Below are 43,585 nucleotides of genomic sequence, written 5' to 3'. Positions count from 1 at the left end.
CGGGAATCCGGAGCGGGGGCGGCTGCGTCGCTGTTGTTCAGCGGTCGCAGCTCGTGCGGCCCGCGTACCAGCGGCAGGCGAGCGCGGCGAACCCGCCGTCCGCCACCACCGGGACGGTGAGGGTGTCGCCGCCGCGGACCACATGCGGCGCGCGGACCAGGCCCGACGGGCCGTCGGTCACGGTCTCCACGAGCCACTTGCCCGCGCCGAGACGCAAGGGTACGTCCACGTCCTGGGCCGCCCCGGCGAACGTGCCGCCGATGAACCAGCGGCCGTCGGGCGCTTTGCGGGCCAGCACCGCGGAGCGGCCCGGGTCGCCGGTGAGCAGGCGGGTCTCCTCCCAGCCGGTGGGCAGTTGCTCCAGATAGCGGCGTGCCTCGGGGCGGGCGTCGTACGACTCCGGAGTGCCGGCGAGGTTCTGGATGCCGGACTCGTAGAGGACGGTCAGACCCAACTCACCCGCGTCCGACTGGACGTTGGGGCGGAACGGGCGGTGGAAGGCGCCCGGGGTGAAGTCCATGGAGCCGATGACGTTACGGGTGAAGGGCAGCGCGGCCAGCTGCACCGCCGTGTTGTTGCGCTTCTCCTCACCGCCGACGCCCTCCAGCGTCATGACGTGCGGCCAGGTCCGCTGGATGCCCTTGGGGATCGTGGAGCCATGGAAGTTGACCATGAGGTGGTGCTTGGCGGTGTCTTCCAGCGCGTCGTCGTACCAGCGCATGCGCTCCTGCGACTCCGAGTCCATGAAGTCGATCTTCACGCCCTTGACGCCCCAACGCTCCAGTGTGGACAGCCACTTCTCGCGTTCCACGGGGTCGGTGAGCAGGGTGTAGTGGAGCCAGACCTGGATCTCGACGCCGCGTTCCTTGCCGTGGCGCACGAGCTCGGGCATCCAGCTGTTCGTCTGCCAGTCGGGGTCGATGACGTCCCACTGCCCGGGCTTGTAGTACCAGCCCGCGTCGACGACCTCGTACGGCCAGCCGCGGTCGGCCGCGTAGTCGACGTACTTCTTCTGGGCCTCCAGGCTCTGCCCCGCCTCCTTGCCGCCCGCGAGCCACGTCCACAGTGCCGGGCCCGGCTTGATCCAGGAGGTGTCGCGGACGCGGGACTTGGGAGCGAGGTCGTCGGTGAACGTCGACTCGGTGACCGTCGCCAGATCACCGGTGATCACCGCGCGCCAGGGGGTGGTGAGCGAGCCGGACACCTGGATCGGCTCGTCGTTCCACGGACTCACGCCGAACGTCGGCGAGTCGGCGGTGTGCGTGAGGTGGGAGCCGGCGTAGCTGCCGTTCAGGTCCGACTCGGCGACCAGGGCGTAGCCGCCGTCCGTCTTGAACAGGGCCTGCATCGAGTACGTGCCCGCCGGTACCGCGGCCGCCGACTGGTAGCGGACGAAGGGGAGTTCGTTGTCCCGGCGGTAGGCGCTGATGACGGCCTCGGCGGTGGAGGGGAGAGTGAAGGCGGAGGCCTCGCGTACGACGTCGCCGTGGTCTTCCGGCAGGACGTAGCGATACGCGACGCCGTCCGGGGCGACCCGGGTCAGCAGGTCGAGGCGGGCGCCGTCGGCCGTACGGAAGCGGAAGCGGGACTCAGTCATCCGGACGAGCCGCTCGTGGGACTTGCCGGTGGGAATGGTGTAGCGCTCGCTGATCGCGCGGTCGGTGCGGCCGGTGAAGGTCAACCCTTTGGAGAAGTCGGCCTGTTCGGTGACGAGGCCGACGGGGGACGGTTCGAGGACCGTGCGGCCGGCGCGTCTGACGGCGAGGGTCGGGCTGCCGTCGGCCGGATCGAGGGAGACCACGGCCGTGGGGGAGCCGAGCGGGCCGCGCACCTCCCAGGATGCGGGGGCCGCAGGTGACTCGGCGTGGGCGGGAAGCGTCGCCGCGGTGGTGGCGAGAAGCGCGGAGCAGAGCATTGACACGATGGTGCGGGCCCGGGGTTGGACCGCCATGTGGAACCCCTCCTGTCGCAGACATCCGATGACTGTGAGGGTGTAGGGGCTCTTGAGGGGTGTCAAGAAGTCTGGCAGCATCAGACATCGGATTGCTGATGAACGGTTCAGTAAGTGTTCAGCGGCTGCCGAGCAGGTGGGGAGTGGGGAGTTCGGCAGGCCCGAATTCCCCGCCACCCGGCAGCCGCGCATGCCCCGGGGAACGCCGCGGGGAATACTGGGCCGATGGCCATCCGTCTGCGCACCGCCCATACGGCGGATCTCGCCCCTGCCGAACTCCGCGCCGTCCGCGGCCTCTTGGACGACGCCTTCGAGGGAGACTTCGGCGACCAGGACTGGGACCACACCCTCGGCGGCATCCACGCCCTCGTCCACGACGACACCGGTCTCGTCGCGCACGGCGCGGTGATCCAGCGCCGCGTTCTGCACCACGGCCGTTCCCTGCGCACCGGCTACGTCGAGGGCGTCGCCGTCCGCACCGACAGCCGTCGCCGGGGGCTGGGCGGCCGGGTGATGGCCGCTCTTGAACGGGTGATCGACGGGGCGTACGCACTCGGCGCGCTCTCCGCCACGACCGAGGGCGGGGGCCTGTATACGGCGCGCGGCTGGCAGCCCTGGCCGGGCCGGGTCCACGTCCTCGGTCCCGACGGGATCGTGCGCCTCCCGGACGAGGAAGGCGCCACTTTCGTCCGCTCAGCCTCAGCAGGCACTCTCGACCCTCTGCATGACCTGATTTTCGACTGGCGTGACGGCGACGTGCTCTGAGCGCGCAGGCTATTACCGCAGGTCAGAGCGGTGTGACCTGGTGCTCCGTCTCAGATAGTAGGAAGCCCAAGTAATTGTGGAGACACGCGCCCTGTCCTCGCTTAGCTTTGTAGGAGCCGAACGTCTCGCTCGACCCAGCGAATGGCGGTCGTGAGCCGGAGCCCTAGGCAGGCAACCCCTGCGGCGCCGCTCCCCGCCCCATCCGGCGTCTCGCAACCCGTTTCCGCACTCCCTGCTGTCAATAAGGAGTCGATCCCTCATGGCCGAGACGACCGTCCGCCGAGTCCGTCGCGTGTCCCGTACGAGCGAGTCCGACCGCAAGAACGCCGCCGCTGCCCTGCAGCGCGCCCTCGACCGCAGGGACAACGGCGGCGCGACGGGCCACTGAGCCCGCGCCCGCCCGCCCTCCCGCACCCGCCGAGTGGGGTGCGGCCGTTCATCGGCCGCGCCGCACCTCGAAGTGGTCCACGCGCCCGCCGTTCTGGGCGAGAGCCGACACCGTGAGCTTCGGGGTCGCACCCGTCTCCGCCTCGATCGCGAGGAAGGAGAAGCCGGTGTAGCGGACCCTGGACCACTGCACGGTTTCCGGGCTCTCCTCCTTCTGCTTCGTCCAGTGGAACGTGTCGATCGACTCGCGGTCGTTCACGTTCCCTTCGTAGCTGTCCTTCACCCCGTCCGGAAAGCCGTACAGGTCCTTGCCCGCGCCGCCCGCGGTGACGTACACGATCCCGTCCCGGGTCGGATCCGTCGACGCGCCCACCGGTACGCGCCTGCCGACCTTGCCGCCCTTGATGGCGTCCGTCCGTTCGTAGACGTGGTTGTGGCCGTTGATGACCAGGTCCACCTGGTGCTTGGTGAACAGCGGCAGCCAGGCGTCGCGCACCCCGCCGTCCGAGGCGTGGGTCGACGTCGAGTACGCGCAGTGGTGGAAGAACACCACGATGAAGTCGACGGACTTGCGCAGCTCCCCGAGCCGCTTGTCCAGCCACTGAGTCTGCTTCCCGTCCGAGTAGCCCTTGTTGGCGGGGATCTCGTACGAGACGTCGTTCGCGTCGAGCGCGACGATGCCGACGTTGCCGTAGGTGAAGGAGTAGACGCCCGGCGACCTCTTCGGGTCGAAGCCGTTCTCCGGGAGCGACCAGCGTGCCGCCTGGCCGCCGTAGCCGTCGGGCGAGTACCAGGCCTCCATGTCGTGGTTGCCGGTCGTCACCATCCACGGCACGGATTTCGCGACCGACTCGGTCTGCGCCAGGAACTGGTCCCACACGCGGGCGTCGTACGTGTCCGACTCCTCGCCGTGGCCCGTCGTGTCCGCGTAGCAGATGTCGCCCGCGTGGAGGTGGAAGGACGGGTTCTGACCCAGGATCACCTGGTCGTTGGCGAGCGCGTCGTAGCTCACGCCCTGGTCGCCGAAAGCTGTGAAGACGAACCGCTCCGGCCGCGCCGGCGCGGTGCGGAACGTGCCGAGCGTGCCCAGCCGTTCGGCGGACGCCGGGTCGAAGCCGTCGTGGCCGACACCGTAGTAGTACGTCGTGCCGGGCTTGAGGCCGTCGAGGGCGGCGTGCAGATAGTACTGCTCGACCGCGGGCAGTTTCTTCGACAGGGACGGGGTGTGCAGGTCGCGCACCTCGGCCTCGATCTTCCGGCTCAGGTCCCAGGGCTTCAACCCGACCCGTATGTACGGCTTCTTGACCGCGAACGGCACCTGCCAGGAGATCCGCATCTGGGTCCTGGGGTCGGCACCGAAGGCGAGATGGCGGCCGAAGGGGGCGACCACGGAGCCGGGGACCAGTCCGGTTGCCCGCCTCGGCGCCGGTGGGGACGCCGTCCGCGCGGGACTCTCCGTGTCCCCGCCCGAGCAGCCGGCCAGCAGCAGTCCGCCGCCCGCGACGGTGCCCGCGGTGACCAGCGCACGACGCCGCGACAGTCTGGTCCGCAGATACTCGTGCTGCTCCGCCATGCTCATACGGCGGGCGAGGTGCTCGGGGATGCCGGTGTTCGGGACGGAGGGGCCGGGGGCTGCCCCCTTGGATGGCACAGTCATGCAGGGGAACTTCCCAGCAAACGCCAACAAAGGCCAAACGTACGGGTGAACGGGTGTTGACGAATGGACGCGGGACCATCCGGTGGTTGACGCGGCACCACGGCGGCACCCACCCGTTGGTGTCCGTATCGCGGACGGATCGTGTCATCCCCTGGGACGAGGAGTAGGGTGCCGACATGTCTCGCAGCATCAATCTCGCAGTGATCCCCGGTGACGGCATCGGCCAGGAGGTCGTGGCCCAGGGGCTGAAGGTGCTCTCCGCCGTCCTTCCGCAGGATGTGAAGCTGGAGACCAAGGAGTTCGACTTCGGCGCCAAGCGTTACCACGCCACCGGTGAGACACTCACCGACGCCGACCTCGACGCCCTCAAGAAGCACGACGCGATCCTGCTCGGCGCGATCGGCGACCCCTCGGTCCCGTCCGGCGTTCTGGAGCGCGGCTTCCTGCTGAAGCTCCGCTTCGCCTTCGACCACCACGTCAACCTGCGTCCGTCGAAGCTCCTTCCGGGTGTCGCCACTCCGCTCGCGGGACAGCCCGAGATCGACTTCGTCGTGGTCCGTGAGGGCACCGAGGGTCCCTACACCGGCAACGGCGGAACGATCCGCAAGGGCACCCCCCACGAGGTCGCCACCGAGGTGTCCGTCAACACGGCGTTCGGTGTCGAGCGGGTCGTCCGGGACGCGTTCGCCCGCGCCCAGGCCCGCCCGCGCAAGAAGCTTGCGCTGATCCACAAGAACAACGTGCTGACCTTCGCGGGTCACCTGTGGACGAACATCTTCAACAAGGTGGCCGCGGAGTTCCCCGAGGTCACCACCGAGTACATGCACGTGGACGCGGCGACGATCTATCTCGTCACGCAGCCCGAGCGCTTCGACGTGATCGTCACCGACAACCTCTTCGGCGACATCATCACCGACCTCGCCGCGGCCGTCTCCGGCGGCATCGGCGTCGCCGCCTCCGGCAACATCAACCCGAGCGGCGAGTTCCCGTCGATGTTCGAGCCGGTGCACGGCTCGGCACCCGACATCGCGGGCCAGGGCAAGGCCGACCCCTCCGCCACCGTCCTGTCCGTCGCCCTCCTGCTGCGTCACCTCGGTTACGACTCCGAGGCCGCCCGCATCGAGGACGCCGTCTCCGCCGACCTCGCGGAGCGCGGCGCCACGCCCCGTACGACTGACGAAATCGGCGACGCGCTCGCCGCCCGAGTATCCGGCTGACCCGCCGGTTTTCACTCAAGCCGCCGGGTCGCTTCCGCACCCGGCGGCTTTTCCTGTGCGTCGCCGGGTGTCACCATCAAGCCCTGGGCCGCATTCACACCGTTTTCTGCCGTGCTCCGCTCGGGCGATAATCGAACGCGGAGCCGCCGAATGAGGGAATGCTCGGACGTCCTAGCACTGGCCACTCGCAGTGCCGGCGTGAGCGCGGCCCGTCACACACACACGGTGAAGGACAACCACTCATGACGACGCCCACGATCGAGCTCAAGCCCTCGGCGCACCCGCTCTCCGACGCAGAGCGGGAGGCGATCCTCGCCAATCCCGGGTTCGGCCGCCACTTCACCGACCACATGGTGACGATCCGGTGGACCGAGGGCCGCGGCTGGCACGACGGCCAGCTCGTGCCGTACGGGCCGCTCTCCCTCGACCCGGCGACCAACGTCCTGCACTACGCGCAGGAGATCTTCGAGGGCCTCAAGGCGTACCGTCAGCCGGACGGCTCGGTCGCCACGTTCCGCCCCGACGCCAACGCCCGCCGCTTCCAGGCGTCCTCCCGCCGGCTCGCCATGCCGGAGCTGCCCGTCGAGACGTTCATCGAGGCGTGCGACGTGCTGGTCCAGCAGGACAAGGCGTGGGTGCCGGCGCACGGCGGTGAGGAGTCGCTCTATCTGCGCCCGTTCATGATCGCGACCGAGGTCGGTCTGGGGGTGAAGCCCGCGAACGAGTACCTGTTCATGGTCATCGCCTCCCCGGCCGGCGCGTACTTCCCGGGCGGCGTGAAGCCCGTCTCCATCTGGCTCTCCGAGGACCGCGTTCGCGCGGTCCCCGGCGGTGTGGGCGACGCCAAGACCGGCGGCAACTACGCCGCGTCCCTGCTCGCGCAGGCCGAGGCCGCCGCGAAGGGCTGCGACCAGGTCTGCTACCTCGACGCCGTCGAGCACAAGTGGGTCGAGGAACTGGGCGGCATGAACCTGTACTTCGTGTACGGCGACAAGATCGTCACCCCCACCCTCACCGGCTCCCTGCTCGCGGGCATCACCCGCGACTCGCTCCTCTCGGTCGCCCGTGACCTCGGCTACGAGTCCGAGGAGGCCCGCGTCTCCATCGACCAGTGGCAGACCGACTCCGCGAACGGCACTCTCACCGAGGTCTTCGCCTGCGGCACCGCCGCCGTCATCACGCCCGTCGGCACGGTCAAGTGCAACGCGGGCGAGTGGCACCACAGTGGCGGTGAGCCCGGCGAGGTCACCGTGAAGCTGCGCGAGGCGCTCCTCGACATCCAGCGCGGCGTGAGCGAGGACAAGCACGGCTGGATGCACAACATCGGCTGACGCCCCGGGTGGAACTCCGCGGCCACGCCGCTGCCGCGGAGTTCCGGCCGGACGCTTGAACCCTCGCCCAGGTTGTACGTAATTCGACCGATTGACCCCTGCCCAGTGGTGCGTTTGCATCGTGTGGGCTCTCGGCGTAGGGCCGGCCGGGGGACAGGCATCCACGGGGAAAACGGGGGGAAATCAAGCATGTTAAGAACCATGCGGGGGGCGTCCGTCGCGGTGATCGCGGGGGCGATGGTCGCATCGGCGGCGATGTCGGCGGCTGCCGCGCCGCCGAAGGGGGACACCGGACGGGTCAGCGTCTCCGCGAGCGGTGCGCAGGCGTCCGCGGAGTCGCGGGGCGGGTCGGTCAGCGGTGACGGCCGCTTCGTCGTGTTCGAGTCGGACGCGGACAACCTGGTGCCGGGGGACACCAACGGACGTGTCGACGTCTTCCTGCGTGACCTGCGGCGCGACACCATCGAGCGGGTCAGTGTGCGCGACGACGGCAGCGAGTACACCTTTCTCGCGTTCGCTCCGCACATCAGCGCCGACGGCCGGTACGTGACCTTCAAGGCGAACACGGGCGCGTACGAGGACCACACGTACTACTCCGGCGTCTTCCTCTGGGACCGGGTGAAGGACCGCACGGAGGTGGTGAGCCTCTCCGACGACGACAAGCCCATCACCGACGCCTACGGTGACCCGCTGGTCAGCCGCGACGGCCGGTACGTGGCGTTCGTCGCCTCCCTCGCGGACAACGGCGACACGGGCAACGGCATGTGGGCCGGCATCTACCTGCGCGACCGCAAGCAGGGCACCACCCGCCTGGTCAGCGTCACCGAGCCGTCCTCCGACGACGGGATCTCCTGGATCATCGGCGGCTACACCATGAGCGCCGACGGCAGCCGCATCGGATACCACCTGAGCCAGGTCAAGCCGGGCCTGAAGTCCGCCGTCTTCATCCACGACAACCGCAGCGGCCGCACGGAACGGTTCGACCAGTCGAACCAGGGCGCCGGCCTGCCGACGTTCAGCGGCAATGGCCGGTACGCGGCCTTCACCTCGGCCGCGAGCGACCTCGTGCCCGGGGACACCAACGACAAGGCGGACATCTTCGTCAAGGACCTCTGGAAGGGCGCCGTCAAGCGGGTCTCGCTCGACGCGCGGGGCGGGCAGACGGACACCGACTCCGGCTATCCGGTGATCAGCGAGGACGGCCGTCATGTCGTCTTCCACTCCCAGGCGACCGACCTCGTGAAGGGCGACACGGCCCGTGGCCCGCTCTTCGTCCGCGACCTGCGCACCGGCGTCAACCAGCGGGTGAGCGTGGCCAAGGACGGCGGCGAGAGCGACTACCGGGGCTTCTCGACCACCGCGGTGAACCGTGACGGACGGGTCGTGGCGTTCGAATCGTGGGCCACCAACCTGGTGCCGGACGACACCAACGACACCCGCGACATCTTCGTGCGCCACCTGCGCTGACCGCTCGTCCGGGTCGGGAGTTCGCATCCTGAGACACCCGTGAGCGCGGGGGCGGTCTGTGCCAGACTGCCCCCGTGCTCTCGTTCGCCATGATTATTGGCAGCAGGCGCGCCGGTCCGCAGTGACCGCCACGTACGACCACGTACGGGCGGACACCGTCGTCCTCGACCCGCGCGCAGACCTCTCGCACCCGCGAGGGGTTTTTCTGTTTCCTGGTCCACCCACAGCCGGGACCGGAGCGCGAGGGACCATGGGGACGGTGGAGCCGGTCCTTCCGGTAGACCGAATCCGATACAGGAGCCACAAGAGATGACAGACGCAACCGACGAGAATCACCGTCCTTCTCACGTCGACGACGCCTTCCACGTCTTCGACACGACGCTGCGCGACGGTGCGCAGCGCGAGGGCATCAACCTCACTGTCGCGGACAAGCTGGCCATCGCACGGCACCTGGACGACTTCGGCGTCGGTTTCATCGAGGGCGGCTGGCCCGGCGCCAACCCGCGGGACACCGAGTTCTTCGCCCGCGCCCAGCAGGAGATCGCCTTCAAGCACGCGCAGCTGGTGGCCTTCGGCGCCACCCGCCGGGCCGGCGCCAAGGCGTCCGAGGATCCGCAGGTCAAGGCGCTGCTGGACTCGGGCGCTCCGGTGATCACCCTGGTCGCGAAGTCGCACGACCGGCATGTCGAGCTGGCTCTGCGCACGACGCTCGACGAGAACCTGGAGATGGTCCGCGACACGGTCTCCTACCTCCGCTCCCAGGGCCGCCGGGTCTTCGTCGACTGCGAGCACTTCTTCGACGGTTACCGGGCGAACCCGCAGTACGCGAAGTCGGTCGTGCGGGCCGCCTCGGAGGCGGGCGCCGACGTGGTGGTGCTCTGCGACACCAACGGCGGCATGCTGCCGGCGCAGGTCCAGGCGGTGGTCGCCACGGTTCTGGCCGACACAGGTGCCCGCCTCGGCATCCACGCGCAGGACGACACCGGCTGCGCGGTCGCCAACACCCTGGCCGCGGTGGACGCGGGCGCGACGCACGTGCAGTGCACGGCGAACGGCTACGGCGAGCGTGTCGGCAACTCGAACCTGTTCCCGGTCGTGGCGGCCCTGGAGCTGAAGTACGGCAAGAAGGTCCTCCCCGAGGGCGCGCTGAGCGAGATGACGCGCATCTCGCACGCGATCGCCGAGGTCGTGAACCTCACGCCCTCCACCCATGAGCCGTACGTCGGTGTCTCCGCCTTCGCCCACAAGGCGGGCCTGCACGCTTCCGCGATCAAGGTCGACCCGGACCTGTACCAGCACATCGACCCCGAGCAGGTCGGCAACACCATGCGGATGCTCGTCTCCGACATGGCGGGCCGCGCGTCGATCGAGCTGAAGGGCAAGGAGCTCGGCATCGACCTCGGCGACGACCGCGAGCTGGTCGGCCGGGTCGTGGAGCGGGTGAAGGAGCGCGAGCTCAAGGGCTACACGTACGAGGCGGCGGACGCGTCCTTCGAGCTGCTGCTGCGGGCCGAGGTGGAGGGCAGGGTCCGCAAGTACTTCGAGGTGGAGTCCTGGCGGGCGATCGTCGAGGACCGCCCCGACGGCAGCCACGCCAACGAGGCCACGGTCAAGCTCTTCGCCAAAGGCGAGCGCATCGTCGCCACGGCGGAGGGCAACGGTCCCGTCAACGCGCTGGACCGCGCGCTGCGGGTCGCCCTCGAGAAGATCTACCCCCAGCTCGCCAAGCTGGACCTCGTCGACTACAAGGTCCGCATCCTCGAGGGCAAACACGGCACCGAGTCCACCACCCGCGTCCTCATCTCCACGTCCGACGGGGCGGGGGAGTGGTCGACGGTGGGAGTCGCGGAGAACGTGATCGCCGCGTCCTGGCAGGCCCTGGAGGACGCGTACACGTACGGGCTGCTGCGGGCCGGGGTGGAACCCGCGCAGTAACCCCCGCGGCGCGCCCGCTCCTTCGAAGCTGGAGGCGCGATGGTGGAGGGGCGATGGTGGAGGGGCGGCGCCGGAGAGTCAACGCAAGGGAGTCAACGCCGGAGAGGCTGGAGTTCAGCCTCTCCGGCGCCCATGACACGGCCGTTGCGGTCCCGCCACGCGGCGCGGTGTGCGCGGGCTGTCGATTCGGCGCGGTGCACGGCCGTCGCGGGGACCGGCAGGCGGCACAGGGCGTCCAGGCTGTTCAGCATGCGCTCCGCGAAGCGGCGGCCCAGGGGAGTGAGGCGGCCGGAGGCCAGCACCACATGCGTCGCCTCCCGGGCGCCCAGGCGCCAGCGGGCGAACTGGACCTGCGCGGCGTCACGCAGCCTCGGGTCCGGCTCCGTCTCGCGGCGGCGAGCCCAGAAACGGGCCACGCCCAGGTGCGCGTACGCCCCGTGGAAGAGCCCGAGCAGCGGCCGGGGGTCGCGGCGCCAGGGCGCGTAGAACCGCTCCCGGCCGCCCGGTTCGAACAGGTCGAAGAGGTGCAGCACCGCCGCGAACTTGTTGTGCTGGATCTCGTGCGCCATCGTCACCGCGAACCCCGTCGCCGACTTCGGCAGGGACAGCGCCATGCACCCGAACGTCTCCGCGCTGCTTCCGCTCACATTCCCCCGGCCGGGCCTCGACAGCGGTACCAGCAGCCGCGGTCCCGCCGCCAGCTCCGCGTACTGGTCCTCGTGGTCCGCGCGCAGCAGCCGGCAGGCCTCGCGCGCCACGGCGGTCCACCGGCTCACCTCATCGGCGCCGAGGCCCTCGCGGTACCGCGAGGCTTTCGGAAAGCACGGCTGGTCCAGGACGTCGAGCAGGAGCGGGGCGTCGTCGTCCAGGTCGGTCAGCAGATGCGCGCCCTGCCAGCGGCCCTCGCTGTGGTACGGCTGTCCGGGCACCGTCACCGGGCCGTCGGCGGGGGACGCTCCGGGCACCGTGATCCGGGCCCGGCCGGCTGCTTCGACGCACACCTCGGCACGGTCACCGGGAACGGCGCCGGGGAAGCGGGCCCGGCCGAGCGAAGGCAGGGCCACCGACGGCCCGTCCACCGGCCACTCCACCCGAACCGGCAGCCCCGCGCGGACGGCCGCCGCCGCGGCCAGTGCCGTGAACCAGCGCACGGGCGGCGGCTCTTGCGGCTCCCGCTGTGTGAGGCGGGCGAGCAGACCGACCAGGGCCGGTCCCGCCGACGGATGGGTCAGGACGGCCGCCGCCTCTCCGGGAGTCGCCCGCGCGGCGGCGGTGAACAGCCGCCACGCGTTCTCGGCCTCCTCGGCCACCGTGCCCCCGGCCGCCCGCGCTGCGGCCGTCACGGCGTACGCGCCGGCCAGGCGTCTGCTGTGCTCGGAGCGGGCCAGCAGTCGCAGGGCCGGTGCCCCGCCCGATCCCGCTGCGACCGCGTCGAACATCGCGCCCGGCATACGATGCGGCAACGGCGTCATACCACCTCCGAAGGCGTCGGTCGGTTGTCCTGCCACCGGTCGGGGTTCTGGCCCGGGGGCGCGAGGTCTGCGCTCAGCCGTCGCCGTACGCGTCCGATCAGCTCCGTCAGATCGGCGCAGTACACACTCGGGTTGGCGAAGCCGGTATCGCGCCGGTAGCGGGTGGCGTAGTGGCCCCCGCCGCACACCTGGTGCAACGGACAGGCCCTGCACCGCGCGCACAGCCCGGCGGCGCCCCACTGACGCGCCGCGACACCGGGGTGGCGCAGCAGCGCGTCGAAGGAGTGCCGCCACACGTCGAGCCCGGTGCGGGCGGCACCGTCGTACGCGGTGCGCAGCGTGTCGTCCTGGGTGAGAGAACCGTCCGTCTCCACCACCGCGTACCGCACGGGGGCCAGGCCGAGCGTCTCCGTCTGCGGGCGGGCACCGAGCAGGAGCACCATCAGGTTGTCGAGGAGCCGCACGGTGGTCTCCCTGGTCCGCGCCCCGTACCAGCGCTCGAAGACCGCCCACAGCCAGTCGGCGTACGGGGTGCGCCGCCCGCTCGGGTCCAGGCCCGGCGGCGGGGTGTGCCAATTGCCCAGCGGGAGAAGGAAGTCGATGGCCGGCGGGTGGTGGACGAGGAGTTCCTCGTAGGTGCGCACCGGGTCGTTGCGCAGGTCGACCGTGCACAGCAGCGTGCCTAACAGATGGCGGTAGTGCTCGCTCGCGAGGAGGCGCAGCGCCGCGTCCACCCGGGCGTGGCTGCCGCGTCCGTCCGCGCCGCGCCGGTGCCGGTCGTGGGCGGCGCGCCCGCCGTCGGTGCTCACTCCGATGCGCAGGCCCAACTCACCCAACAGGTCGAGCCGTTCCTCGGTCAGCCGCGTTCCGTTGGTCTGCAGGGCCAGATGCAGCCGTACTCCGCTGCCGACAGCCGCGCGCAGCACCCGGACCGTCCGTGCGAGTGCCTTGTCGCCGATGAGCAGGGGCTCGCCCCCGTGCAGGACCACGCCCGCCTCGTCCACTCCGTGCGCGGCCAGGTGTTCGGCGATCCGCCCGGCGGTGCGCTCCAGCGTCTGAGGGGCCATCGTGCGCGGCTGGGCGCGCCAACTCTGGTCCTGCGAGCGGTACATGTAGCAGTAGTCGCAGGCCAGGTCGCAGCGGCTGTGCACTTTCAGGACAAAGGAGTGGAACGGGTACGGCACCCAGCCCACTGCCTGTCGTGCCCGCACGTCGGAGGCCCTCGGCCAGGGCGGCTCGGCATGGCGCAGTGGCGGTCGACTCATCCACTTCCCCCCGAAGGCGTACGCCACGGACCTCGCCCGGCGGGGCCCAAGGCGCACTCTGTTCGACCAGTATTTGTTCGCCATAAGTCCGGCGTCAACATCACGAATGAGACAACGAAGGGCATTCGAACGGCAGTTGGACGCCAAGGGACATCCGCCGACGACTGCCCTATGGGGGTATGGCGGCGCTACGCTCAGGAGGCATGTCCGTTGTGTCTTCCCGGGATGCCGCCGCACGGAACCGCACGGCGGTCCATGAGACGCCGAGACCTCTTGGAGTGGACACCATGGCAGTTGCCGAGGACGCCGTCCTTGACGAGGAGTACGGGGGAGGGGGTGATGGCCCGTCGCCCGATGTCGAATCCGTCGTCCTCGACATCGCGGCCCTGTCGCCCGAAGAGGTCGCCGCCCTGCCCGACTCCGTGCTCGGCGCGCTGCTGCGCCGGGTGCACGACGGCTGCGCCGAAGGCGACCTGTTCGTCACCGGGCACCAAGAGAGCGCATGAAGCGCAGGACACGTACGAGCTGCCGTGATGCCGCAGGTCGCGCCCTATACTGGCCCCCTCGATGCCCGTTTTGCCCGCCTATGTGGCAGCTCGGGTGGCTCCCTTCGTCCCTGTCGTTGCCCGTCGTCCCGTCCTTCCCTGCTGTGCCGCGCCGAGCGGAGAGGTCATGCCTGACGCCAACCCAATTGATCCCCCAGGTCCGTTCGTCTTCTTCCTCGCGACCTCGGAGAACCTCGGCCTGAGCACCACTCTGCGCAATGTCGCGGACATCCTCGCCGAGGCCAACCGCAGCGTCCTCCTCGTGGACGGCCGCTCCGGCGCCGACGGCGCGAGCGCACCGCCCCGGCCCGAACCCGGCCAGGTGCGCACCGCGGCCGCCCCCGACGCGCAGGCGCTCGCCGCGCTCGCCGCCGACCCCGTCGCCGCGGCGTACGACCACGTCCTGATCGAGGCCCCGGTACCGGACGGCCCCGAGACGGCGGAACAGGTCTCGGCGGCCGCGTACGCCGACGCGCTCGTCATCTCCTTCGCGATGACCGCCTGGTCCATCGACGGGGCCGCCGCCCTGGCGGAGGACATGACGCTGAGCCGCGCGGGCAGGCCCGTACGGCTGCTCACGCTCGGCCTCAAGAGTGACATCGGGGTTCACGACCGGCTGCGCCAGGCGCGCGAGCGGGTGCGACGCAAGTTCGCTCCGCTCGCCCAGGCGCTCGGGGGATCCGACATCCCCCTGCTCGAGATTCCGTACAACCCCATGTACCAGGACAGCCGCAGCCTCGCCGTCGAGGCAGAGGACGCCGGAACCGTCACCGGTCTGCGCCCCTACTACGAGCGGCTCGCCGACTGGCTGCGCACCCGCCGCACCGCACGTCTCACCGACGTCACCGTCGTCCACTCCATGCGTCACGCCCCCTGGGCCGCCTGGCTGCGCGACCGGCTGGCCGCGAAGGGCGTCCGCACCGAGCTGCGCAGAGCGGACATGTACGCGGGCGAACGCCCCGGCCGCGGCGCGGCGTTGCTCTTCCTGTCGCCCGACGACGCCGACGACACCCTGCTCACCCAGATCGGCGCGCTCTCCCACACCGACGTACGCATCGTCCTGGTCGACGAGCCGTTCCCGCACACCGAGGCCGCGCACCATGAGCGGATCGACCTGCGCGGCACCACCGAGGACGAGGCGCTGCGGCTGCTGTACACGGGCCTCGGCCTCGGCGCCGTGGAGCCCGGCGACGCGGGCGCGGGAGCCCGGTTCCCGCGCCTGCCCGAGACCACCAACGTCGCCTCGCGCAACAGCGATTTCATCGACCGCGACGCGCTCCTCGCCACGCTCGACGAGCAACTGCTCGCCGCCGGACGCGACGGCGCCTGCCTGGTGCTGCACGGCCCCAGCGGCTGGGGCAAGAGCGAGGCCGCTCACGAGCTGTGCCACCGCTACGGAGCCGGATACGACGTCGTGTGGTGGGTGCGTGCCTGGGAGCGCGAGCGAGTCGAGCGAGGACTCACCCGGCTCGCCGGGCGTCTCGGCATCCCGGAGGAACGCCTCGGCACCCCCGACGACGACGGACTCTCCCGCCTGCTGACCCGCCTGTCGCGCCGCGACGACGACATGGGCAGCTGGCTGATCGTCTACGACGGCGTACCGGACCCGGCCGAACTGCGCGGCCTGCTGCCCGTGCCCCACGAGCACGGGCACGTCCTGATCACCAGCCGTGTCCCTCCGCGTGAGGAGACTTCGGCGGGGTCCTCCGGCGATCCCGGGGCACGGCCGCCGCAGCTGACGCCCCTGGCGATCCCTCCGATGACCCCCGAGGAGGCCCGCGCACTGCTCGACGAATGGGCCCCGGAGATCACCGAACCGCAGGCCGGGCAGATCGGCAACGTCGTCGACTTCGTCCCGCACGCCCTGCACATCGCCGCCCACTGCCTCGCCGAGCGGACCGCCGTCCACCGCCGCGACGACCACCTCAACCCGGACGCCGCCCTCCGCGCCGCCGTGGGCGACCTGCTCGCCGAGTACCGCGGTGGCAAGACCGAACTCCTGCGCCACACCGAGGCGGTGTCGCCCGTCGCCGTGATGGTCCAGGTCGCCCGGCGTGTCGTGCAGGCCACCCCGGGCGCTGCCGCATGGCGTGCGGAGAGCCCCGAACACGACGCTCTCGGCTGGCTGCTGGGCGCCGCGTCCCTGCTCACCGGCCGTGGCATGGGCCTGGAACTGCTGCGCTCGCGCCGGATCCTGTCCGAGCTGGCCCGCGACGACGACGCGGCCGACCAGCCGCCCGCCGATGCCCAGCGCCAGCCCGACGACGTCCAGCTTCCCGACGAGCACATGGTCAGCGTCGCCCTGTGGGCCCTCGCCCGAGTCGGCCTCCTCGACGTCGACTTCGACCGCAAGGAACAGCCGCTCGCCCAGCACCACGGACTGCGCGACCTGATCCGGGCAGGCCTGGAGCCCGACGAGCGGCGGCACATCGAGTCGGTGCTGCGGGGAATCCTCGCCGAGTACGCCCCGCAGGAACACCAGGACCTGCCCGCCGACTGGGCCCGCGAGGTGTACTCGCTGCGCCTGTGGCAGGACACCCGGCCCCGGGTCCGCCGCTCGCTGCTGCGGCATCTCAACGCGCTCAGCCAGCGCGCCGAGGCCGCCGACCTAGACCGCCTCCTCGACATCGCCGGCCGGGCCGAACAGGAGTGGCGGGCCGACGGCGACGAGCAGTCTCCGGAGTATCTGCGCCTGCTCAACCTCACAGCCCGCGCCCACCGTCTGCGCGGCGACTACGACCGCTCACGCCGGCTCGCCCAGGACGCGCTGCGCGGCCATCGCAGGCTGCTCGGCATCACGCACCCGCGCACTCTGCTGTCCGCCGACTCCTACGCCGCCACCCTGCGCACGCTCGGCCGGTTCGAGGACGCCCTGCTGGAGCTCCGGCCCGCGCTGGAGCAACTCACGCTGCTGCTCGGCTGGAAACACCCGGCCACGATCCAGGTCGAGCACAACCTCGCCCTCACCGAGGCCCTGACCGGCCGCGTCGGCGGCGCACTGACCCGGCTTCAGGAGCGCTTCCGCTACCGGCAGGCCGTCGGCGGCGCGGACGACGCGGTGGCCTGGAACGCCGCCGACCTGCTCGCCTACCTCTACCGTTCCGCCGGACGCGACGGAGAGGCCCGCGACCTGCTGCGCCAGCGGCTGCGCCGGTACGGCGAAACCTGGGACGTCGCCCGTCTGAAGACGGAGGTCGGCCTCGCCGTCAGCGAACGCCGCCTCGCCGACGGTTTCCCCGCCGTCAAGGACCCCCGGTACGGCTACGAACTCGCCCATGAGCGTGACCGGCGAGCGCTGAAGCTGTACGTGAGCCGCTTCGGCCCCGACCGCTTCGACACCCTGCGCTGCCAGTTCAGTTACGCCGCCGACCTGCATGCCCTCGGCAAGGCCGACGAGGCCGAACAGCAGGCGCGGCAGTGCGGGGACACCCTCGCGCGGCGGCTCGGCGCGGGGCATCCGTACACCGGTCTGTGCCAGGTGCGGCACGGGGTCTACCTGCGGGCGACGGGCGAGGTGCGGCTGGCGGAAGAGGTGGGCCGCAGCGCGGCCAACCTCCTGACCCACAAGCTGGGCCACGCCCACCCCTGGGTCGCCGCCGCGGAGAACTCCCTCGCCGTCACCGTCGCCGCGGCGGGCCGTACCGACGAAGCGGCCGACCTGGCCCACACCGCCCTGACCCGGCTGCGGGACCTGGGTGTCGGGCACCGGCCGGACGGACGCCGGGTCGGCGCCCACCACGAGCGGCTCACCGGCACCGACACCTCCCGCCCCACACCGCCCTCGGGCTACGACATCGACCTGGAGCTGCCCGAGTTGTAGCGCGCTCGCGGCATCGGCCGACCGCACCGCAGCCCCGCAGTCACTCACTGAAAGGCGAGCACACGTGGCAGCCCCCGCACCTCATCGCACCGACACGCTGAAAGAGTCCCACTGGACCGCCAAGCGCCACGGCCTGATAACCCGGCTGTGCGAGGAAGCCGTCGCCGAGGCCCCCGCCGTACGCTCCCTGTCCCACTACAGCAACGGCATCCTCGACTTCGCCGTCTTCCGTGCGTCCCGTGCCCCGCTCAGCAGCCTCGTCACCGAGGTCGGCGACGAGGCCCAGAACGAGTCGCTGCCCGGCAGCAGGCTGCTGCTGTGCGCCCAGGACCTCGGCGCGGTCCTGCGCCCGCTGGGAACCGGTGAGCTGATGCGCACGGTCCTCGCGAACGCGCGCGGCGGCCTGTGGGGCGGGCGCGCCCGCCCCGGCGAGTTCCTGGCCGCGGTGACCGACGTCCCCGACGGCGTGCCCGCGATGGACGCCGCCATGAACCGCCTCGTCACCCGTATCCGGGCCGAGGTGCACTCGCTGCCCGACGAGAAGCCCGGCGGCGACCCCGGGGCGAAGCCCTATCTCCAGACGGGGGCGACGACGAGCGAGGGCCCGCAGGTCGACTTCGGTACGGCAGCCGTACCGGACACCTTGTACGAGCAGCGGCTGCGGGACCTGTGGCGGACCCACGTCAACACCACGGACCTGCAGTACGCGGGCTACTACCGCGACTGGACCCTGGTCTGCGTCGGTGACGTCTTCGACGCCCACGAGCTCGGCCCGCGCTTCATCGACGTCAGTGTGCGCACCCGGCGGACCGCCTACCGCGACCTCTCCCGCAGCCTGCGCGGACACCTGGTCCGTCTCACCGACGCGCTCGGCCTCGTCGCCCCGGCGGACGCCGGGCACGCCCCCGTCGACCGGCTCGTTCTGGACGTCCAGGAAGGTGCCGTGTACGTGCTGTGGACCTCGCCCCGTGCGTTCCTCCTCGGCGTCACCCTCGACCAGCGCCATGTCGACAACGCCGAGCGGCGGCTGCGGGGCCTCGGGCAGGCCGTGGCAGGCGTCACGGTACCGCCGCCGCGCTGAGCGTTCCCCACACCTCCTCCGCGAGGACCTCCACCGTGCGCGCCGGTGTCAGCGGGTACCGGTGGTCGGCGCCGCCGAGCAGATGCACCGGCAGCACCTCCACCGCGCATTCGTAGTCCCGGCAGATCCGGCGCAGTTCGCCCAGCTGGTGCTCGGTCGGCCGCCCGGGCGCCGCGGTACTGGCCCAGGCCGCGACGGAACCACGGAACTCCTCCGTCAGCGCCCGCACCAGCGTGGCGCAGCCGAGGACGCTGAGGTCCGCCGACGTCGCCACGGCGCGCCGGGCCGTGGTACGGCCGGCCACCCGCCGGGTCACCGTCTCCAGCATCAGCAGGGCGTCGCGGAACCGGCGCCGCACCGCGCCCGGCAGCTCCTCCGCGGCCGGCTCCGGTACGGCGGCCGGGACAGTGGTCCCTGCCGTGGGGGCCGGCGGCCCCGTGCCCGGCTCGACCGACAGCGCCGCCAGGGTCCGGCGCACCTCGTCGAGGTGGACCGTATGCTGCTCCATTTCGCGGCGCATCCGCTCGCCCAACTCGGCGATGCCCTCCCGCCGCTGCCCGTCCACGAGGCGCCGCTCCAGCTGCAGCAGCGCCGCGTGCACGCTCTGCGGGAAGTCGCCCTGCCGGTACACCAGTGGCCGTGAGCCGATCGACCGCCCCAGCCGGTCCTGCATCGCGTGCGACACCAGCCCGTTGACCACCAGCAGCGCCTCGAACCGTCCCGGGGGCAGCGCGGCGCGCAGTCCTTGCACATAGGCGGCGATCCGCTCGGCGTCGTCGGCCAGGAGGACGGAACGGGCGTAGATCACCGCGAGGTACGCGTTCGGCGCGGGCGAGAGCCAGTACACGACCTCCTCCTTGCCGCCCGGCGAGCGCGACATCCGGGCCTGCACCGGATCGCGCGAGGCGATGCGCCACTGCCCCAGATCCAGCGCCTCGTGCACATCGCCCCGGACCTGCCGGTACGACACGCGCTCGTGCAGTTCCCGTACCGCCGTCAGCACCGTCGCGCCGGGCACCCGGCGCACCCGGCCCGCGTGGTCCTCGCTGAGCTGCCAGGCGTGCCGGCAGGTCTTGAGCACCTCGCGGGGCACGCCCTCGGTGAGTTCGTGCACCAGCCGCAGCGCGTCCTCGTCGAACGGGCCCGTCTGCCGCGCCGGGGCGGCCGACTCGCCGCCGGCGGCGAGGTACCGGGCCACCAGCGCCTCGGTGCGGTCCTCGTCGAGACCGGTGGCCCACAGCTGCACCAGCCGCTCGTGCACGCTCGTCCGCAGCGCCCGCAGTCCGCCGGGCGACACACAGAAAACCAGCAGACCGCCGTGGCTCGTATAGATGTTGACGAGGCGTTCGAAGGCGTCCATGAAGGTGCCGCGGTTCTCCTCCGGCCAGTCGAGCACCTTCTCCAGGGAGTCGAGGAGCAGGACGTACGGGTTGCCGACCCGGCCGTGCAGAAAGCCCTGCACGGCGAGGGCGTCGAAGACCCGGTCGATGCCGGCGGCGGTGTCCTGGCGGCCGCCGGACGGGCCGATCGCCTCGGTGATGCCGCGCTCGCGCAGCGGCTCCGCGGGTTCCTCGCCGCTCAGCCACTTCCACACCATCCGTTTGAACGGCGGTTCCAGCAGCAGCGCGAGCGCGGTGGAGAACCTGCGGTGCTCGGTGACCTCGCCCAGCGTGCCGCGCAGATCGGCGTGGATCACCTCGGGGTCGTAGCGCAGCGCCGACACCACTTTGTCCGGGTCGAGGGTGCGGTCGCGCAGGCCGGCCGCGATCTCCTGGAGGGTGCTCCGGCGCGGGTCGTCGTCCTGGGCGCCGACCCAGCCGGCCGTCACGTACGCGTAGTAGTCCCTGACCAGCTCCTCGAAGGCCTGACGCCCCTGAGGGGTGTCGCCGGGACCGCGCAGCCGGTCGCGGTAGAGCCGCCCCATGTCCTGCGCCGGTTCGTCCACGATCCACACCGCCGCGTCCGTGTGCTCGGCGCGCACCGTCTGGTACGTCCTGCGCAGGGCGTGGCTCTTGCCGAGGCCGAACTCGCCCACCAGGGCGATGGCCCGGCCGCGCCGGCCTCCCGCCGCGGGCGGATCGAAGTAGTCGGTGACCAGGGCCTCGAGATCCGCGACCAGCGGCGTGCGGATATGGGCGTTGCCCGAGTCGGCCCCCTGGACCGTCGGGTCCCCGAGATCGGAGGACGGGCCGAGGCGCACGACCGGGCTCAGCGGGAAGGGGTTCTCGTGCCAGATGTCACCACGGTCTGGGGCCATGATGGCACTCCTCGTGTGTCCGGTTGTCGGCTTCCGAGCGGCGGGCGGGTGCGGAGATATGTGCGTCGAGTCGCGGGGACGATACGTGCGTACCGGCGCGGGACCTGTCTAGGAACCCTGCGGGGGAGAGGACCCGCGGCGCGGCCGGCCGGGGGTGGAGGTGGTGCGCCCCAGGTTCGCCGGGTTCAGGGTGGGCGCGACGAGCTCGGCGGCGGTGACCCGCACGGGGCGTCCTGCTCGTCTTTGCCGTTCCGCGATCGCGAAGCACTCCTTGCGCAGCTGCCGTACGTCGAAGCGGCTCCAGGGGTCCTGGTCCTGCTCCGGATCCCGAGGGACCTGCCGCAGCGGGGCGAGCGATGGAGCGTCGGGGCCGGGGCTGCCGGGGTGAGCGGCGTCGGTGAACTTCACGGTGTCCTCCAAAGCGAGAGGGCTGAGCGTGAGATGGGTGACCGCCGGGTGCGGAAGAAGGTCCTTGACCACCTCGCCGGCCGTCCGCGGGTTCTGGTGACTGATTTCGACGAACAGTACGATCCGGCTCTGCGCATGTTTCAGACACGTCTTCAGGAACTTTGAGCGCACATCGCCACCGGGGTTTCGCCAGTCGATGTGCGGGACGATGACGAACAGCAGGCTGTTCTGTTCTTTGAGCAGGGTGCTGATCCCGTTGAAGGCTCTGGGGATGTTGTCACCGGTGAGATCCGGGTCGAGCGGCACCTGGGGGAACTGCCGGTGCAGGGTGTCGACGATCTTGTCCCGGATGGCGGCGTTGATGCCCGGGGTCTCGGCGAAGTCGCCCTCGTCGTCCCAGCTGACCTCGCCCCCGTGGTTGACGTATCCGCCGGTCATCGCCACGATCGGGCGCGGTGGACGGCGCCGGGACCCCTGCTGCTCGGACTGCCGGACGAGAGCGTCGAGATACTCGTGCGCCCGGTGGATGCACCGGTGGATGAGGGTGGTCTTGCCCATGCCGACGGGTCCGGTCACCACGACGAGATGTCCCCGGTCCACGTCCGGCAGGATCAGCTCGGGCAACTGCGTCAGGCACCGCTCGAACTCGGTCAGCTGGTCCCAGGTGTGGTCTACGTCCACCCACTGATGGGCGTGGCTCTCCTCCGCCCAGGGCACGAGCGGGTGGTCGTCCTTCGGAGTGACCTGCATCCACTGGATGTGGTCCTTGCTGCCCGGCACGTAGACGCCGTACGGGTTGTCCTCGGTCGGGTCGTCCTCGGGCGGGTTGTTCCCGGTCGGCTCGATCATACGGCCGCTCCCGGCGCGGTACGGCGGGCGATCCGGGTGCGCAAGGTGAGCCAACTCCAATGCAGCAAGGTGCGGTTGAGGTCGGATATGGAGCGAAGGTGGCGCTCCACGGACGCCCGCTCCCGCTCCGCGTCGTCGGCGCGGGCGTCCGTGTCGAGGAGATAGCCGTCACGGGCGTCCGGCAGCGGCTGGGCCAGGGGCAGCCCATCGGCCGCCAGCCTCGCCGCCGCACGCCGGGTCGAGGGGCCCGGCACCCGGGAAAGGGTGCCGGCCAGCGCCTCGCGCGTGGTGCGCACCGCCGAGTGGTCCGTCCGCGGATCGTGTTCGTACCCGGCCAGATACTCACCCACCGCCGTCCGGTACGCGCTCTCGTCCGCGCTCAACTGCTGTTTGAAAAGCCGCCGTTCGGCCGAGTGGCGTTCGGAGAACTGGCCCCCGAGAGTGAGCAGCGCGCCGGCGGCCAGCAGGGGCAGCCCTTTCAGGAACGTCGCGATCCAGCTCTCCTCGCCGCTGTCCTTCGCGGCCGCGACCGGGGCTTCGGACGCCGCGGCCATGAGCGCGGAACAGGCCCGCTCGAAGTCCTTCTCGCGGCGCTCGGCCCATCGCTCCAGCGTCATGCGCCCGCCGGCCCCCGAGGGCCTCACCCTGTCCAGTCCGGCCACGCTGTCGGGCCGGAGCACCCGCAGGCGCACGGCGGCGTCGACGAGGTCCGGGCGATGGTCGCGGTCGAGGCAGTACACCAGCTGGACGTCCCGCTCGTCGGACGCGGCCGGCGCGGCGAACGCGGGCGCGGCACCGACCGCCAGCAGCAGAAGTGTCGTCCCGGTGACCGCGTGCGCCGAACGCCCGCGGAGGCGTAAGCGCCGGCCCGGCCGCGGGGCCGGGGGCGCGGCGGTGCGCTCCACGGGCCGGACACCCGGCGGCCGGCCGCCGTGCGGTGCCCTGTGCGGACCGTGCCTCATCCCCTGCCTCATACGCCTCTCCCCGTCCGGCCACGGCGCTGTGCCGGTGTTTCGTATGCCTCGTACGTCTCGTATGCCTTGTACGACTCCGCGGACGCCGGGACCCCTTCCCGTCGCCCACCCCCTCCGCTCCCCGCGGCTACGCGACCGACCGCTTGTCCTTCGCCTGCCGGTCATACGGGGAGTGACGCTCACCACCGGCGGCGAGTTCCCCCCGGGAGCACGGCCACCGCAGGCGTGGCGGATGGGCCAGCAGCACCTGCGACGTGCCGTGCAACACGTTGACCGTGATCACTGCGGGGCCGACGGTGGCGGCGGTGCCGGGGAAGTCACGCTCCAGCGTCAGCGCGATCAGCACGGCCGTGATGCCGTTCTGCTGACCGAGGCCGAGCGCGATCCGGTCGCCGCGCCACAGTCCCCGTACGAACAGCGGCATGAGGCACAGGGCCACCACCGCCTGCGCGCCGAACGCCGCCACGCCCAGGACGAACCCACGCCACAACTCCACCCCGTGCGCCAGCAGCAGGCCCAGCGCCAGGAACGCGGCGAGGAACGCGCCGCCGACGGCACGGCCGAGCACCTTGTCGAGGATCTTGGCGCGCACCACCAGACCGGCCAGCGCCACCGCGAGCATCAGCTGCTGTAACGCGGCGAGCACCAGCATCGCCACCACGAGCAGCACCGTGGCCGTGTCCTTGACCCGCCGTGACGGCGGCGTGTCGGGCACCCGCGACGCCACCCGCCGCCCCACCCACCACAGCAGCAGTACCCCCGCGAGGAGCCCGGCGTTGAGGACGAGCCCGGCCGCGTAGCCGCCCGCGCCCCCGGCCGTGAGCTGGGGTGTGCCCTCGTGCCCGGCGGCCGCATAGGCGTATCCGGCCAGGTACAACGTCAGCAGTACGGTCATCGGGTCGTCGAACGACGCCCATGCCTTCAGCAGCGACCGGGCGCGCTGCGACATCCGACCGCTTCTGTCGAGAGCGGCGACGGACAGCGGGTCGATCTGAGCCACCGCGATGCCGAGCACCAGGTACTCCGGCCGGTCGAAGATCAGCACCATCGTCCCGGCGATCAGTGCGGCCTTCAGGACCACACCCAGGGTGACGGCCGCCACCACACCGGTCAGATCGTCACGCAGCGCCCTGAGGTCGATCGCGTACGTGCTGCCGTACAGACCGACGCCGAGCAGCAGCCCCGCCCCGAACAGATAGCCGCTGGAGCCCACCAGCGTGGAGAGGTCCACCACCAGGCCGCACGCCACACCGAGGACCAGCGCGCCCGCCGCGCCGAGCACGATGCGGGGAACCGCCTCCGGCAGCCGCCGCAGGCGGGCGCGCGCGGATGTCGCCATGGCTCGTCCCCCCCTCCGTTCCGCGCCCGCACGGCGTCCGGCAGGGCCGGAGACGTTCCACGCACGGGTTCATGGCCGCCGCGCGTCCCTCGCCATGGGGCAGAGGTGAATCGTAGGGGGCCGAATGCCCCACCGACAGCAGGACACCAGCCTTATGTACGGCAGTTGACGACCCCCTCGGCCCGTACCGTCACGTGGGACGGTGCCGTCGCGGCACCGTCCTGCCTTCACGATGCCCGGCTCGGGGCACCGCCGAACCCAGGTCGGCGTCAACCGGCCACTCCCGTGGGACCGATGGCCAAGAACACCCCTCGGACGGGCGACCACCGCCGCCTTGCCGGGTTCTCCCCCGGACGAAGATCAACGGCCACCGTGTGCACCGACCACTCCTGTGAGTGAACGATCCTTACCGGCGAATGCTCCATTTTGCGCATTTTGGAGTAGCTTCGAAAGTATGAAGGGCGCAATGATCCGGGGGCTCTCGCTCCCCATACTCCTGATCGCGTTCGCGGCCTTGGCGGTACTGTCCGTCGGGGCCCCGCGCGCCCATGCCGCCACGGACGTCTCGACGATCGCGGAGGCCCTGCGCGAGAACCCCGTGTACGTCGACCCGTCCGTGTCCGAGCAGCTGCCGGGCGACGAGGCGGACGCCCTGGCCGACAAGATCGAGGACGCCGACAAGCCGGTCTTCGTCGCGGTGCTTCCGGGAGACTTCCCGAAGGAGGATCTCTTCCGCGACCTCCGTACGGCGACCGGGATCACGGGCCTCTACGCGATCCGGCTCGGTGACCAGTTCGACGCGAAGGCCGATTCCGCGGTCCTGTCGAACAGCGCCGTGCGGAACCTCGTCTCCAGCGTTCAGGGCGAGGACACACAGAGCCAGCTCAACGACTTCACGGACCGCGCCCTGGCCAACATCGGCGGCTCCGCGCCCAGCGGCTGGAGCGAGGGCGGCGACACCGTCCCGGCCGGCGCGCTGATCGGGGCCGGCGCGGTCGTCGTGGCCGGCGGCGCGGGGGCGTACACGCTCGTACGCCGTAACCGCCGCAGGAGGGCAGAGGAGCAGCGGGCCGCGCTCGAGAAGCTCCGCGTGGTCGTCGACGAGGACATCACCGCCTTCGGCGAGGAGCTCGACCGGCTCGACTTCCACCCCGCCGAGAAGGGCGCGGACGACGCGATGCGCGCCGACTACGAGCGCGCCCTGGACGGATACGACAAGGCGAAGTCGTTCATGGCCGCGGCACAGCGCCCGGAGGAGGTGCGCGCCGTCACCCAGGCCCTGGAGGAGGGGCGCTTCTCGCTGACCCTCCTCGCCGCACGCCGCGAGGGGCGCCCGCTGCCCGAGCGCCGCGCTCCTTGCTTCTTCGACCCGCGCCACGGCCCGTCGGTCGCCGACGAGACCTGGACGCCCGCGGGCGGGGAGCCCCGCGAGGTGCCGGTCTGCGCCGCCGACCGGGCCCGGCTGTCCGACGGACTCGACCCCGCCGTCCGCGAGGTCGACACCGACTCCGGCCGCCGCCCCTACTGGGAGGCGGGCCCCGCATACGGCCCCTGGGCCGGCGGCTACTTCGGCGGCGGCATCCTCCCCGGCCTCCTTGTCGGCACACTGCTCGGCTCGATGATGGCCGGTCCGTCGTACGCGGCCACCTACGGCTCCGGATACGGAGACTTCGGGGGCGGCGGCTACGAGGGCGGCGACGTCTCCGGCGCGGACTTCGACTCCGGTGACTTCGGTGGCGGCGGCTTCGGAGGGGGTGACTTCGGAGGCGGAGGCGACTTCGGCGGCGGCTTCTGACGGGCGGCCGACAAGGGGTACCGGCAAACGGGCCCGGCGCCAGGGGACGCCGGGCTCGTGCATGGCGCACTGAACCGCCGGGACGCACCAGGCGGCCGTGCTGGGATGTCTAGAGCGAAGCCGCCGCCGAGGCGATGGCGGAGGCGAAGGTGGAGACCTCGGTGTAGACGCCGGGGGCCTTGGGCCGGGCGCAGCCGTCGCCCCAGCTGACTATGCCGACCTGGATCCAGGCACCGGCGTTGTCCTTGCGGAACATCGGGCCGCCGGAGTCGCCCTGGCAGGTGTCGACGCCGCCCCGTTCGAAGCCTGCGCAGATCTCCTCGCTCGAGACGAGGCCGCTGTAGAGGCCGCCGTACCCCTTGCAGGTGGCGTCGTTCACGAACGGAACGGTCGCCTTGAGCAGGTAGCGCGAGCCGCTGCCGTTCTCGCGGGTGTCGCCCCAGCCGGCGATGGTGAAGTCACCGGTGTTGTACTGGCTGGTGGTGGCGATCTTCAGGGTCGGCAGGTTGATGGGCTGGGCGAGCTTGATAAGCGCCCAGTCCTTGCCGGTGCCGTTGTAACCCGGCGCCTGGAGGACCTTGGTGGAGCGGACCTGGACACGTCCACTCGTGGACTGGAGATCCACGACTCCGGCGGTGGCCGTGATGCTGGTGTTGTTGCCGGAGCCGTTCACGCAGTGCGCGGCGGTGAGCACGATCTGCTGGGTGTAGAGCGCGCCGCCACAGCCCATGGAGAGCCGGACCATGAACGGGAACTCGCCCTGCGCGGCGCGGGTTCCGCCGACGACGGGTGCGGGAGCCGCAGAAGCGTTGACGGGCTGAAGGCTGACGATCGCGAGGGCGGCGGCGCCGAGGACCGCGCATCTCTGGAGCGCCTTGAGGAGCTTCTTCAACGTGATGCCTTCCGTGGGGGGTTGGACATACGAATGCGTCGAACCGAAGCTGCGCTGAAATGTCAGGCTCATGCCAAAAGGGGAGGCGACGAGAAGTCGCGACGTGGTCGGCAGGAGCGGTGGTTTTCCGTTGGAGGATTATGAGAACGCGGTGTGCGCCCCCACAAGGCGCGAAATCCGGCCATGCGGGGCGGCAGAGCGGCGGGGCGGCAGCGGTGAGGTGGCAGTGGTGAGGCGGCAGAGGCGAGGTGGGGCGGGCTTCAGCCGGCGTCCGGCAGGGCCAGCCACTCCTTCCACGACAGATCCCGCCCGATGAACCGCGGCCGCTCGAACGGCCACGCCTGCGCGATCCACCGGGGCACGAACGCGTCGAGCGCCCGCTCCAGATCGCTCCCGACCTGCTCGTCCACGACCCACCACGAGACCTCGGCGTCGGCGCCCGCCTTCGCCGGCGGATCGATGTAGACACACCCGTACTCGGTCGTGCCGGCGGCGTCGAGCACCACGTAGTTGAAGGACTCATGGGCGGCGATCTCGGCCTCGTGCCGCTCCAGGTCCGCCTTGTTCGCCTCGTACGTGATGGTGGCCGCCGGCCACCCCCAGGCCTCCCCGAAGACCTCCCACAACCGCTCCCGTGACCCCATCACGGTCGGGTAGTCGATCGCGGCGTCGGCGCCGGTGATCGGGCGCAGGTACGGCCCGCCGGGCAACTCGGCACGTACGGGATGGACGAAGTCCGGGGGCAGCCAGGTCATGGCCGGAGGCTAACGGCGAACGACGGGTCCCGCACGGGATTATTGGCCGTGGCCGTGGCCGTGGCCGTGGCCGTGGCCGTGGCCGGGCTCGGGGCCAGGGGGACATCGGTCCGCCGGGCGACGGCCGGCAGCCGGGGACACCGGCCCGCGTCGCCCGTAACGCTCACCCGCCGCATGCCACCAGCCAGGCGGCGAAGGCCCGTTGACCTCCGCCGCCGGCTGGCCCGGATGCAGCCCGAGCCGCCGCAGGGCCCCCGCCGCCACCTGGACGGTGATCCCGCCGCGCCAGTGGCCATCGGGCCCGCGCCCACACGGCAGATCCCACCGGAGTTCCTCCATGAAGAACGGCATCCAGTCGATCCCGCGCTCGCGCAGTCAAGCGCGAACGGCGGCCAGGGGGAGCGGACGCCCTCGTACGTTCTCGTACGAGGCGACGGTGACCCATTCGACGTCGACGTTCATGCGGACGATGATGCCGTACGGGCCGCGCGGTCGGTACGGGCCGTACGACTGAGGCGACTTGCCGCTCCCAGCACGAGGGCGACTCCCACCAGCCCGGCACTCACCCACAACGGCGCGCGATACCCGAGCCCGGCCCCGATCACGACCCCGCCGACCCATGGCCCGACCGCGGCACCGACATTGAACGCGGCCGTGGCGAAGCCGCCCGCCAGGGTGGGCGCGTCGGCCGCCGCGTACAGCGCCTGGGTGATCAGCGTGGATCCGACGCCGAACGAGAGCGTGCCCTGAACGAAGGCCAGGACGATCACCGCCACCGGATTCCCGGCGGACAGCGCGAACACGACCCACCCGGCCAGCAGCGCCACCCCACCGATCACCAGGACCGGTACGGGCCGGGCATCGGCGATCCGCCCGGCCACCGTGACCCCGACGAAGGACCCCAGTCCGAAGAGCGCCAGCACGGCGGGCACCCACGAGGCCCCGAGGCCGGAGACCGAGATGGCCACCGGTGCGAGATACGTGAACGTACAGAAGGTCGCCCCGTTCACCAACGCACCGAGCAGGAGGGCGACTTGAAGCCGAGGCGAGCCCAGGGCCCGAACCTCTCCGCGCACACTCACGCGGGCCGCGTCGGCGCCCCCGCCCGGCACGGACCGCACGATCGCGAACAAGGCCGGTACGGACAGCACCACCACCGCCCAGAAGGCCGACCGCCACCCCCACACCTGCCCCAGCAAGGCCCCACCGGGAACCCCGGCGACACACGCGACGGTGACCCCGCCAAGGAGCACAGACGTGGCCCGCCCCTTGGCGTTCGCCTCGACCATCCCGACGGCCGTCACGACGGCGACGGCCAGAAACCCGGCGTTGGCCAGTGCCCCCACGACCCGCGTGGCGACCAGCACCCCGAAGCTGCTGGTGAGCGCCCCCACCACATGAACGGCCAGAAAGGTCCCGAGGAACCCCAGCAAGGCCGCCCGCCGGGACCACCGCCGGCTCATGGCAGCCATCAGAGGCGCCCCGACCACCATGCCCACGGCGAACGCCGAGGTCAGCGCCCCGGCTGCCGGTACGGAAACCCGCAGATCCCGCGCGATGTCCGGCACAAGCCCGGACAGCATGAACTCAGAAGTCCCCTGGGCAAAGACAGCAAGCCCCAACAGATAAAGCCCGAACGGCATGACAAGACTCCGCACACCCGAAAACGAACACGGCCCACGGCACGGCGTTCCGGCGGCGGTGAAGGGGTGATTCCGATCGCGATCGATCGCGGAGCTGCCACGTTGGTGGAGACTCAGTCCGACATCCCAAACAGCCACCGGAGAGCCGGTGGCCGGAGTCTTGACGCCTCGGGACTGGACATGACGGCGAGACTAGCCACGATCGCCGGACGAGGTCCATCGATTTAGGGGGAGGAAACTGCTGTGGCGCTCACGCTCGCGGAGATCGCCGAGGATCCCCTGGCCCTGACGAGCCGCCTGGACCTTCATGACGGTACGGAGCTCGTCCTCCGCCCCCTCACGCACGCCGACGCGGAGCCCCTGGCAGGGTTCCTCGGGGCCCTTTCCCCCGAATCGAGACGGCTCAGCACGTTCGACGGGTACGACCTCGTCGCTGCCCAGGAGCTGTGCGACGCGATCGCGCGCTACGACAAGCTCAGGCTGGTGCTCGAGGAAGGGCTGTCCGGCAGGATCGTCGGCCTCTTCGAATTCAGCCTGGCTCTCACACCGTGGGACATCGCGCGCTACCACGAGGCGGGCATCCGCCTGGCCGTGACGACCGACTGCCGCTTCGGACCCACTCTGGCCGACGACTACCAGGGCAGGGGCGTCGGGACGCTCGCCTTCCCGCTCATCACCTCCGCCGCACGCCGGCTCGGCCGGACGGTGATCATCCTCTGGGGCGGCGTCCGCAGCGACAACCCTCAAGCCATCCGGTACTACGAGAAGAACGGCTTCCAGCCGGTCGGCCCCTTCACCGGGCCGGACGGTTCGCGGTCGCTCGACATGATGCTGGACCTTCGAGCGGGCCCTGACAGCGAACCGTCGGTTCACTGAGACCTCGGAGCCGGCTGGTCGAGGATCCACCCTCCCGAATGTCCCGGCGGCAGCGAGAGGTCACTGCGTACCGCCGCGTAATACCGCCCGCGGGCGGCGCGCTGGCGGGCCAGCAGGGCCGACCAGGCTTCGGGATCACGGGTTTGCTCGCCGAGGAACCGTTCCATCTCGATGACCACGACGACCCACTCGCGTGCCCGCTCCACCACCTCGGGTGCGCCGAACATCAGCAGTGCCTCGCCGACCGGGTCGCGGGCGTCGAGGGCCTCGGCCAGCTGCGGGGCCGCGTCCTCGGGGGACACGGGGTGAGGGTGGGGGTCGTTTCCGAGGTGGGCCGCGACCCGGTAGGTCAGGGTCACGGTCTTCTTCAGGACCCGGGCGTAGTCGGAGTACACCGCCAGCCGCCGCTCCTCCCGGCGAACTGCCTGCTCGCGCCGGAAACGGGCCCGGTCCCCGCGGACGATGGCCAGATACGAGCCCAGGGCGCCGATGATCACGCCTATGAGCGCCGGGAGTTGCTGCATGAACGCGGACATCGCCGCAACATTATCTCCCCGCGCCCGACGCACGAAGGGCAGCCGACGGGGCTCGCGGAGGTGGCGGCGGCCAAGGCGATCGCCGATCCTGAGTCACCCGGGGCCCAGGGCGGCCGGGCCCGGGCCAGGGGGTGATCCAAACGACACTCCCTACGGCCGACCAGACCCGGTCCAACGCCGAAAAGCCCTGGTCAAGCGTGCCGACCAGCCTTGGTCCTGCGCCTCTTTCGCGTACTTGACGAGCTGGGAGAAGTCGACCGCCCCGGGATCCCCGTGCATGTTCTCGGGGACATGCATGTGCCCGCACACCCCTTTGAAGTCGTTCCACTCCGCGTCGCTCATCCGCTGTCCCTCACCGTTCCCGTACGACTGCGGGTAGGCGGGCCACGCCTTCGGTCCGGACAGCGGTACGTCGTGCTCGCTGTGCATCCACGCGAGGAAGCGGGCGACTTCGCGCAGGGCCCAGGAGGGGGCCTTCGGCCAGTAGATGTGCGACTGCCCCGCCTCCTGCCACTCGGCGTGGGTCTTCGGGTCGCAGGTGCCGACAAGCTCGACCTGGCAGACGTTGAGCGCGTTCGTCTCGACGCCGCCCGCCTCGTTGACCAGGGCGCGGGACGAGGTCTCGATGTCGAAGTGCTGGTACCACTCCAGCTTCTCGGCGGCGAGGTCGGGCACCGCCGTGAGGTTCGGGGCCGAGGCTCCGCCGCCGTAGCCCGGCAGGGTGCGGCCCTCGGTGGTGTGCAGGACGACGCAGTTGACCTCCATCGCATCGCCGCCGTACTCATCCTGGTGCCAGTGCGTCCGGCTCGCGCCGGGGTAGCGCTGGGGTCCCGTCTTCGTGCTCACTGCGCCTCTCCTGGAACTGGAATCCCCCTGGCCGGTCGGCAGGGGCACACGCTCATCGTGCGTCAACAGCCGTAGCTGGTACGGCTGTTGCACAGTACGCGCACGGAATGAACGCAGTGGTTTCCGGGTGGCGGAACGGCGGAACGTGGCGGACGTCGGGGAGTGCCGGGCGCCGCGCGATCAACCGGCGTTCTTGATCGCCGAGATGTCGAAGTTCAGCTTGATCTTGTCGGAGACGAGAACGCCACCGGTCTCGAGCGCCGCGTTCCAGGTGAGACCCCACTCGGAGCGCAGGATCTCCGCCTTGCCCTCGAAGCCGACACGCTCGTTGCCGAAGGGGTCCTTCGCGGAGCCGTTGAACTCCAGGTCGATGGAGAGCGGCTTGGTGGTGCCGAGGATCGTCAGGTCGCCGGTGATGCGGTAGTCGTCGCCCCCCAGGGCCTGTGCCTCGGTGGAGCGGAACGTCATCGCCGGGAACTCGTCCGTCCTGAAGAAGTCCGCGCTCTTGAGGTGACCGTCACGGTCGGCGGAACCGGTGTCGATGCTGTCCATCTTGACGTCGATGGACGCGGTGGACCGGGACGGGTCCGTGCCGTCCAGGTACAGGCTCCCGGAGAAGTCGAGGAAGCCGCCCTTGACGTTCGTGACCATGGCGTGCCGGGCGACGAAGCCGATCGTCGTGTGGGACGGGTCGATGGTGTAGTCGCCGGTGAGGGCGGCCAACTCGGGGTTCACGGCGACGGGAGCCGTGGCGGTGGCGGTGGCAGCGGTGTCGGTCGTGCTCTTGCGGCCGAAGAGACCCATGACTGGCTCCTTGGGGATGAGCCCCGACCTTGCGCCGAGGCTGTTGAATCTTCAACGATGCCGACCGTAGACCTATTCCGTTCAACTTTCAACTGATGTCATGCGCCGCTCCACAGGTGGCCGCCCCCATGAGTGGATCACCCTCGACAGCGCGGAGCACGCCCACGCGCCCCTGATCCGCGACTGGATGATGATGGGCAGCGTCAACGGGCGTGCCATCAGCCGGGGTTACCTCAAGAGCGACGACCTGCACGTCATGCGCAGCGATCATTTCCGTCGTGGTACTCGTACCGGCGAGGCCCTGGAGATCGTCCGGCGGCATCCCGTACGCGGCGTCGTGCGCGCCGATCCGTCCGTCGAGGTGCTCGCCACCGGAGGCCGACTGCGGCTGCGTGTCACTCCGGGGGCGGCATGTGTGACCACCGAATGTGAGGTGTCTCTCGGCTGATGGGTTTGTGTGACCCCTACAAGCCGAGAGCCCTCTGAGCAGTTGGAACGCCTGCATAAGGTAGGGGTTCTGTTCAGTGGTACCAGGAAAACGGGTCGGAGACTGTGAGGAGTCGACGGCTCGCTTTTCTTGGTGGACTTCGTATGGTCGCTACATGACCGTTTTGGACGAGACCGCCGAATCCTCGGCCGGCGAACCCACCGACGCGCGCGGGCGGGTGGCCGAACTGCACGCGATCCGTGCGGAGGCGCTGCGCGGACCCAGCGACAAGGCCACCGAGGCGCAGCACGCCAAGGGCAAGCTGACCGCCCGGGAGCGTATCGAGCTCCTGCTGGACGAGGGCTCGTTCAACGAGGTCGAGCAACTGCGCCGGCACCGGGCCACCGGCTTCGGCCTGGAGGCCAAGAAGCCGCACACCGACGGTGTGATCACCGGCTGGGGCACGGTGGAGGGCCGGACGGTCTTCGTCTACGCCCACGACTTCCGGATCTTCGGCGGCGCGCTGGGTGAGGCCCACGCCACGAAGATCCACAAGATCATGGACATGGCCATCGCGGCCGGGGCGCCCCTCGTGTCGCTCAACGACGGTGCGGGCGCGCGGATCCAGGAGGGCGTCTCCGCCCTCGCGGGTTACGGCGGCATCTTCCAGCGCAACACGAAGGCGTCCGGGGTCATCCCGCAGATCAGCGTCATGCTCGGCCCGTGCGCGGGCGGTGCGGCGTACTCGCCGGCGCTCACGGACTTCGTCTTCATGGTCCGTGACACCTCGCAGATGTTCATCACCGGCCCGGACGTCGTGAAGGCGGTCACCGGTGAGGAGATCACCCAGAACGGCCTCGGCGGCGCGGACGTGCACGCCGAGACCTCGGGCGTCGCGCACTTCGCGTACGACGACGAGGAGACCTGCATCGCGGAGGTCCGCTACCTCCTGTCGATGCTGCCGTCCAACAACCGCGAGAACCCGCCCCACGCGGACTCCGAGGACCCCGCCGACCGGCGTTCGGACGTGCTCCTGGACCTCGTCCCCGCGGACGGCAACCGGCCGTACGACATGGCCAAGGTCATCGAGGAGCTCGTCGACGACGGCGACTTCCTGGAGGTCCACGAGCGCTGGGCCCGCAACATCATCTGCGCCCTGGCCCGTCTCGACGGCCAGGTGGTCGGCATCATCGCCAACCAGCCGCAGTCCCTGGCCGGTGTCCTGGACATCGAGGCCAGCGAGAAAGCCGCGCGGTTCGTGCAGATGTGCGACGCGTTCAACATTCCGATCGTCACTCTTTTGGACGTCCCCGGCTTTCTGCCCGGCGTCGACCAGGAGCACGGTGGGATCATCCGCCACGGCGCGAAGTTGCTGTACGCGTACTGCAACGCGACCGTGCCCCGGATCTCGCTGATCCTTCGGAAGGCGTACGGAGGTGCCTACATCGTCATGGACAGCCAATCCATCGGTGCGGACCTCACGTACGCGTGGCCGACGAACGAGATCGCCGTGATGGGCGCCGAAGGCGCCGCCAACGTCATCTTCCGGCGGCAGATCGCCGAGGCCGAGGACCCCGAGGCCATGCGCGCGCGCATGGTCAAGGAGTACAAGTCCGAGCTGATGCACCCGTACTACGCGGCCGAGCGCGGCCTGGTGGACGACGTGATCGACCCGGCAGAGACCCGCGAGGTGCTCATCCGCTCCCTCGCGATGCTCCGCACCAAGCACGCGGACCTGCCCTCCCGTAAGCACGGCAACCCGCCGCAGTAACCCGGCGGACCCATCGCGGCAACCCCGCGGACCTCTCTCTCACGGAGACTGACACCTATGACCACGCCTGATATTCGCGTCGAGAAGGGCCACGCCGAGCCCGAGGAAGTCGCCGCCATCACGGCCATCCTCCTGGCCCGTGCCGCGGCCGCCCCCGCGTCTCCGGCCCACCGGGGGCGCTCCAAGGCCGGTTGGCGCCGCCTGGAGCGCGAGCCCGGGTTCCGGGCGCCCCACAGCTGGCGCTGAGCCGAGCGTCGAAGGGCCCCCTCCTCCCGGAGGGGGCCCTTCGCATGCCTCGGCGGGTTCGCGACCGTCGCTGCGGAAACAAAGGGCGGGCCACTCCCGAGGGGAGCGGCCCGCCCTTTGCCGACGACGCGTGCCTAACGGAGGCGGGCCATCAGGGCGTGCTCCACGAGCGTGATGAGCGCCGACTTGGCGTCCGCGCGGTGCCGGGCGTCCGTCGTGATGATCGGGGTGTCCGGGCCGATCTGGAGCGCCTCGCGGACCTCGTCCGGGTTGTACGGCTGGTTTCCGTCGAAGCCGTTGAGGGCGATGACGAAGGGCAGGCCGCTGTTCTCGAAGTAGTCGACGGCGGGGAAGCAGTCGGCGAGACGGCGGGTGTCCACCAGGACGATCGCGCCGATGGCGCCGCGCACGAGGTCGTCCCACATGAACCAGAAGCGGTCCTGGCCGGGCGTACCGAAGAGGTACAGGATCAGGTCCTGGTCCAGGGTGATGCGGCCGAAGTCCATGGCGACGGTGGTCGTCGTCTTGTCTCCGGTGTGGGTGAGGTCGTCGATGCCCGCGGACGCGGACGTCATGACGGCCTCGGTACGCAGCGGGTTGATCTCCGAGACGGCCCCGACGAACGTGGTCTTGCCCACGCCGAAGCCACCCGCCACCACGATCTTCGCCGAGGTGGTGGAGCGGGAAGGACCGCCGCTAGAGCTTGCGAAGTCCACTGAGCACCCTTTCGAGCAGTGTCACGTCTGGCTGGCCGCCGGCGTTCTCGTCGCCGCCGGGCTGATGGATGGCGACCAGGCCCGCCTCCGCCAAGTCGGCGACGAGAATCCTGGCCACGCCGAGAGGGATGGTGAGCAGGGCCGAGATCTCGGCCACCGACTTGATCTCCCGGCAGAGGTTGCAGATCCGCTGATGCTCGGGCAACTGGCCCTGCATCTGGTGCGGCTGTGCGGTGGTGTGCACCAGCGCCTCGATGGCGAGCTGGTAGCGGGGCCTGGTACGACCGCCCGTCATGGCGTACGGGCGCACCAGGGGGTTCGACGCCCCGGCGGGCGACGGCTCAGGGGAGCGGCGCTGCGGCTGCATGGGCTGGATGCGCGGCGCCGACGGCTGGTCGTACGGCGACGGACCAGGGCCCTGAGGGCCCTGGGGCGCGTACGGCTGCTGCCGCCGGTGGCTCGGCGCGGAGGGGAAGTTGTACCGGTTCGGGTTCTGCGAACCGTCACCCTGGCCCTGGCCCTGGCCAGGACCGTAAGACCAGTTGCCCGAAGACGAACTGCCTGGGGGTGTTGCCACTTTCTCCTCCTCCGACATTGCCGGGCACCCATCACTGTGGAAGCCGCGTCCCGAAACCTTACGGCCACGGGGCGCCAAAACGCACTGTTGTCTGCTAGTTGAGAAGGCTCCCCTGGAGCTCCGCACGCAGATCCGGCGTCAGGACCGTACCGGCACGGTCCACCAAAAGCGCCATCTCGTAACCGATGAGACCGATGTCCGCTTCCGGATGCGCGAGAACAGCGAGCGACGAACCGTCGGAAATGGACATGATGAAGAGGAATCCTCGCTCCATCTCCACAACTGTCTGGTTCACGCTCCCGCCCTCGAAGATCCGGGACGCGCCCGCGGTCAGCGAGGTAAGACCCGACGCGACGGCCGCCAGCTGGTCGGCGCGGTCGCGCGGGAAACCTTCGGACATCGCCAGAAGGAGTCCGTCGGCGGAGACCACCACCGTGTGAGACACCCCGGGGGTGTTGTCCACGAAGTTGGTGATCAACCAGTTCAGGTTCTGCGCCGCCTGGCTCATCGGGCTCACACTAACGCTCCTGGTTGTAGGTGCTGTCAGGACCGAAGCCCTGGCCGTTCGTGTCACTTCCTGCGTTGCGTCCCCGCTGGACGCCCCGGCGCAGGTTGCTCAGCCTGCCCCGGACGTCTTCCGGGGCGCGGGAGACCTGCGGGCCGCCCTGTGAGGTCGACTCGGCGGTGCCCTCGACCAGATTGGCCTTGGGTACCCGCCGCGGCAGGCCGGAGGAGGTGACCCCGCCCGCCTTGGGCTTCTTCAGCTGCTCGGCGCGCTGCCACCGCTGGTCGTTGGCCGACCGCCAGTCACCGGCGCCATTGCTGGTGCTGTCCGCGGTGGCCGGCGCATCCTGGCTCACGGTCGGCCGGCCGCCCGCGCCGCTCGCGGGTGAACCGCGGCGCGGAAGCCCGGCGTCGGTGAGATCGTGAGCGGCGGAGGGGGCCGGTCCCGGACGGTCGAAGCCTACGCGGTCCTGGTCCGCCACGTCAGCGGCCTGCGCGGATTCCGTTTCCGGAGCGTACTCGGATCGATACCCGTTCCGGTACTCGTCCTGCTGCGGCCAGTCGTCCTGGTAGGACTGGTCTTCGAAGGCCGAGAACCTTTCCTGAGGGGATCCGTGGGCCGTCGGCTGGTCCTCCTGGACCGGCTCCGCATAGGTGGGTTCCGGATAACCGCCGTTCGACGGGAAGTACGTCTCGTCGTACGCCGTCTGCTGCTGCTCCCCGTACGCCGTCTGCTGGTGGTCGTACGCAGGCTGCTCGGGGTAGGCGCCGGAGGCGTTCTCGTAGGGCTGCCCGTCGTCGTAGGCGGGCTGCTCGGTGTTGTAGCCGGACTGCCCGTCGTAGCCGGACTGCCCGTCGTTGTAGCCGCGCTGCGAGTCGAACTCGTCGCGGTAGGACGAGGCCTCGAGCTCCGGAGTGTCCTGTGACTGGGACTCCAGGGCTGCGCGGCGCTCCTCACGCATCAGCGAGCGGCCGACGGGGTCCAGCTCCCGTATGTCGTCCGGGACGTCGGCGTAGCGGCTGTCGTCGAAGCCCAGCTCGGCGGCCGTGCGCATCGGCGGGCCCTGGAAGTTCTCGCCCTGGAAGGACTGCTGCTCCGGGATGATCTGCGAGACCGTGAACTCGTCGCCCTGGGACTGGTGCTCGCCGCCGCCACCGTGGGTGATGACATCGGGAAGCATGACGAGCGAGGTCGTACCGGCCTGCTCGCCGGAGGGACGCAGCTGCACGCGGATGCCGTGCCGGTCGGACAGCCGGCCGACCACGAACAGGCCCATGCGCTGCGAGATCGCGGCGTCGACGGTCGGCGGGTTGGCCAGCTTGTGGTTGATGTCCGCGAAGTCCTCGGCGGTGAGGCCGATGCCCTTGTCGTGGATCTCGACCATCACACGGCCGTCGGGGAGACGGGTCGCGGTGACGCGGACCTTGGTCTGCGGCGAGGAGAACGTGGTGGCGTTCTCCAGGAGCTCGGCGAGCAGGTGCACGAGGTCGGTCACGGCGCGGCCGTGGATCTCGGCCTCCGGGACGCCGGAGAGCTCGATGCGCTCGTACTGCTCCACCTCGGAGGAGGCGGCACGCAGCACGTCCACGAGCGGCACCGGCTGGTCCCAGCGGCGGCCGGGCTCCTCGCCGGCGAGCACGAGGAGGTTCTCGCCGTTGCGGCGCATACGGGTGGCCAGGTGGTCCAGCTTGAAGAGGTTCTCCAGCTGGTCCGGGTCGGCCTCGTTGTTCTCCAGGTCGGTGATCAGGGTCAGCTGGCCCTCGATCAGGGACTGGTTGCGGCGCGAGAGGTTGGTGAAGATCGCGTTGATGTTGCCCCGCAGCAGGGCCTGCTCGGCGGCCAGTCGTACGGCCTCGCGGTGGACCTGGTCGAAGGCGCGGGCGACCTCGCCGATCTCGTCCGTGGAGGAGATCGGGATGGGCGCGACCCGGGTGTCGACCCGGCCGGGGTCGGTGCGCGAGAGCTGGTCGACCAGCATCGGCAGGCGCTGCTCGGCGATGCCGAAGGCGGCGTTGCGCAGCTGGCGCATGGAGCGGCTCATCTGGCGGGCCATGAGACTGGCGATGATGAACGCGGCGAGCAGGGCGACGATGACGATGGCGCCGTTGACGATGGCGTCCCGCTGGGCGTCGGAAGCGATCTGGCCCGCGTCGGCGACGGCCCGGCCGATGAGGTCGGACTCGATCTCGTCGTAGCCGTCGAACTTGGCGGTGGACGCGGCCATCCAGGTCGCCGGGGTGACGCCCTTCTCGGCCAGCGCCGCGGGCTGCTCCGCGGCGACGCCCTGGACCATCTTCTTCAGGGAGGGCGGGGTCACGAAGTCCCTGCCCGCCGCCTCGGCCTGGCGCTTGGCGTCGGCGACCTTCAGCTGGCCTTCCTTCGTCTTCTGCGCCATGACGGCCTTGAGCCGGTCGGCGTCCTGCTGAGTACCGCCGGAGACGTACTCCTGGATGGCGATGTTCTCCAGGTAGGCGTACGAGGTGAACGCGACGCGCTGCTGGTTGTAGATCGTCTCGTTGTCGCTGGGCTTGACGAGCAGGTGCATGCCGATCGACCGCTGCAGCGAGGCGGCGCCCTTGGCCAGGGCGACGGCGTACACGGTGCGGCCGTAGCTGGTGATGTTGCCGGTGCCCAGGCCGAGCTCGTTGGAGAACTCCAGCAGGTAGTGCTCGACGGCGACGTAGCCCTCTTCGGTCTTCACCGGATCCATCGCGGTGGTGTACGCCGCCTTGCGCAGGTTCTCGAGCTGCGGCTCGGCCTTCTCCACGAGGGCGAGCCGGCGCTCCAGGCCGTAGCCGGAGGGCATGCCCTTGACGGACTCGTGGAAGGCGGCGGCCTTCTCGTCGGTCGTGGCGCGGACCCGCTCGACAACCTTGTCGTCGTCGTTCTGCTCGCCGTCCAGGAGCGGCTCGGCGGACAGGTCACGCTCATTGAGCAGGGCGGCGGCGTACTCCGAGGCGGAGGCCACGATCCCCGCGATCTTCTCGGCGTCCTTCGCCTCGTTCCAGGTGTCGATGGAGCCCTTCACCTGGAAGCCGCCCATGACGAGGCCGACCAGCACGGGTATGAGCAGGATGGCATTCAGTCTGGTCGGTACGCGCCAGTTACGCGGAGAGAAACGGCCGCCGCTGGACGCAGGTGGTGCCGCCGGCTCCGAGCCGGGCACGTTTGTGGGTGCCGCTCCGCGCGGCGGCGGGGTGAAGTTGCCCCGTGCCGACGGCTCGGGACCGTTCTTGCTTCGCCTCACTCGACCAACAACCTCTCGGCGTCGGCACCTACGTTGTGCCGCGTGTGTCTTCCGGCCCTTGACTACCGGGCAGTTCAGGCATTCCAGCACGTCAGCCTGTGCTGGTCCAAACACTCGGAACCAAGGATTCCGAGCTGTGTAAGCCCCAGATAAAACGGTCATAAAGAGCGAGCCCCGTCAAAAGACGGGGCGTTTGTGAGCACAGCGGCACCAGACGACCGCGACGCGTGTCGGTACCACCGAATATCTCTGTCGAAACGTTATGAACACCCTGGCCGACCGTGTCAAAGCGCACAGCCGGCTCCGGTGCTTCTACGACAACTGCCGTATACCATGGCCGACTTGCGCGCTACCGCAGCCGTGCCATGAGCGCGTGCTCGACCAGCGTGATCAGCGCGCTCTTGGCATCCGCCCGGTGCCGGGCGTCCGTCGTGATGATGGGGGCGTCCGGGCCGATCTGCAATGCCTCGCGGACCTCTTCGGGCGTGTAGGGCTGGTGCCCGTCGAAGCCGTTGAGGGCGATGACGAAGGGCAGGCCACTGTTCTCGAAGTAGTCGACGGCGGGGAAGCAGTCGGCGAGACGGCGGGTGTCCACCAGGACCACGGCGCCGATGGCGCCGCGTACCAGGTCGTCCCACATGAACCAGAAGCGGTCCTGGCCGGGTGTGCCGAACAGGTAGAGGATCAGGTCCTGGTCCAGGGTGATGCGGCCGAAGTCCATGGCGACGGTGGTCGTCGTCTTGTCTCCGGTGTGGGTGAGGTCGTCGATGCCCGCGGACGCGGACGTCATCACGGCCTCGGTACGCAGCGGGTTGATCTCCGAGACGGCCCCGACGAACGTGGTCTTGCCCACGCCGAAGCCACCCGCCACCACAATCTTCGCGGAGGTGGTCGCCCGCCCTCCGTCAGAGCTTGCGAAGTCCACTGAGCACCCTTTCGAGCAGTGTCACGTCCGGAGCGCCGCCGTTGCTCTCGTCGCCACCAGGCTGGTGGATGGCGACGAGACCGGCTTCCGCGAGGTCCGCGACGAGAATGCGAGCCACGCCCAGTGGCATGGACAGCAGTGCCGACACCTCGGCGACCGACTTCACCTCACGGCAGAGATGGCAGATCCGCTGGTGCTCGGGGAGCAGCCCCATGAGCTGAGTGGGGTCGGCCGTGGTGCTGATCAACGCCTCGATCGCGAGCTGATAGCGCGGCCGGGTCCGGCCGCCGGTCATCGCATACGGACGTACCAGCGGCTGGTCGCCCTCGTCCCCGTACGGCTCTGCGTACGGATCGTGAGAGGCGGTGGGCGGGGTCATGAATCCTCCGGGCGGGACAGCAAGTCGGTCATGTGCCGTCTGATGAGGGCCGGTGGGGAGTGTGGCGGCCGGACGGTGTCTTGCGTTCGGTGGTGCCGGGATCTAGTGCAGCAGGCTGCCCTGCAGTTCTGCGCGCAGGTCGGGTGTGAGTACGGCGCCCGCACGGTCCACGAGCAGTGCCATCTCGTAGCCGACGAGGCCGATGTCGCAGTCCGGGTGGGAGAGGACGGCGAGGGACGATCCGTCCGAGATGGACATCAGGAAGAGGAAGCCCCGCTCCATCTCGACCACCGTCTGGGCCACGGTGCCGCCCTCGAAGATCCGGGAGGCACCGGCCGTGAGCGAGGTCAGTCCGGAGGCGACGGCCGCCAGCTGGTCGGCGCGGTCGCGCGGGAAACCCTCGGACATCGCCAGAAGCAGTCCGTCGGCGGAGACGACGACGGTGTGGGACACCCCGGGGGTGTTGTCAACGAAGTTGGTGATCAACCAGTTGAGGTTCTGTGCAGCTTGGCTCATCTGGCTCAACTAACGCTCCTGCTGGTGAGTGGGGCTGGGGAAGCTGCCGGTCTGGCCGGTACCGGCCTGGCGACCCTGCTGGATGCCCCGTCGGAGATTGGTCAGCCGGCCGCGTACGTCATCGGGCGCACGCGAGACCTGCGGACCGCTTTGGTGCTGTTGCTGCTGAGCCGTGCCCGCGACCAGGTTGGCGCGGGGCACTCGGCGCGGCAGGCCGGAGACGGTGACGCCACCCGCGCTGGGCTGGCGTACCCGCTCGGCCTGGCGGCCGAGTTCGTCGTTGGGAGTTGCGCGCCAGGACGACGTGGCGGTGTGAGCCGGTGCCGACGCCGGGCGCGGCGGGGCCGCGGGAGCCGGAGAGGGGGCCTGGGGCGCGGTGGACTCGCTCTGGGCACCGTTGTCACCGTTGTCCTGAGCGTGGTGGAACCAGTTGGTCTCGAGGGTGTCGTACAGCGGCGTACGCCCGTCGCCGGGACCCGTCGCCGGCGGCAGGGCCTCGGGCTCGTGCTGCGGCTGCGGGGGAAGCGAGGGACGCCGACGCGGCTGCGGACGCTGCAGCGGCGGCCGGGCGCCGCCCGCCCCCGGGCGCTCGAACTGGCCGGTGCCGTTGCCACCCTGGCGCTCGCCCTGGTCCGGTGCCGGGAACTGCCCGGTGCTCGCCGGGTCCTGGCGCTCGGCCCTGGCGGGAGCGGGGAACTCACCGGTGTCCTGACGGCTGTCGGGGCCGGGCGGCATGGCGAACTGGCCGCTGGAAGGGTTCTGCCGGGCGGAAGGATTCGGCGGACCGAACACGTCCGGGCGCACGAACTGCCCGGTGCCCTGCTGGGCGCCCGCCCCGGGACGCGGAGCGTCGTAGTCCGGCCGGGCGAACTCGCTGGTGGAGGCGGGACCCTGCCGGTCGTCGATCCGGGGGAACTCCTCGGTCGAGCCCGGCCCCTGGCGGTCGTCGGCGCGCGGCATACGAGACGTGGAGGAGGTGACCTCGGGCTCCTCGTGACCGCGCGGGCCGTCCGGCGAGGAGCGCGGCACCGGCGGCTGCGCGTTGTCGTCGCTCCAGCTGGGCACGCGCGGCTGCGGGTTGCCCCCGGGCAGCTCGGCACGCGGACCACCGGGCGGCGGCAGCTGCGGATTGCGCGGGGGACGGCCCTGCTCGGCGTTGCCGCCGGGGCGCTGCTGCGGCGGTACGGGGCCACGGCCGCCGAAGGTGTCCTGACGGCCGCTCTCGTTGAAGCCGCCGCTGAACATGTCCTGACGGCCGCTGTCGTCGAAGCCCTGCGGCGCACCCGTACCCGCGGCCTGGAGGCCCTGCGGGGCACCGGGTGCGGCACCGGCCGGCGCCGGCCTGCCCTGCGGGGGCTGCGCCGGCTGCTGGGGCGACTGCGGCCCACGGGCTCCGCCCGGCCCGGCCG

At 70.7% G+C, this 43,585-nt stretch carries 35 protein-coding genes and 1 pseudogene; 14 read left to right on the top strand and 22 right to left on the bottom strand.

The window, feature by feature from the left end; all coding sequences use genetic code 11:
- Positions 1–37 precede the first annotated feature (37 nt).
- The gene (locus tag FGD71_RS15780) at positions 38–1,951 is read right to left on the bottom strand and encodes a glycoside hydrolase family 97 protein (protein WP_119101093.1); all 1,914 of its coding nucleotides are present in this window, start codon (positions 1,949–1,951) and stop codon (positions 38–40) included.
- Between the two features lie 225 nt (positions 1,952–2,176).
- Between FGD71_RS15780 and FGD71_RS15775 the strand changes: the two genes are divergently transcribed.
- Together FGD71_RS15775 and FGD71_RS49665 are read left to right on the top strand one after the other, a co-directional pair.
- Positions 2,177–2,716: a GNAT family N-acetyltransferase gene (locus tag FGD71_RS15775; protein ID WP_119101092.1), complete on the top strand. Its 540-nt coding sequence runs from the start codon at positions 2,177–2,179 to the stop codon at positions 2,714–2,716.
- Between the two features lie 259 nt (positions 2,717–2,975).
- Positions 2,976–3,104, top strand: coding sequence for a hypothetical protein (locus tag FGD71_RS49665; RefSeq protein ID WP_119101091.1), 129 nt, complete (start codon positions 2,976–2,978; stop codon positions 3,102–3,104).
- Between the two features lie 48 nt (positions 3,105–3,152).
- Here the strand turns inward: FGD71_RS49665 and FGD71_RS15765 are convergent, their stop codons facing one another.
- Positions 3,153–4,760, bottom strand: a complete 1,608-nt coding sequence (locus tag FGD71_RS15765; protein WP_119101090.1) for a purple acid phosphatase family protein — start codon at positions 4,758–4,760, stop codon at positions 3,153–3,155.
- Between the two features lie 176 nt (positions 4,761–4,936).
- Between FGD71_RS15765 and FGD71_RS15760 the strand changes: the two genes are divergently transcribed.
- The 4 genes from FGD71_RS15760 to cimA all read left to right on the top strand — a co-directional run bounded on the left by FGD71_RS15760 (position 4,937) and on the right by cimA (position 10,710).
- Entirely contained in the window at positions 4,937–5,977 is a 1,041-nt protein-coding gene (locus tag FGD71_RS15760) for a 3-isopropylmalate dehydrogenase (protein WP_119101089.1), read from the top strand.
- Between the two features lie 242 nt (positions 5,978–6,219).
- Entirely contained in the window at positions 6,220–7,308 is a 1,089-nt protein-coding gene (locus FGD71_RS15755) for a branched-chain amino acid aminotransferase (protein WP_119101088.1), read from the top strand.
- Between the two features lie 189 nt (positions 7,309–7,497).
- Complete coding sequence (locus FGD71_RS15750) at positions 7,498–8,775, top strand: TolB family protein (RefSeq protein ID WP_119101087.1); 1,278 nt, start codon at positions 7,498–7,500, stop codon at positions 8,773–8,775.
- 309 nt (positions 8,776–9,084) lie between these two features.
- Complete coding sequence (cimA, locus tag FGD71_RS15745; RefSeq protein ID WP_119101086.1) at positions 9,085–10,710, top strand: citramalate synthase; 1,626 nt, start codon at positions 9,085–9,087, stop codon at positions 10,708–10,710.
- A 92-nt stretch (positions 10,711–10,802) separates the two neighbouring features.
- Here cimA and FGD71_RS15740 read toward each other — a convergent pair whose 3' ends face one another.
- Complete coding sequence (locus tag FGD71_RS15740; RefSeq protein ID WP_119101085.1) at positions 10,803–12,182, bottom strand: HEXXH motif domain-containing protein; 1,380 nt, start codon at positions 12,180–12,182, stop codon at positions 10,803–10,805.
- The gene (locus FGD71_RS15735; protein ID WP_119101084.1) at positions 12,179–13,447 is read right to left on the bottom strand and encodes an FxsB family cyclophane-forming radical SAM/SPASM peptide maturase; all 1,269 of its coding nucleotides are present in this window, start codon (positions 13,445–13,447) and stop codon (positions 12,179–12,181) included. Before FGD71_RS15735 ends, FGD71_RS15740 begins: the two co-directional genes overlap by 4 nt.
- A gap of 287 nt (positions 13,448–13,734) precedes the next feature.
- Here FGD71_RS15735 and fxsA point away from each other — a divergent pair, with 287 nt between their 5' ends.
- The 3 genes from fxsA (at position 13,735) to FGD71_RS15720 (ending at position 18,893) form a co-directional block, all read left to right on the top strand.
- Positions 13,735–13,953, top strand: coding sequence for an FxSxx-COOH cyclophane-containing RiPP peptide (gene fxsA / locus FGD71_RS15730; RefSeq protein WP_162931137.1), 219 nt, complete (start codon positions 13,735–13,737; stop codon positions 13,951–13,953).
- A gap of 166 nt (positions 13,954–14,119) precedes the next feature.
- Complete coding sequence (gene fxsT / locus FGD71_RS15725; protein WP_119101082.1) at positions 14,120–17,812, top strand: FxSxx-COOH system tetratricopeptide repeat protein; 3,693 nt, start codon at positions 14,120–14,122, stop codon at positions 17,810–17,812.
- A gap of 64 nt (positions 17,813–17,876) precedes the next feature.
- Entirely contained in the window at positions 17,877–18,893 is a 1,017-nt protein-coding gene (locus tag FGD71_RS15720; protein ID WP_119101081.1) for a hypothetical protein, read from the top strand.
- Here the strand turns inward: FGD71_RS15720 and FGD71_RS15715 are convergent.
- The 4 genes from FGD71_RS15715 to FGD71_RS15700 form a co-directional block, all read right to left on the bottom strand.
- Positions 18,871–21,150 (bottom strand): hypothetical protein, encoded by a 2,280-nt coding sequence (locus FGD71_RS15715; protein ID WP_119101080.1) that lies wholly within the window; start codon positions 21,148–21,150, stop codon positions 18,871–18,873. The genes FGD71_RS15720 and FGD71_RS15715 overlap by 23 nt on opposite strands.
- Positions 21,151–21,258: 108 nt before the next feature.
- On the bottom strand, positions 21,259–22,407 hold the full coding sequence (locus FGD71_RS15710) for a hypothetical protein (RefSeq protein WP_119101079.1): 1,149 nt from the start codon (positions 22,405–22,407) through the stop codon (positions 21,259–21,261).
- Entirely contained in the window at positions 22,404–23,312 is a 909-nt protein-coding gene (locus tag FGD71_RS15705; RefSeq protein ID WP_140935898.1) for a hypothetical protein, read from the bottom strand. Before FGD71_RS15705 ends, FGD71_RS15710 begins: the two co-directional genes overlap by 4 nt.
- Before the next feature lie 196 nt (positions 23,313–23,508).
- On the bottom strand, positions 23,509–24,720 hold the full coding sequence (locus FGD71_RS15700; protein ID WP_119101077.1) for a hypothetical protein: 1,212 nt from the start codon (positions 24,718–24,720) through the stop codon (positions 23,509–23,511).
- 454 nt (positions 24,721–25,174) lie between these two features.
- Between FGD71_RS15700 and FGD71_RS15695 the strand changes: the two genes are divergently transcribed.
- Positions 25,175–26,515, top strand: coding sequence for a hypothetical protein (locus tag FGD71_RS15695; RefSeq protein WP_119101076.1), 1,341 nt, complete (start codon positions 25,175–25,177; stop codon positions 26,513–26,515).
- 109 nt (positions 26,516–26,624) lie between these two features.
- On the opposite strand, the gene FGD71_RS15690 is transcribed toward FGD71_RS15695, so the two are convergent.
- The 3 genes from FGD71_RS15690 to FGD71_RS15675 form a co-directional block, all read right to left on the bottom strand.
- Positions 26,625–27,407, bottom strand: a complete 783-nt coding sequence (locus FGD71_RS15690; protein ID WP_119101075.1) for a S1 family peptidase — start codon at positions 27,405–27,407, stop codon at positions 26,625–26,627.
- Between the two features lie 260 nt (positions 27,408–27,667).
- Positions 27,668–28,162, bottom strand: a complete 495-nt coding sequence (locus FGD71_RS15685; RefSeq protein ID WP_119101074.1) for an N-acetyltransferase — start codon at positions 28,160–28,162, stop codon at positions 27,668–27,670.
- A gap of 458 nt (positions 28,163–28,620) precedes the next feature.
- Positions 28,621–29,805, bottom strand: a complete 1,185-nt coding sequence (locus tag FGD71_RS15675) for a Cmx/CmrA family chloramphenicol efflux MFS transporter (RefSeq protein WP_119101073.1) — start codon at positions 29,803–29,805, stop codon at positions 28,621–28,623.
- Positions 29,806–30,048: 243 nt separating this feature from the next.
- On the opposite strand from FGD71_RS15675, the gene FGD71_RS15670 reads away from it, so the two are divergent.
- Complete coding sequence (locus FGD71_RS15670) at positions 30,049–30,681, top strand: GNAT family N-acetyltransferase (RefSeq protein ID WP_119101072.1); 633 nt, start codon at positions 30,049–30,051, stop codon at positions 30,679–30,681.
- Here FGD71_RS15670 and FGD71_RS15665 read toward each other — a convergent pair.
- The 3 genes from FGD71_RS15665 to FGD71_RS15655 all read right to left on the bottom strand — a co-directional run bounded on the left by FGD71_RS15665 (position 30,675) and on the right by FGD71_RS15655 (position 32,867).
- A complete protein-coding gene (locus tag FGD71_RS15665) occupies positions 30,675–31,217 on the bottom strand; it encodes a hypothetical protein (RefSeq protein WP_119101071.1) in 543 nt (180 codons plus the stop codon). The genes FGD71_RS15670 and FGD71_RS15665 overlap by 7 nt on opposite strands.
- 150 nt (positions 31,218–31,367) lie before the next feature.
- On the bottom strand, positions 31,368–32,063 hold the full coding sequence (locus FGD71_RS15660) for a hypothetical protein (RefSeq protein ID WP_240436604.1): 696 nt from the start codon (positions 32,061–32,063) through the stop codon (positions 31,368–31,370).
- Between the two features lie 180 nt (positions 32,064–32,243).
- Complete coding sequence (locus FGD71_RS15655; RefSeq protein ID WP_119101070.1) at positions 32,244–32,867, bottom strand: YceI family protein; 624 nt, start codon at positions 32,865–32,867, stop codon at positions 32,244–32,246.
- A gap of 100 nt (positions 32,868–32,967) precedes the next feature.
- On the opposite strand from FGD71_RS15655, the gene FGD71_RS15650 reads away from it, so the two are divergent.
- The 3 genes from FGD71_RS15650 (at position 32,968) to FGD71_RS15640 (ending at position 35,311) form a co-directional block, all read left to right on the top strand.
- The gene (locus FGD71_RS15650; RefSeq protein ID WP_119101069.1) at positions 32,968–33,315 is read left to right on the top strand and encodes a hypothetical protein; all 348 of its coding nucleotides are present in this window, start codon (positions 32,968–32,970) and stop codon (positions 33,313–33,315) included.
- Between the two features lie 154 nt (positions 33,316–33,469).
- Positions 33,470–35,065, top strand: coding sequence for an acyl-CoA carboxylase subunit beta (locus FGD71_RS15645; protein WP_119101068.1), 1,596 nt, complete (start codon positions 33,470–33,472; stop codon positions 35,063–35,065).
- A 57-nt stretch (positions 35,066–35,122) separates the two neighbouring features.
- Positions 35,123–35,311 carry an acyl-CoA carboxylase subunit epsilon gene (locus FGD71_RS15640; RefSeq protein ID WP_119101067.1) on the top strand — a complete coding sequence of 63 codons (189 nt, stop codon included), beginning with the start codon at positions 35,123–35,125 and terminating at the stop codon, positions 35,309–35,311.
- Between the two features lie 134 nt (positions 35,312–35,445).
- Here the strand turns inward: FGD71_RS15640 and FGD71_RS15635 are convergent, their stop codons facing one another.
- From FGD71_RS15635 to FGD71_RS47395, 8 genes and pseudogenes are all read right to left on the bottom strand, one after another.
- Positions 35,446–36,027, bottom strand: coding sequence for a GTP-binding protein (locus FGD71_RS15635; protein WP_026248371.1), 582 nt, complete (start codon positions 36,025–36,027; stop codon positions 35,446–35,448).
- Positions 36,008–36,604: a DUF742 domain-containing protein gene (locus tag FGD71_RS15630; RefSeq protein ID WP_119101094.1), complete on the bottom strand. Its 597-nt coding sequence runs from the start codon at positions 36,602–36,604 to the stop codon at positions 36,008–36,010. Before FGD71_RS15630 ends, FGD71_RS15635 begins: the two co-directional genes overlap by 20 nt.
- Positions 36,605–36,698: 94 nt before the next feature.
- Positions 36,699–37,112, bottom strand: a complete 414-nt coding sequence (locus FGD71_RS15625; protein ID WP_004983065.1) for a roadblock/LC7 domain-containing protein — start codon at positions 37,110–37,112, stop codon at positions 36,699–36,701.
- A 10-nt stretch (positions 37,113–37,122) separates the two neighbouring features.
- Positions 37,123–40,356 carry a sensor histidine kinase gene (locus tag FGD71_RS15620; RefSeq protein ID WP_119101066.1) on the bottom strand — a complete coding sequence of 1,078 codons (3,234 nt, stop codon included), beginning with the start codon at positions 40,354–40,356 and terminating at the stop codon, positions 37,123–37,125.
- Positions 40,357–40,705: 349 nt separating this feature from the next.
- Positions 40,706–41,281 (bottom strand): GTP-binding protein, encoded by a 576-nt coding sequence (locus FGD71_RS15615; RefSeq protein WP_046729249.1) that lies wholly within the window; start codon positions 41,279–41,281, stop codon positions 40,706–40,708.
- Positions 41,262–41,660, bottom strand: a complete 399-nt coding sequence (locus FGD71_RS15610; RefSeq protein WP_119101065.1) for a DUF742 domain-containing protein — start codon at positions 41,658–41,660, stop codon at positions 41,262–41,264. The genes FGD71_RS15615 and FGD71_RS15610 overlap by 20 nt, the downstream gene beginning before the upstream one ends.
- 102 nt (positions 41,661–41,762) lie before the next feature.
- Positions 41,763–42,176 (bottom strand): roadblock/LC7 domain-containing protein, encoded by a 414-nt coding sequence (locus FGD71_RS15605; protein WP_055520031.1) that lies wholly within the window; start codon positions 42,174–42,176, stop codon positions 41,763–41,765.
- Positions 42,177–42,185: 9 nt separating this feature from the next.
- Positions 42,186–43,585, bottom strand: a pseudogene (locus FGD71_RS47395) (nitrate- and nitrite sensing domain-containing protein); the annotation flags it as partial.

The organism is Streptomyces sporangiiformans (assembly GCF_005768555.2).
Taxonomy (GTDB): Bacteria; Actinomycetota; Actinomycetes; order Streptomycetales; family Streptomycetaceae; genus Streptomyces; species Streptomyces sporangiiformans.
Note: the sequence above shows the minus strand (reverse complement) of the source record. Positions and strands in the feature narration are given on the sequence as shown.

Excerpts from the sequence above, each read along its gene's own strand:
- FGD71_RS15760 (WP_119101089.1), top strand. The coding sequence starts at position 4,937 with ATGTCTCGCAGCATCAATCTCGCAGTGATCCCCGGTGACGGCATCGGC.
- FGD71_RS15685 (WP_119101074.1), bottom strand. The coding sequence starts at position 28,162 with ATGACCTGGCTGCCCCCGGACTTCGTCCATCCCGTACGTGCCGAGTTG.
- FGD71_RS15750 (WP_119101087.1), top strand. The coding sequence starts at position 7,498 with ATGTTAAGAACCATGCGGGGGGCGTCCGTCGCGGTGATCGCGGGGGCG.
- FGD71_RS15755 (WP_119101088.1), top strand. The coding sequence starts at position 6,220 with ATGACGACGCCCACGATCGAGCTCAAGCCCTCGGCGCACCCGCTCTCC.
- FGD71_RS15695 (WP_119101076.1), top strand. The coding sequence starts at position 25,175 with ATGAAGGGCGCAATGATCCGGGGGCTCTCGCTCCCCATACTCCTGATC.
- FGD71_RS15765 (WP_119101090.1), bottom strand. The coding sequence starts at position 4,760 with ATGACTGTGCCATCCAAGGGGGCAGCCCCCGGCCCCTCCGTCCCGAAC.
- FGD71_RS15610 (WP_119101065.1), bottom strand. The coding sequence starts at position 41,660 with ATGACCCCGCCCACCGCCTCTCACGATCCGTACGCAGAGCCGTACGGG.
- FGD71_RS15645 (WP_119101068.1), top strand. The coding sequence starts at position 33,470 with ATGACCGTTTTGGACGAGACCGCCGAATCCTCGGCCGGCGAACCCACC.
- fxsA (WP_162931137.1), top strand. The coding sequence starts at position 13,735 with ATGGCAGTTGCCGAGGACGCCGTCCTTGACGAGGAGTACGGGGGAGGG.
- FGD71_RS49665 (WP_119101091.1), top strand. The coding sequence starts at position 2,976 with ATGGCCGAGACGACCGTCCGCCGAGTCCGTCGCGTGTCCCGTACGAGC.
- FGD71_RS15625 (WP_004983065.1), bottom strand. The coding sequence starts at position 37,112 with ATGAGCCAGGCGGCGCAGAACCTGAACTGGTTGATCACCAACTTCGTG.
- FGD71_RS15700 (WP_119101077.1), bottom strand. The coding sequence starts at position 24,720 with ATGGCGACATCCGCGCGCGCCCGCCTGCGGCGGCTGCCGGAGGCGGTT.
- FGD71_RS15675 (WP_119101073.1), bottom strand. The coding sequence starts at position 29,805 with ATGCCGTTCGGGCTTTATCTGTTGGGGCTTGCTGTCTTTGCCCAGGGG.
- FGD71_RS15740 (WP_119101085.1), bottom strand. The coding sequence starts at position 12,182 with ATGACGCCGTTGCCGCATCGTATGCCGGGCGCGATGTTCGACGCGGTC.
- FGD71_RS15735 (WP_119101084.1), bottom strand. The coding sequence starts at position 13,447 with ATGAGTCGACCGCCACTGCGCCATGCCGAGCCGCCCTGGCCGAGGGCC.
- FGD71_RS15650 (WP_119101069.1), top strand. The coding sequence starts at position 32,968 with ATGCGCCGCTCCACAGGTGGCCGCCCCCATGAGTGGATCACCCTCGAC.
- FGD71_RS15710 (WP_119101079.1), bottom strand. The coding sequence starts at position 22,407 with ATGATCGAGCCGACCGGGAACAACCCGCCCGAGGACGACCCGACCGAG.
- FGD71_RS15640 (WP_119101067.1), top strand. The coding sequence starts at position 35,123 with ATGACCACGCCTGATATTCGCGTCGAGAAGGGCCACGCCGAGCCCGAG.
- FGD71_RS15655 (WP_119101070.1), bottom strand. The coding sequence starts at position 32,867 with ATGGGTCTCTTCGGCCGCAAGAGCACGACCGACACCGCTGCCACCGCC.
- FGD71_RS15780 (WP_119101093.1), bottom strand. The coding sequence starts at position 1,951 with ATGGCGGTCCAACCCCGGGCCCGCACCATCGTGTCAATGCTCTGCTCC.
- fxsT (WP_119101082.1), top strand. The coding sequence starts at position 14,120 with ATGCCTGACGCCAACCCAATTGATCCCCCAGGTCCGTTCGTCTTCTTC.
- cimA (WP_119101086.1), top strand. The coding sequence starts at position 9,085 with ATGACAGACGCAACCGACGAGAATCACCGTCCTTCTCACGTCGACGAC.
- FGD71_RS15605 (WP_055520031.1), bottom strand. The coding sequence starts at position 42,176 with ATGAGCCAAGCTGCACAGAACCTCAACTGGTTGATCACCAACTTCGTT.
- FGD71_RS15775 (WP_119101092.1), top strand. The coding sequence starts at position 2,177 with ATGGCCATCCGTCTGCGCACCGCCCATACGGCGGATCTCGCCCCTGCC.
- FGD71_RS15665 (WP_119101071.1), bottom strand. The coding sequence starts at position 31,217 with ATGTCCGCGTTCATGCAGCAACTCCCGGCGCTCATAGGCGTGATCATC.
- FGD71_RS15715 (WP_119101080.1), bottom strand. The coding sequence starts at position 21,150 with ATGGCCCCAGACCGTGGTGACATCTGGCACGAGAACCCCTTCCCGCTG.